This is a genomic window from Mucilaginibacter sp., assembly GCF_041088075.1.
In the GTDB taxonomy this organism is placed as follows: Bacteria; Bacteroidota; Bacteroidia; order Sphingobacteriales; family Sphingobacteriaceae; genus Mucilaginibacter_A.
This window is the reverse complement of the sequence record NZ_JBGCVY010000050.1, coordinates 1-55476: the sequence shown is the minus strand read 5'-3', so window position 1 is coordinate 55476 and position 55476 is coordinate 1. Positions and strand designations below refer to the sequence as shown.

49 protein-coding genes and 1 tRNA gene are annotated in these 55476 nt (G+C 41.2%); 15 read left to right on the top strand and 35 right to left on the bottom strand.

All coding sequences use genetic code 11. From position 1 onward, the window contains the following. Positions 1 to 339: 339 nt before the first annotated feature. The 5 genes from V5804_RS12695 to V5804_RS12675 form a co-directional block, all read right to left on the bottom strand. Positions 340 to 1842 carry a glycoside hydrolase family 76 protein gene (locus V5804_RS12695; RefSeq protein ID WP_369591765.1) on the bottom strand — a complete coding sequence of 501 codons (1503 nt, stop codon included), beginning with the start codon at positions 1840 to 1842 and terminating at the stop codon, positions 340 to 342. A 775-nt stretch (positions 1843 to 2617) separates the two neighbouring features. Continuing rightward, complete coding sequence (locus V5804_RS12690; protein WP_369591764.1) at positions 2618 to 4582, bottom strand: glycoside hydrolase family 97 protein; 1965 nt, start codon at positions 4580 to 4582, stop codon at positions 2618 to 2620. Between the two features lie 103 nt (positions 4583 to 4685). Beyond that, positions 4686 to 6146 carry a glycoside hydrolase family 28 protein gene (locus V5804_RS12685; RefSeq protein ID WP_369591763.1) on the bottom strand — a complete coding sequence of 487 codons (1461 nt, stop codon included), beginning with the start codon at positions 6144 to 6146 and terminating at the stop codon, positions 4686 to 4688. A gap of 424 nt (positions 6147 to 6570) precedes the next feature. Beyond that, on the bottom strand, positions 6571 to 7539 hold the full coding sequence (locus V5804_RS12680; RefSeq protein WP_369591762.1) for a DUF2341 domain-containing protein: 969 nt from the start codon (positions 7537 to 7539) through the stop codon (positions 6571 to 6573). 334 nt (positions 7540 to 7873) lie between these two features. Further along, entirely contained in the window at positions 7874 to 10627 is a 2754-nt protein-coding gene (locus tag V5804_RS12675; protein ID WP_369591761.1) for a glycoside hydrolase family 2 TIM barrel-domain containing protein, read from the bottom strand. Positions 10628 to 12045: 1418 nt separating this feature from the next. Here V5804_RS12675 and V5804_RS12670 point away from each other — a divergent pair. After that, complete coding sequence (locus V5804_RS12670; RefSeq protein WP_369591760.1) at positions 12046 to 15261, top strand: SusC/RagA family TonB-linked outer membrane protein; 3216 nt, start codon at positions 12046 to 12048, stop codon at positions 15259 to 15261. Positions 15262 to 15271: 10 nt separating this feature from the next. Next, positions 15272 to 16948 (top strand): RagB/SusD family nutrient uptake outer membrane protein, encoded by a 1677-nt coding sequence (locus V5804_RS12665; protein ID WP_369591759.1) that lies wholly within the window; start codon positions 15272 to 15274, stop codon positions 16946 to 16948. A gap of 246 nt (positions 16949 to 17194) precedes the next feature. Here the strand turns inward: V5804_RS12665 and V5804_RS12660 are convergent, their stop codons facing one another. After that, the gene (locus V5804_RS12660) at positions 17195 to 18223 is read right to left on the bottom strand and encodes a LacI family DNA-binding transcriptional regulator (protein WP_369591758.1); all 1029 of its coding nucleotides are present in this window, start codon (positions 18221 to 18223) and stop codon (positions 17195 to 17197) included. Between the two features lie 485 nt (positions 18224 to 18708). After that, positions 18709 to 18780, bottom strand: a tRNA-Glu gene (locus V5804_RS12655). Between the two features lie 188 nt (positions 18781 to 18968). On the opposite strand from V5804_RS12655, the gene V5804_RS12650 reads away from it, so the two are divergent. Beyond that, a complete protein-coding gene (locus tag V5804_RS12650; protein WP_369591757.1) occupies positions 18969 to 19496 on the top strand; it encodes a hypothetical protein in 528 nt (175 codons plus the stop codon). Positions 19497 to 19547: 51 nt separating this feature from the next. Beyond that, a complete protein-coding gene (locus V5804_RS12645) occupies positions 19548 to 20549 on the top strand; it encodes an acetyl-CoA carboxylase carboxyltransferase subunit alpha (RefSeq protein WP_369591756.1) in 1002 nt (333 codons plus the stop codon). A 115-nt stretch (positions 20550 to 20664) separates the two neighbouring features. Here V5804_RS12645 and V5804_RS12640 read toward each other — a convergent pair whose 3' ends face one another. The 4 genes from V5804_RS12640 to V5804_RS12625 form a co-directional block, all read right to left on the bottom strand. Continuing rightward, positions 20665 to 21243: a DUF4142 domain-containing protein gene (locus V5804_RS12640; protein ID WP_369591755.1), complete on the bottom strand. Its 579-nt coding sequence runs from the start codon at positions 21241 to 21243 to the stop codon at positions 20665 to 20667. 374 nt (positions 21244 to 21617) lie between these two features. Then, positions 21618 to 22538: a helix-turn-helix domain-containing protein gene (locus V5804_RS12635; protein WP_369591754.1), complete on the bottom strand. Its 921-nt coding sequence runs from the start codon at positions 22536 to 22538 to the stop codon at positions 21618 to 21620. A gap of 79 nt (positions 22539 to 22617) precedes the next feature. Further along, a complete protein-coding gene (locus V5804_RS12630; RefSeq protein WP_369591753.1) occupies positions 22618 to 23628 on the bottom strand; it encodes an aldo/keto reductase in 1011 nt (336 codons plus the stop codon). Positions 23629 to 23861: 233 nt separating this feature from the next. After that, positions 23862 to 24137, bottom strand: a complete 276-nt coding sequence (locus tag V5804_RS12625; RefSeq protein WP_369591752.1) for a hypothetical protein — start codon at positions 24135 to 24137, stop codon at positions 23862 to 23864. Positions 24138 to 24555: 418 nt separating this feature from the next. Here V5804_RS12625 and V5804_RS12620 point away from each other — a divergent pair, with 418 nt between their 5' ends. Both V5804_RS12620 and V5804_RS12615 read left to right on the top strand, forming a co-directional pair. Continuing rightward, entirely contained in the window at positions 24556 to 24873 is a 318-nt protein-coding gene (locus V5804_RS12620; RefSeq protein ID WP_369591751.1) for a hypothetical protein, read from the top strand. An 8-nt stretch (positions 24874 to 24881) separates the two neighbouring features. Continuing rightward, positions 24882 to 25463, top strand: coding sequence for a nucleotidyl transferase AbiEii/AbiGii toxin family protein (locus tag V5804_RS12615; RefSeq protein WP_369591750.1), 582 nt, complete (start codon positions 24882 to 24884; stop codon positions 25461 to 25463). A gap of 27 nt (positions 25464 to 25490) precedes the next feature. Here the strand turns inward: V5804_RS12615 and V5804_RS12610 are convergent, their stop codons facing one another. The 10 genes from V5804_RS12610 to V5804_RS12565 all read right to left on the bottom strand — a co-directional run bounded on the left by V5804_RS12610 (position 25491) and on the right by V5804_RS12565 (position 31803). Continuing rightward, a complete protein-coding gene (locus V5804_RS12610; RefSeq protein ID WP_369591749.1) occupies positions 25491 to 25601 on the bottom strand; it encodes a hypothetical protein in 111 nt (36 codons plus the stop codon). Positions 25602 to 25647: 46 nt separating this feature from the next. Next, entirely contained in the window at positions 25648 to 26484 is an 837-nt protein-coding gene (locus V5804_RS12605) for a HipA domain-containing protein (protein ID WP_369591748.1), read from the bottom strand. 82 nt (positions 26485 to 26566) lie between these two features. Further along, positions 26567 to 26902, bottom strand: a complete 336-nt coding sequence (locus V5804_RS12600; RefSeq protein WP_369591747.1) for a HipA N-terminal domain-containing protein — start codon at positions 26900 to 26902, stop codon at positions 26567 to 26569. A gap of 1 nt (position 26903) precedes the next feature. Then, entirely contained in the window at positions 26904 to 27107 is a 204-nt protein-coding gene (locus V5804_RS12595; RefSeq protein WP_369591746.1) for a type II toxin-antitoxin system Y4mF family antitoxin, read from the bottom strand. Between the two features lie 100 nt (positions 27108 to 27207). Next, entirely contained in the window at positions 27208 to 28602 is a 1395-nt protein-coding gene (gene mnmE / locus V5804_RS12590) for a tRNA uridine-5-carboxymethylaminomethyl(34) synthesis GTPase MnmE (RefSeq protein ID WP_369591745.1), read from the bottom strand. Positions 28603 to 28859: 257 nt separating this feature from the next. Then, positions 28860 to 29372, bottom strand: coding sequence for a YdeI/OmpD-associated family protein (locus V5804_RS12585; RefSeq protein ID WP_369591744.1), 513 nt, complete (start codon positions 29370 to 29372; stop codon positions 28860 to 28862). A gap of 48 nt (positions 29373 to 29420) precedes the next feature. Further along, positions 29421 to 29618 carry a hypothetical protein gene (locus tag V5804_RS12580; RefSeq protein ID WP_369591743.1) on the bottom strand — a complete coding sequence of 66 codons (198 nt, stop codon included), beginning with the start codon at positions 29616 to 29618 and terminating at the stop codon, positions 29421 to 29423. A 172-nt stretch (positions 29619 to 29790) separates the two neighbouring features. Then, a complete protein-coding gene (locus V5804_RS12575; RefSeq protein WP_369591742.1) occupies positions 29791 to 30252 on the bottom strand; it encodes a VOC family protein in 462 nt (153 codons plus the stop codon). Between the two features lie 410 nt (positions 30253 to 30662). After that, positions 30663 to 30911, bottom strand: coding sequence for a hypothetical protein (locus V5804_RS12570; protein ID WP_369591741.1), 249 nt, complete (start codon positions 30909 to 30911; stop codon positions 30663 to 30665). A 13-nt stretch (positions 30912 to 30924) separates the two neighbouring features. Further along, on the bottom strand, positions 30925 to 31803 hold the full coding sequence (locus V5804_RS12565) for a TIGR02757 family protein (protein ID WP_369591740.1): 879 nt from the start codon (positions 31801 to 31803) through the stop codon (positions 30925 to 30927). Positions 31804 to 31895: 92 nt separating this feature from the next. Here V5804_RS12565 and V5804_RS12560 point away from each other — a divergent pair, with 92 nt between their 5' ends. Then, positions 31896 to 32129 carry a hypothetical protein gene (locus V5804_RS12560; RefSeq protein WP_369591739.1) on the top strand — a complete coding sequence of 78 codons (234 nt, stop codon included), beginning with the start codon at positions 31896 to 31898 and terminating at the stop codon, positions 32127 to 32129. Between the two features lie 133 nt (positions 32130 to 32262). Continuing rightward, positions 32263 to 32442: a type II toxin-antitoxin system PemK/MazF family toxin gene (locus tag V5804_RS12555; RefSeq protein WP_369591766.1), complete on the top strand. Its 180-nt coding sequence runs from the start codon at positions 32263 to 32265 to the stop codon at positions 32440 to 32442. A gap of 111 nt (positions 32443 to 32553) precedes the next feature. Here V5804_RS12555 and V5804_RS12550 read toward each other — a convergent pair whose 3' ends face one another. Next, a complete protein-coding gene (locus tag V5804_RS12550) occupies positions 32554 to 33705 on the bottom strand; it encodes a PLP-dependent aspartate aminotransferase family protein (RefSeq protein WP_369591738.1) in 1152 nt (383 codons plus the stop codon). 380 nt (positions 33706 to 34085) lie between these two features. After that, the gene (proS, locus tag V5804_RS12545; RefSeq protein ID WP_369591737.1) at positions 34086 to 35558 is read right to left on the bottom strand and encodes a proline--tRNA ligase; all 1473 of its coding nucleotides are present in this window, start codon (positions 35556 to 35558) and stop codon (positions 34086 to 34088) included. Between the two features lie 101 nt (positions 35559 to 35659). Here proS and V5804_RS12540 point away from each other — a divergent pair, with 101 nt between their 5' ends. The 6 genes from V5804_RS12540 (at position 35660) to V5804_RS12515 (ending at position 42506) form a co-directional block, all read left to right on the top strand. After that, positions 35660 to 36418, top strand: coding sequence for a hypothetical protein (locus V5804_RS12540; protein WP_369591736.1), 759 nt, complete (start codon positions 35660 to 35662; stop codon positions 36416 to 36418). Positions 36419 to 36458: 40 nt separating this feature from the next. Further along, complete coding sequence (locus V5804_RS12535) at positions 36459 to 37988, top strand: OmpP1/FadL family transporter (protein ID WP_369591735.1); 1530 nt, start codon at positions 36459 to 36461, stop codon at positions 37986 to 37988. Positions 37989 to 38100: 112 nt separating this feature from the next. Then, positions 38101 to 40008 (top strand): menaquinone biosynthesis decarboxylase, encoded by a 1908-nt coding sequence (locus V5804_RS12530; protein ID WP_369591734.1) that lies wholly within the window; start codon positions 38101 to 38103, stop codon positions 40006 to 40008. Positions 40009 to 40113: 105 nt separating this feature from the next. Beyond that, the gene (locus V5804_RS12525; RefSeq protein ID WP_369591733.1) at positions 40114 to 40884 is read left to right on the top strand and encodes a DUF4905 domain-containing protein; all 771 of its coding nucleotides are present in this window, start codon (positions 40114 to 40116) and stop codon (positions 40882 to 40884) included. A 9-nt stretch (positions 40885 to 40893) separates the two neighbouring features. Next, positions 40894 to 41868, top strand: a complete 975-nt coding sequence (locus tag V5804_RS12520; RefSeq protein WP_369591732.1) for a LysM peptidoglycan-binding domain-containing protein — start codon at positions 40894 to 40896, stop codon at positions 41866 to 41868. Then, positions 41868 to 42506: a uridine kinase gene (locus V5804_RS12515; RefSeq protein WP_369591731.1), complete on the top strand. Its 639-nt coding sequence runs from the start codon at positions 41868 to 41870 to the stop codon at positions 42504 to 42506. Before V5804_RS12520 ends, V5804_RS12515 begins: the two co-directional genes overlap by 1 nt. A gap of 157 nt (positions 42507 to 42663) precedes the next feature. Here the strand turns inward: V5804_RS12515 and V5804_RS12510 are convergent, their stop codons facing one another. Together V5804_RS12510 and V5804_RS12505 are read right to left on the bottom strand one after the other, a co-directional pair. Next, the gene (locus tag V5804_RS12510; RefSeq protein WP_369591730.1) at positions 42664 to 44163 is read right to left on the bottom strand and encodes a TlpA family protein disulfide reductase; all 1500 of its coding nucleotides are present in this window, start codon (positions 44161 to 44163) and stop codon (positions 42664 to 42666) included. A gap of 142 nt (positions 44164 to 44305) precedes the next feature. Next, the gene (locus tag V5804_RS12505) at positions 44306 to 45370 is read right to left on the bottom strand and encodes a putative zinc-binding metallopeptidase (RefSeq protein ID WP_369591729.1); all 1065 of its coding nucleotides are present in this window, start codon (positions 45368 to 45370) and stop codon (positions 44306 to 44308) included. Positions 45371 to 45553: 183 nt separating this feature from the next. On the opposite strand from V5804_RS12505, the gene V5804_RS12500 reads away from it, so the two are divergent. Next, entirely contained in the window at positions 45554 to 47605 is a 2052-nt protein-coding gene (locus V5804_RS12500; RefSeq protein WP_369591728.1) for a TonB-dependent receptor, read from the top strand. A 103-nt stretch (positions 47606 to 47708) separates the two neighbouring features. On the opposite strand, the gene V5804_RS12495 is transcribed toward V5804_RS12500, so the two are convergent. The 10 genes from V5804_RS12495 to V5804_RS12450 all read right to left on the bottom strand — a co-directional run bounded on the left by V5804_RS12495 (position 47709) and on the right by V5804_RS12450 (position 55274). Further along, entirely contained in the window at positions 47709 to 47969 is a 261-nt protein-coding gene (locus V5804_RS12495; RefSeq protein ID WP_369591727.1) for a hypothetical protein, read from the bottom strand. Next, positions 47956 to 48474, bottom strand: coding sequence for a hypothetical protein (locus V5804_RS12490; protein ID WP_369591726.1), 519 nt, complete (start codon positions 48472 to 48474; stop codon positions 47956 to 47958). The genes V5804_RS12495 and V5804_RS12490 overlap by 14 nt, the downstream gene beginning before the upstream one ends. Positions 48475 to 48770: 296 nt before the next feature. Further along, positions 48771 to 49265 (bottom strand): hypothetical protein, encoded by a 495-nt coding sequence (locus V5804_RS12485; protein WP_369591725.1) that lies wholly within the window; start codon positions 49263 to 49265, stop codon positions 48771 to 48773. A gap of 61 nt (positions 49266 to 49326) precedes the next feature. After that, the gene (locus tag V5804_RS12480) at positions 49327 to 50388 is read right to left on the bottom strand and encodes an NAD-dependent epimerase/dehydratase family protein (protein WP_369591724.1); all 1062 of its coding nucleotides are present in this window, start codon (positions 50386 to 50388) and stop codon (positions 49327 to 49329) included. A 71-nt stretch (positions 50389 to 50459) separates the two neighbouring features. Further along, positions 50460 to 51785, bottom strand: a complete 1326-nt coding sequence (locus V5804_RS12475; protein ID WP_369591723.1) for a nucleotide sugar dehydrogenase — start codon at positions 51783 to 51785, stop codon at positions 50460 to 50462. Between the two features lie 67 nt (positions 51786 to 51852). After that, the gene (locus V5804_RS12470) at positions 51853 to 52800 is read right to left on the bottom strand and encodes an SIS domain-containing protein (RefSeq protein WP_369591722.1); all 948 of its coding nucleotides are present in this window, start codon (positions 52798 to 52800) and stop codon (positions 51853 to 51855) included. Then, positions 52790 to 53572 carry a 3-deoxy-8-phosphooctulonate synthase gene (kdsA, locus tag V5804_RS12465; protein WP_369591721.1) on the bottom strand — a complete coding sequence of 261 codons (783 nt, stop codon included), beginning with the start codon at positions 53570 to 53572 and terminating at the stop codon, positions 52790 to 52792. The genes V5804_RS12470 and kdsA overlap by 11 nt, the downstream gene beginning before the upstream one ends. 79 nt (positions 53573 to 53651) lie before the next feature. Next, a complete protein-coding gene (locus V5804_RS12460; RefSeq protein WP_369591720.1) occupies positions 53652 to 53909 on the bottom strand; it encodes a Txe/YoeB family addiction module toxin in 258 nt (85 codons plus the stop codon). Next, a complete protein-coding gene (locus tag V5804_RS12455) occupies positions 53900 to 54106 on the bottom strand; it encodes a DUF2683 family protein (protein WP_369591719.1) in 207 nt (68 codons plus the stop codon). Before V5804_RS12455 ends, V5804_RS12460 begins: the two co-directional genes overlap by 10 nt. Before the next feature lie 172 nt (positions 54107 to 54278). Continuing rightward, positions 54279 to 55274: an amidohydrolase family protein gene (locus tag V5804_RS12450; protein ID WP_369591718.1), complete on the bottom strand. Its 996-nt coding sequence runs from the start codon at positions 55272 to 55274 to the stop codon at positions 54279 to 54281. Between the last annotated feature and the right edge of the window lie 202 nt (positions 55275 to 55476).

The following is a 55476-nucleotide window of genomic DNA, read 5'->3' as shown; positions in this document are numbered from 1 at the left end:
GTTTGGTCGTGCCGCTGGCCCGCCTTCCGCCGGGCGTCCGGTAGCCCTTCTAAAAATTGTACAAGGTCGGTCTCCATACCTTTTTTATGCTAAATTACAACACCTAAACTTAGAATGCAACAGCCCTGCTCTCGAGAGGGGTTAGGGGTGTGTCCTTTAATAAGTATCTGTGAATCAATAGAAAAAGACTGATAACGTTGTTTGAAATTTTTTAAGCTGATGCTTCTTTTACCCTATAAAAATTGGTCTCGGCCCGAACAAACCAAAACCAGACAATGCCAATTTTTAGGTGGTAAAAGAAGCATGGTGTAAAGTACAAAAGGATCGGTTTAACCGCTTTTATTTCAATGAAAACGAATTCATTAAGAGCGATACCGCTGTCGAAGCCCCAAAACTTGATTTCGGGTTTGTCTCACTTGTTTTGGTCCCCCATTTTGTACCGGTGATGTTGTGCGAATTGCGGTTGTTGTAAGCTACTTTGGCATTTAATTGAAGCCATTTCACCAGATCTTTTCTATTGCCCTCTAAAGTATAGGTACGGGCATAACGTACAAAAATCCCTTTAAAACCCGGCAAATCATTGCCTCCGTCTTCATTGTTCATTACCCCAGATCTGTACATGGTGTCGCGGGTATATTGGGCGATTTTTTCCGCATCTGCCAAATAGCTGTCTTTTTTAGTATAATTGTAAAGCATCACCGCGGCACCCAAATAAGTCCCCTGGTTGTAGGTTGAACTCCACGTTCCGATTTTAAGTGCGCCTGTTTTTTTGTCAATATCAACGTTGTCGTTTACTTTGCCGGTAGCGGTATTTAACAAATAGGTTTTAGACCAGGTGTATAAGGCAATGGCTTTGTCGTAATAAGTATGGTCGCCGGTAGCCTGGGCCAAATAGCAGCACGCTACCATGGCAGGCCCGTTGATGCAGGCGTTTTTAGAGGTTTTTGTTTCGTACCAGTTCAGCCCGCCGCCATAAGCATCGGTAGCTGCGCGGGCATACATTTTATCAAACTGCTCTTTGCCTTTTTCCAGATAAGTTTTGTTGCCGGTAAGCCGATAGCCCCGCACGCAAAAAAGCACCGCCCAGGTAATGTCGTCGTTGTATTTGTTGTACATCCAATCGGCTTTGTTATCTGTAATAAAATTGTCGTACATGGTTTTAAACCGGTTGATGTATTTAACATCTTTGGTAACTTCATAAGCATCCAACAAGGTTTCCATCATCTCTGCCCGGTCCCAAAAGCCTTTGCTTGTTTCTATTTGATACTGCGTGTACCATGCCTCAAATACCTTGTCGGCCGTTGCGGCAGTAGGCGCGGCTTCCTGCGGTTCCTCTTTTTGCAACAGCCATTTTTCCAGGTCTTGGGCAGAAGAACGGCTTAAACCAACAGCAGTTCCATCGGCTATATCGCTGGCTGGTGATTGAACCGAAAAACCTGTGTTGGCCACCGGTTTTAAATAATAATACCCGTTCCCGGCTTTCTTGATATTCCATTTTACATCGTTGGTGTTGGTGTTGTCATATTGGTTTATCTTTACCGTATCCGTTGCTGCCCCTGCTATATGCAAAAGTTTTCCGCTTGACACATTGGTTAATGTATAAACGCCTTTGCCAACAGCAGCAACTTTCCATCTTTGGGCATCGGATTTGGTGTCTGTCCAGTAATCAACACCGGCACCATTGTCCATAGAAGAATTTTTTACCTCTAATAACTTGTTGCCTGTTTTTGATTGCAAAGTATAAATTGCCCCAGAGGTTATCCCGGCTTTTTGGGCAAAAGCATTAGACAGGATTGAAAAGGAAAACAGCAGCAGGATGGCACGCAAATAGAATCTGTTCATGTTCAGTTCGACAATTAAATTATTTAAGCCTTGTTTAGATTTTGTTGGGTTTATTTTCTATGCTTCTTTTATCACCTAAAATCTTGAAACTTCTAAGTCTTTTTCTACCTGCACCAATTACAAAAACATGTTTTACAGGGGTAAAAGAAGCATTATAATTTTTTGACAGATCGCATAGGATCAATTCTCGAAATTAGGTTATTTTGAATTATTTCAGACATAATATTGCATAAATGTACTTTAAGTCAAGAAATAGGTATGATTTGACAATGAGCAAGAGGATTAGTTAAGGTTCATTGCAAGGAATATATAAGGTGCCTGTAGCGAAAAAAATGATGGTTATTTTATATTTGACCAGGAGTTGAAAAAGGGCAAACAGTTAGTGATAAACAACAAATAGTAAATTCAAAAAAATATTTACAAGGGCTTATTTGTATTTACATAAGTACATCAATCGTGTTTTATGCAATACTTCTTCCGAAATGACGGTTTGTCTCCCCTGTCCTATTTATAAAAGCCTTAGCATTTAACATTTTTAGGGCGATAAAAGAAGCATAAAGAACAAATTTAAGAGCTTGTTTAAAAAATAACTTAACAAAACTTAATGCTTCTTTTATCACCTAAAAACCCGGTAAAACGGTTGGCTTTTGCCCTATAAAAATTGATTTAGTACCAATTTTTATAAGGTAAAAGAAGCATTAACTTTTTCTTATATAAATTTTAAAATAAGCCCTAAATCCTGTCTCGTTATTTTAGGAATAGGGCTAATTTAAGCTTATTTAAGAATTGCCGCCCATCCGCCATTGCGCGCCATCGTAACCGTCATTTTATCGCCGGATTTTACTTGCATGGTTTTTCGTCTGTAATCCATGGCCTGCCTGCCGGCGTTTATGCCATCCTCAAAGTAAGTCATGGTATAGGTTCTGCCTTTTGGTAAAAAATCAAAGTTTAGTTCTATCGCTCTTGTCTTTTCTTTGCCGTTTGTTATGCCGCCAATAAACCACCTTTCGCCTTTACGTTTGGCCACTACGGCAACCTCGCCTACGGTTGCCGCCAGTGGTTTGGTTTCGTCCCAGGTAGTTGGCACGCTGGTGATAAACTCCGTACAGTCCGGGTTGCGGTAATAAAGGGTTGGGTTGTCGCACAGCATTTGTATGCCGCTTTCAAAAACAACATACAAGGCAAGCTGGTTAACTCGGGTGCCTTTTGCCGCCGCGTTTGGCCGTTCCGCGCTGTAAACTTCAGGCTGCATGTTGATCATTGCGCCAGGTGTAAAATCCATTGGGCCAACGGCATTTCGCATAAACGGAAGATAGATACTGTTATCAGGATAACAGCCGCCCATTTGTTCCAGCCCGCGTACGCCTTCGTACGAAATCAGGTTTGGATATTTATACTCTAAACCTGCTGGTTTAAATGCACCATGAAAGTCAACAAATATTTGATATTTGGCGGCCTCTTTTACCACATCTTCATAGTAGTTGACCATCCATTGGTCAGACCGCTCCATAAAATCTATCTTAACGCCCTTTATGCCCCATTGATGAAAGGTTTTAAATACATCCATATTCTTGTGCACCGTTAGCCAGGTTAGCCAAAGGATAATATCCACGTTTTTGGTTTTACCATATCGGATCAATTCTTTTACGTCAACATTGGGGTTAGGTGTGTAAGGGTCGGTGGTGCTTTTGGCCCAGCCTTCATCCATCACAATATATTTAATACCAAATTTCGAAGCAAAGTCAATAAAGTATTTATAAGTATTCAGGTTAAATCCCGATACAAAATTTACATCAGGCCCGTAAGTGGTAGCACCGTTCCACCATTCCCAGCTTGCTTGTCCGGGTTTAATCCATGACGGGTCGGCAATCACGCTTTTGGCCGCCAGTTGTAAGGTCATGGTGTTTTCTAATATCTCTCTGTCATCATTAGTAATCACAAAATAGCGCCACGGAAAATTCCTCGTTCCGGTTGTTTTGGCAATGTAATCAGCAGATTTTAAGATTTTTTGGCTGCGGTCCCCATCTGGCCCAAACTCGAGCGGCGTTTTTGGGAAGGCACCTTCTACACCGTTGTTTCCGGTGCCTTTTAAGAAAATGCCAGGGTAATCCGAAAGGTCGGACTCACTGATTAGTATTTTATATTGTTTTTTGGTATCAATTAAAACCGGCAGGTTGGCCATTTTATCCGTTTGCTTCCAGTTGTTTGATTCGATATGCTGGTAAAGCTCTTCATAAGCGCTCTTAAAGCCGTTGTTCAACTGTAAATGCAATAAGTACTCGGATGGAAAATTTATAGCAAAATCTTCGTTCATTACCTCAACACTACCTTTTTTGCTGGTGATAAAACGATAGGCGATACCATTATCAAATGCGCGAAACTCTACTGCATAATTGCCTTTAAAGGTCATCAACAGGTCGTTGTAACTGCTTTTAACGGTCGAGAATTTTAAGGCGATGTAAGGTTTTATTATTTGTGCACCTTTGGTTTTCTTCGCCGATATCAATTTAGGGTTTTCGCCAAATGCCCCGTCTTTCAGGGTCATCGCTAAATGGTTTTTTGTCAACAGCTCCTGGCCGCCACCGGAAACTGAATAATAAATTTTGTCACTTAGATTGATTGATACTTTTATTCCACCGTTTGGAGACATCAAATCAATTGATTTGCCCTGCGCATGGAGCTGTGTTGCCAATGCCAAAAACAGGATGAAACATCTTGTAAATTTGTTGTTCAAATTCATGTTTTAATTTGGGTTTATAGTTGTAATATTCGCGCTAAAAGTAAATTCTGTTGTTACATTGATCTTTGATTTATATTAATCTAATATCGGTTTGTAGTTTTTTTTACCTGAAAATAATATCAGTAGAGTTATTGATGTAACTGGTCTTTTTGCTTTCGGGCTCTTTAACCGTTAGTTTTTTAAACGCTGAATGATGAACATCATCTAAAACAATAGCGGTCCTGAAATCGGCCTTGGCGGCAGTGATAAAAAGCCCCTCAATTTGTATATCACGTGCATGACGTATGAAAACGCCCCATGCAGGCAATTCGCCAAACATATTATATTCAGGATAGCTGTTCGGCTTTTCAGGGATATCCTTTATGTTATCAATAGATACTTTTGCTAACGCCTTATCTGCACCGCCCGGAGATTTGATGACGATATTTTTAAGCTTTACGTTAGTAATGATCTGATCGGGCATTCCGGCAATCACAACACCCGGCATATTTTTGAGAGGGTTTTTTTCGGCGCGCAGCTCGACGTTAACGTTCTGGATTGATACATTTTCCACCTTGCCTTTGCGGGTGCCTTTGCGCGCGCCGACACGTAAAAATATAGCATTACCAATATTAATCCCTTTTATGCCATCAACCTCAATATTTTCAATCACCGCGCCATCTACTGCCTCCAGCGCAATGGCCGAGCGGTTGGTATCAAATACCTTATTATTTAATATCCGGATGTTTTTAAACCCGCCCAGCGATGCCGTGCCAAATTTAATCCCACTGGCTTCGGTGGTCATACTGTTGTTCTGGATCAATATGTTTTGGTTTGCAACATCAGGCCCTAACGATTTTAGGCAGATGCCATCATCACTGGCGTTAAAATACGAATTGCTTACTTTAAAACCGTCGCAATCAACAATATCTATCCCGTCGTTGTTCCAAAATGCACGGCTGTCCACGCGTATGCTGTCAACAATTACGTTTTTACATTGGTTATAACACTCCACCCAGCAGGCAGAGTTTTTTAGGGTGATGTTTTTAACCACCACGTTTTCGCAGCCGAAAAGATTAATGATCATAGGCCGCCTGTCCTCGTCGGGCCGGCTTATGGAGCCACCTTTTTCTAAACCCGTTCTTATTAGTTCGCCTACGTTAGCAGCAAGCTCTTTTCCCTGACCATCAATAATGCCTTTTCCGGTTATGCCGATGTTATGCTGGTTAAGCCCTAATATAAGGGCAAGGGATGTATTATAGTTATGGTCAAAGGGTGTGTTTTGCCGGTCGTAATCAAACGGGTTTACAGAACCAAGCAATACTGCGCCTTCATTTAACTGGATAGTTACATCAGATTTTAAATGAACGCAACCAGTATGATATTTTCCCGCAGCAAAAACCAAGCTTCCGCCTCCGTTCTGGCTGATATAATCAATTCCGAATTGAATGGAACGGGTGTTAAGAAAAGTATCGCCAGGGCTGATGGCAAAAAACGATGCCGGGTAATCTTTAGCCGATACGGCAAAAACATTAACCATAAAGATTGCCAGGGTTATCCGTAAATAAAAAAAGTTGGTTTTCATAATGCTTAGTATTTAGGATAACCTAAAAATCTATCGGGCTTTCTTACTTTTCATATCTGTATAAAATATAAAAACAGAATTTATATGCATAAAAGAAGCTTGATTAGCTTTTTGATATAGAAGTTGTTTAAACTTTTTTTCTGTTCCTCTTTTTTTAGGATGATGCTTCTTTTATCACCTAAAAACCTTGGCCGTTTGGTTTTTTTGATTGATTAAATGCAGGCAGGCACTAATTTTTACCTGGTAAAAGAAGCATGTCGTTTTCTTTAATGTACAAATTTAAACAAGGCACTAAAAGTTTAAACAACTTTATAATTTAAACCGAATATGAACGATCAATAATAAAAAACTTGTACTGATATTTAGGTGATAAAAGAAGCATTGAAAAATAAATCCAACAAATTTTAAAACCTATATTATGGCCTTAAACCTTCTGTTCCTCCCCAATGGCAACTGTAGGTTCAACATTTACATACGGACTAACTGTTATGAAGGCAAAATTATCCCAGGCATCATTATCCAATGTCCTTAATGACAGTTTAGATGATAAATTGGATGCCGCCGGCCAGGATATAGTAACATCATCCTGCATTCCTTTTAAGTTGCTGCCATCATACCAAAACGCGGCCTTGCGCCATTTATCAGTAATAATTTTATTTGCCGCTTTAACCAGCGGTGCTGCTTTAAGGCTCAACAAGCTATTTTTATCATACAGCATTACGTAGTTTGTTCCGGTCCCGGCAACTTCGGTATGGTCTCCAAAGCAAAGAAAATAGTCCCAGCCGCCAATACCGGCACGGGTCCAATGCTCGTCTGCATTACCGCGCTGGTATTCTGTACGGATGATCATTTTACCGGTAACATTAAAATTAGCTGTAATAATGCCATCCTGCCCGTCTGTTTCTTTTAATTTTAAATTACCGCCCTGCTCAACAACATCTCCGATAGAAACGTTTGTCCATTTTTTAGTGAAATCACCACTTTCAAAATCATCAAAAAACAAAAAAGTAGCCTCACCGTTTGAAACCGGCTCAGCCGATGTATTGCCATAAAACATATTGATTGTTAATCGCTCTTTCGCTTTAAGTTCCGGTAATTTTACCCATATCCTGGTTAAACCTGATTTGTCCCATTGCTCTGTCCAATAGTTAAGGCCGTTGCCTTTAAGTGTTTTACTTACTGAAAAACGCACATCCGCACCATCGGCTTTAGCCTTTGTATAATCAAAGTCGCTATTGTTGATCTGGATTAAAACTACGGCGCCTTTTACCCTGTCGCCACTGTTGGTTACAGTGATTTCCCTTTTAAAATCCCATCTGGCTGCCCAGGTTTTGTTGAACAATAATAAAGTACTGCATAATGTAAATGCGATTGTTAAACACCAGTTTTTCATAAGTTTTGATTAAATTTTTAAGATAGCGCTGTAGTTATTGGTTACTCTTCGTCTTGTACAAAAACGAATAAATATTGCGGGTTTTGATCAGTTAATATCACTATAAACCAAACAATCTTTTGCCCGAAATTGATTAAATATTATCAAGGTTTGGATATTGGACTTGAATACATTTTATCGTTACTGATATATGACTTCTCATTTCTAAATTATTAAATTTAAACAATACATGCTTATCCATAATCCACATAATCAGATACTTCTTTTATCGGTACAAAATGCAAGAACAAATTTACAGGCATAAAAGAAGCATGGCATTAAATACTTAAACATATTAAAAAGCAAACCAAAGTGTTCCGCTGACCTGTTCGCCGTTGGCATGGTTTGTCTGGCTTTGAGGCCCCATCACTTTTGCTGCCTGAAACTTGGTGCCGATAGGGCTGATTGCATTTAAAAAACCAATGCTGCCTTCCGGAAATGGTGGCTCCACATTATTGTTTTTAAGTGCGTCCTTTTCCCTGCCAGGGTGCAGCATTTGAAAGTACATGTTTTTATCGGCAGTGTAAACGGTAAACGGCGATTCTTTATTCTCGACAACTACCCAATTAACGTTAGCATAATAGCCTTTAAATTCAGGGTATCCCCAGGTTTCGCCTGTAATTGTATTGTTATAAGCCTTGTGCCAAACACCAAACTGCTGCCCTTTCAACCTGTTTTTCCATACACGGTACGGGCCTTCGCCGAGCCATTTCATCCCGGTGACTTTTTCTTCTGGATAATTAAAGGTGATCCCGATAAAATCAGCATCTCCCTGCTGGGCGTGCTGGTATTCCAATTTAACAAGCTGCCCGGGCATGAAAGTCCATTTTACATGTAACGAGCCTGCTCCCTGGTAATCGGCTTCTACAATGTATTGGCCGCCAATAGCTTTATGGGTAAATTGTTTAAGCTCCGTATTTACCCCCGCTAAAACGGGGCCGCCAGATAAGGAAATGGTACCTTTAGGTTTAACCACTTTTTGGATATAGCCTGTGGTTTTATCAAACTCATAGTTGATGCCATCACATTTTACACGGAGCAACTTGTCGGTTTCTTCTGCTTTTACCCCTGATTTAGCTGAAGATGAAACCGTACTTTTTACAATTGCCGCCGGAGCAGTGATCGCCCAGCTCCAGGTAAATATTTCTTTTTTATCAGGGCCATACGCGGTAAGGTATAATGCGTCGTTTTTTGACCATGACATCGGTAAAGCTAAGTTTAACATACCTTTTTCACCAGGCTTTAAATCAAGCGCTTTTGGTGAACCGGTTGCTTTTACATTCGCTGCTGTGGTTTTTTCCTGTGCCGATGGAAATTTAACCAGCTTCCATTTAAATGTGCATTGGTTCAGGTTAGTAAAAGTGTACCGGTTTTCCACCGCTATTTTTCCGTTAAATGTTTTGTCAATGGGCTGCGGGTCTATATACACCGGCGACCAAATTTCTTTGATGGTATAAAAGCTGGCTTCTTTTTCGCGGTGCGGGCCTAAAATGCCATCAGGCGCATGGTTGCCATCACCATCATAAATGTTGCCTTTATCGGTACGGATAACCGATTCATCCAAAAACGCCCAGATAAAACCGCCTGCATTGTGCGGATATTTCATCATCTCGCTCCAGAAATCATCAAGCCCGGCACCTGCACCGCCATCATACAGGCCGTGCATAAACTCGGTAGGGAAAAAAACTTCTGTCCCCGTAGCTACTGTTTTCAGGATATAATTATAGTCGGGGTAATGCTTGTTATCGGCACCGTTAAACTTTTCCCAAGGGTGTAGTACAGTGCGTTTTTGCGGGTCGTATAGTGCATAATCGTTGTCCAAGCCCCTGTTCCAGCCGCCCTCGTTGCCATTGTCCCAAAATATAATGGATGGATGGTTTACATCACGAACCACCAGTTCTTTAACCAACTTACGGCCAACGATGGTATCGTATTTTGCCTGCCAGCCGGTCAGCTCGTCCAGCACGTATAAGCCTAATGAATCGCATACGTTTAAAAAATCCTGATCAGGAGGGTAATGAGACATGCGGACTGCGTTATTGTTCATTTCCTTCATCAGCTTTACGTCCATCAGTTGTATTGGATGGCTAAGTGTACGGCCGGTTTCGGGCCAGAAGCTGTGGCGGCAGGTTCCCTTCAGTATCGTTTTGGCACCATTTACATAAAACCCATCATTAATTCGTAATTCCACCGTACGGAAACCAAACTTTTGTTTAACCTGGTGGATAACTCCTTGTTTACCTTTTATAGCCACAACAACCTGATACAAATTAGGAAACTCGGAACTCCACAGCAAAGGCTTGTTAAAGTTGTTTTTTAGTTCCAAATGGTCTGCCGTGGTATTAGCGGCGACAGAAAATGGTTTGCCTACGTTTTCGCCGTTTAGTTTTTGTACCTGTGCTTCAACCGTTTCCCCGTTCTTTAAATTTTGCGGGTACACATCCAGTTGGAAAGAGCCATCGGCTTTTGCGTTTACGGCCATACGGTCAATAAAAGTTTCGGGAACAACTTCCAAATAAACAGGCCGAAAAATACCACCGAAAACCCAAAAATCGCTGTTCCTGCGTTCGGCATCGTTTACAGATGAATTTGCCGATGTTTTGTCCACCGTAACTTCCAGCAAATTTTGGGCATTTGGTTTAAGCAGATCTGTTATGTCGTATTTAAAGCGGTAAAAGCCGCCCTGGTGTACAGGGCCTGCCTGTTTGCCGTTGATCATGACTTTGGTATCTGTCATTGAACCTTCAAAAACGATAAAAACCCTTTTGCCTTTCCAGCTTTCGGCAAAAAACTCGTGCTTGTAAAGCCCCTGCTCATTGGCTTTCACTTTATCATGCCCGTAGTTGTAGGTGCCAAAACCTTGCAGTTCCCAGTTTGATGGCACTGCAATTTTAGTCCATTTGCCGCTTTGCCTGCCCCCGGTACAATAAAAATCCCATTGCACGGTGTGGTCTTTATCTGTACCAGATAAGTACTTTGTAATAGTTCCCTGGGAAAACGCGCTAAAGCAAAGCACCGTGAACAATAATTGCAGCAATATTTTTTTCATAATCAGTTGTTTATTAGGCTTGGTTGTTTATTAGGCTCATCAATAATAGCAGTTTTTTCATTGCCGGCACAATTACCGAAACCCGGCAATATTTGCACAATGACAACGCTTTATCATGCAGACAAGATTAATCACTACTTAGCAACAAAAGAAGAATATAGCCAACTAAAACTTTGCAATCGTTGCCGAAACCGATTTTTCATCTATTTATTGCTGCTTGTAACGGTGCTGACAGGACAAATAAATTTCGCCCTTATCGCCAATGCTTCTTTTATCGCCTAAAAATCAGTGTATAATTGTACTTCTTGTACCGTTGATTGTGCCTGCAAGATTTACCGGCATAAAAGAAGCATTGCAATTTTAACATCGGCCCTTTAACCAAACCCCACTTTTTGGATGCTTCCTTTATTGCACATGTTTGGCCACTTGGGTTAACCGTTTGTTTGAATATGCCTTCTTAATTTGGTTGCTGTTTTTGTGTTACAACATGCAATTATTTATGGTTTTAATGCAAGCCGAACATTTTGATTACCGATACTTTAAGGCCAAAACAACAATATCTTTCTAAGTAAAGCTGTTTATCTGTGTTGCCTTTCTATTATGTTTGGTATAATGGAACATCCAATTTAAGGAAGCCAATTTGATGTTCATTTCAAAAATTAAAACCCCTTCACGGTTATTAATTTGTGGGCAGCAAGAAGGGCACGGCGATACCAATTTAATGTAACTGAAAAGAATGGCCAAAGCAATTATCGGTAACGATTGCGCAAATTTTAATTGAAAAACACATTACTATACAATCATAAAATACTAATATCGCTGCCAATTACATAAACCAATTATAACTAAGCCTGATTTAAAATTATAGTAGTACAAAAGTTTGTGCAAAAAGCCAGAGTACTTCAGGTAAGCATCAGGTTATGGGTAATAGAAAGTTTGTCAGGCATTTTGGATATAGTTAAATATAGGCCAATGTTACAACCAATATAAAATTTGTACTTAAAGCTTTTTTTAAATTTGCTTAACAAGGTTTCTATGCTTCTTTTATCGCCTAAAAAATGGCAAGTGTTTGGTTTTTACCCTATAAAGATTGATGCACCTGCCAATTTTTATAGGGTAAAAGAAGCATGGGCATTTTTGCTTGTATTGATTTAAACCGGGCTTAAATTGTAAAACGTTTTTAGGAAGCCTAAACCATAATTTTTAGTGGTTTTGTTTTTGACAATGCTGAAAATTGCAACAACAATAAACTTTATTTTTAACAAGACAAATGATTTGTATCAACCAACCTGCTATTAAACAAGTAACAATTAAACAATTATATAATTCTAAAAAAAGCCAATGAAAGTAAAAAGGAACTACCATCGTTACTCAACATTCAAAATTATTCCCTTATCATGTTCAATTAAAATACAATTATGAAAAAGACTTTACTTAAGAAATTTCTTCCTGTCAAAAAGCCTCAGTTTTACCTGAGTGGTATTGTCCTTTTATGTATCTCCGGTTTAAGCTATGCCAAAAGCCCGGACGGCGTTTTGGCTAATGCAGTTTATGCCACTGCCCAAAGTGCCAGGCAAAATGCGGCAACTGTAAAAGGAAAAGTTACCGATAGTTCAACGGGCGAATCTTTGCCCGGGGTTTCTGTAAAGGTTAAAGGGTCAACCATCGGAACCGTTACCGACTTAAACGGAAATTTTACCCTGCAAGCACCGGACAATGCAACACTGGTTTTTTCTTACATCGGCTACAGCCCTTATGAAACGGCTGTAAGCGGAAGGGCAAATTTAAACATCAGGTTAAAGGCGGCTACCAACAACCTGAACGAAGTAGTTGTGGTTGGCTATGGCACGCAAAAAAAGACATCGGTAACGGCAGCGGTATCTACTTTAAAAACTGCCGACATTGCACAAAAACCAGTTGTAAATTTAACAAATTCTTTGGTTGGAAGGGTTTCCGGTTTGATCAGTACACAGGGAAGCGGGGAGCCTGGCTTTGATGGCTCGGGCATCCAAATCCGTGGCGTAGGTTCCATCGGCGGGTCTGCAGCTTTATTGATCGTTGATGGCGTGCCACGTGATTTTAGCCGTTTGGACCCCAACACCATTGCCACTTTAACCGTACTGAAAGATGCAGCGGCCGTGGCCCCATACGGTGTAGCAGGCGCCAATGGGGTAATTTTAGTTACCACCAAACAAGGCAACTCGGGCAAGCCGGTGTTGTCTTACAATGGTTATGTAGGTATTCAAAACCCTACCCGGGTGCCTACTTTTGTAACCGGGTACCAATACGCACTGATGAAGAATGAGGCAAACGTTAATGATTTTCAATCAGGTGTGCCTTATAGTGCGGACGACTTGCAAAAATTCCTGGATCACTCTGACCCTGACGTACATGGCGATGCACATCCGCTACAGGAAATAATTAAACCTAACCGGATACTGACCAATCATAACCTTTCGCTTTCAGGCGGTTCGGATAATTTTAAGTATTTTACCTCGTTGGGCTATACCCATCAAAATGGGATGTGGGACCCCACTTACTTAGATAAGTACAATGCTACATTAAACCTTACTTCAAACCCTACCAAAACTACAACGGTTAATTTCACAGTTAACAGTTGGGTAGAAGACCAGCATTTTCCATCTTTTGGCGCAGGTTCGATTATTAACCAGGCACAACGGGAAACCCCGGATTTCCCGGTTCGTTATAGCAATGGTTTAAATGCGGGCTATATCGCCCAATCCGTTTATGGAGAAATTTATAACAGCGGTTACGGGTTTAACGAAAATCCCGGAACACAGTCCCAATTTAGCATAACCCAGCAGTTGCCGCTAAAGGGGTTAAGTATAAAGGGCGTTGCAAGCTATGATGCGGCACCTGATGTATTGTTTGGCAGCCGAAACGGCACAACAAGGAACTATACCACGCCTATCCCTTTTTATACCGTTAATAAAAATACAACCCCTTATACTTATGTACTAGGTTTCCAGGGAAGCAGTAAACCAAGTTTTAGGGAAGAGTATTATCAAAACCATTCCTTCACCTACCAGGGGATTTTAAATTTTCAACGTTCCTTTGGCAATAGTGATATTGGCTTTACCGGTGTTGCAGAAGAACGAATAGTAAAATACCAACAATTTACCGCTTCAAGGATAAACTATAATTTAGGTATTGATGAATTGGACTATGGCGGCCCGGCCACTACTGATTTAACAAACGGTGGTTTTTCTACCGGCCAAAAGCAAATAGGCTACGTTTACCGTGTTGATTATGCTTATGCAAAAAAATACTTGTTCCAGGCATCCGGCCGGTATGATGGCAGTTATTTATTTGCACCTGGCAAACGTTATGGGTTTTTCCCTGCGTTCTCTGCCGGCTGGGTTATTTCCCAGGAAAATTTCATGAAAAACATTAAGTGGGTGGACAATTTAAAAATAAGGGGTTCGTTCGGACAGTCTGGGGCTTATCCAAGATCAGGCGGTAATATTTTGACCTATCAGTATTTGAGCCCGTATAATTTGAATACCAATTCAGCGGTTATCAACGGTACCGCTACTCAAGGTATTAGTGAGGGCCTTCAGGGAAATCCGAATATCACTTGGGAAAGGGCAAACAAATCAGATGTTGGGATCGAAACTACTTTATGGAAAGGCGCACTTAGCATAGAGGCTGATTATTTTTATGAAAAAAGGTCGGATATGCTGATAGGTAATTCTGCGGCATTACCTGGTGAATACGGAGTTGGCACAGGTTTGGTAAACGCCGGCGTAATGAGCAACCATGGTATTGACCTCACTGTGCGAAGCGGACATACCTTCTCCAATGATTTAAGGTTTGATATTACCGGAACATTTACTTATGCAAAAAACAAATTGTTGAATTTTATTGAAAACGCTTCTACCTATAACAACCCTAACCGGAGACAAACCGGGCGGCCATACGGAACCCAGTTTGGCTACCAGGCATTGGGGTATTTTACGCCTAATGATTTTGTTAACCCAAATATCGCGCAGCCGGTTCTTAAACCGGGAATTCCGGTGCCTTCTTTCGGTATTGTTCGTCCCGGCGATATTAAATATGCCGATCTGTCCGGCCCTAATGGTGTTCCTGACGGAAGGATTGATATTAATGACCAGACAGTTATCGGCAAGACACAAACCCCGGGCATTATTTACGGGCTGGAGCCGCGTGTAAGCTTTAAACACTTTGACCTGGACCTATTGTTTCAGGGCAGCGGAAATTCTACCATTCAATTAAATGATTTTATAGTTTGGCCTTTTAATTTCTCTGGTTCTGCATCAGAGTTGAGTTTCAGTGAACACTGGCAACCCAACCGAACGGATGCACTTTACCCACGCCTTTCAAATTCGCCAACTACAAACAATATACAAACATCTTCCTGGTTTAACAGAAATGATTCTTATATACGTTTAAAAAGCGCAGAACTGGGTTATACATTTTCTAATAAAATGCTCCGCAATACCATCAGTTCTTTAAGAATTTACGTTGCAGGCCAAAACATCTTTACCTGGACACCTCATATGAGGGAAATTGTAGACCCTGAAAATGGTGGTAATGATCAGAATTATTACCAGCAACGCGTATTGTCCGTAGGTATTAATGCTTCATTTTAATTATTAAAATATGAAATTGATAAAATTCATTCATGAATATAACAAGGTTATCCTCATGTTTGGCCTGGTTTTAATAACTGCCGGCTCTTGTAAAAATGATGATTCTTTAACAGTACCCCCAAAAGGTAAGTTAACCAATGAAATAACTTTTAGTACAGAAACCAATGCCGATTTGTTTGTAAATGATATTTATAATTCATTGACAGACGAAAAAAACGATTATAACCATACGGATTCGTATGCTGACAACAGTTGGACCAAACAAACCCATACCGGGGCAAATACCGTAAGAAACGGGTCTATTTCCCCGGCCAATGTTCCTAATGGGCCAAATGGCAACTTGTGGAACTGGGACAATACTTATAGCTATATCAGGAAGTGTAATGTGTTTTTTCAGCAAACAAATTTATACAAATCTAATTTTTCGGCCGCGTGGTTGAAACAGCGCACTGCCGAGGTTACTTTTTTTAGGGCATACTTTTACTCGCTGTTGTTTACCAATTTCGGGGGCGTTCCGATTATTACCACCCCTTTGAATAATGCCGACGGAACAGATATTTTTAATGCCCGCGCCACAATACCGCAAACCCTCGCTTTTATTGAAGCTGACTGTGATGCTGCGGCTGCCAATTTGCCTGCCACGATTGATAAAACCGGGCGTGCAACTAAAGGCGCAGCCCTAACGCTTAAAGGATGGGTAGAGCTTTTTGCAGCAAGCCCCTTGGCTAACACAACCAACGATGCAACCCTGTGGGCAAAGGCTGCCGCAACCAACAAACAAGTAATGGATTTGAAAGTTTATACCTTGTTTGGCGATTATGCCGCTCAATTCCTGGCCCCAAACAATTTTAACAGCGAAACTATTTTTGCCAAGCAGTATGCACCGCCTGCCAAAGGAAGCAAGGCCGAAGGCCAGGAAGGCCCTGTGGTGGTAAAAGGCACGGTACAATGCTGGGGAAATTATCAGCCTACACAAAGCCTGGTGGATGACTATGCAATGAAAAACGGTTTGCCTATTACCGACCCTGCTTCAGGGTACAACCCTCAAAACCCGTACGTAAACCGCGAACCGCGCTTTTACCAATCCATTATTTATGATGGCGCAGCATGGCAGGGAGACATTATTACCACCCGTGTTGGCGGCAATAACCAGCGGGCCGGTGGCGGTGATATTACCACCAGTGGCTATTATGGGCGCAAACTGCTGGACGAAAGCATACAAGGCCAAACCAGCTTGGCCACTTCACCAAGTTCGTCCAATTGGGTAATTTTCCGTTATGGGGAAGTATTGCTAAATTATGCAGAGGCACAAAATGAGGCTGTTGGCCCGGATGCATCTGTATATGCCGCTTTGGCATTTGTTAGACAAAGGGCCGGGTTACCAAATTTTCCGGCAGGCTTGTCGCAAAGTGATATGCGTGCCAATATCAGGAGGGAACGCAGGATCGAGCTGTCTTTTGAGGAAAAACGCTGGTATGATATTAGGCGCTGGCTGATTACAACAGGCCCTAAAGGTGTACTGACTAACCCGGAATATGGCATCAAAATAGTTTATACAGCAGGTGTCCCTACGTACACACCTGTCAACATCTACAATAATATATTCAAGGATTACCAGAACTGGATGCCGATCCCGCAATCAGACCTTGCCAAAAACCCCAAATTAGTCCAAAACCCGGGGTATTGACCTAACCTTTCTTTTAAAAAAAGGCCGCCTTCATCATAAAATGGGGCGGCTTTTTTTTATAGTTCAGCTTATTTGCAATGCTTCTTTTAGCACCTAAAATTCATTGGCCCATTGTATTTTCTGTACCGGAACAATGGCTTACAAAACAAAATTTATGGGCATAAAAGAAGCATTGTAAATTTTTATGACAGAAATTTAAACAGGCTTACAATTACCGATTTGGAATTTATAGGCATAAAAGAAGCATCATACATTTTTCAGGCCGTCACTTTTCCAGTGCAATTCTGTATCCAATATCTTTGTCTCAAATTCGGTGATCGGGTACTTGCTTTTAATCAGCTTTAACAGCATTTCAACCGCAGTACGGCCCATTTCAAAAGCTTTTTGCCTGACGTAAGAAATAGAAGGCTGTAGAAGGTCAACGATGTCGGAATTTGAAAAACCAACGACCCTAATTTTCTGGGGGTCGAATTTTAATTTTTTTAACGCCCTGATACACGAGATACTAATTCGGTCGCTGCTGATAAATATCGCATTTGGTTTGTCGGCCAGGGCCAGCAATTCTTTAACGGCATCTTCCACTTCCTGATAATCGCTTCCGCCTTTGTAGCAGTTTCTGACCAGCTCCGGCCTGAAAGGGATTTGATGGTCGGCCAAAGCCTTTTTATAGCCAGACAAGCGTTCGTTCGTAATAGACAATTGCGGCGCATTTGCCAAAAGTGCAATCTGCTTATGCCCCGAACGGATCAAAGATTCGGTTGCATTATAAGCACCGCTGAAATTGTCGGAAGTAACTTTAAAAGTTTCAATCTCGTTGATGATCCGATCAAAAAAAACGATAGGCAGCCCGTTGTCATGCAATTTTTTTAAAAAACTGTAATCGGAAGTGCCGGATGACATGGATATCAACAGGCCGTCAACCGACCGTTGCGCCAGGTGGTTTACATTGATCAATTCCCTTTCAGACGAATCATGTGTTTGGGTAATGATGATATGGTACCCGTTTTCGTAAGCAATTGATTCAACGCCCGCTATGGCCTGTGAAAAAAAACTGTTGGCCAATTCCGGGACTACGATGCCAATTGAATAGCTACGCCTGTTTTTAAGGCCTAATGCTATCGGGTTTGACTGGTAATTAACCTTTTTGGCATATTCTGCAATAATCTTTTTTGTTTTCTCGCTAATTCCATAACTATCGCTTAAAGCCCGTGATACTGTTGAAGATGACAGGTTTAAGGCAAGTGCAATATCTTTAATGGTAGTAGGTTTATACATTCTTAGCTTGATAATTAAGCTTTTATAGGCATTTAATCAATAAAAGTTTTCGGAACGTAATATAACTAAAAAAGAATGTAATGAATTAAGGGCTTGTTTAATTTATATCATAAAAATTTACGATGCTTCTTTTATGCCTATAAATTTGATATTCAGATATTCTATCGTTACACAAACCTCAAAACGGGCAATGATTTTTAGGTGGTAAAAGAAGCATGGGCAATATTTGAACAAAATTTAAACAGGCTTAATAATGCTTCTTTTACCGCATAAAAACCATTTTAAATTTTGCATGATAAAAGAAGCATTGCAAACCAACGGAACAGAAACTGGCCTGAATAAAAAACCTGTCTGGTTTGCGTCATTCTGTTTGCCTTGCGCCCGCGTTGGTTTCCGTGGTGGCCATTACCCAAAAATTAGCTGCAATAAAAAAGGCTGTTCTTTGCAGAACAACCCTTGGTGTTTTCCGGGCAAAATCCCTTTAGTAGCCCGTAGGGGAATCGAACCCCTGTTTCTAGAATGAAAATCTAACGTCCTAACCCCTAGACGAACGGGCCAATTACCTTTGATTTTGGGAAGGCGAAGATAGCAGTAAAATACAAAATCCGAAAAAATAAATAATATTTTTTTGCCCGGGTAAAATTGCTTTAAAACCCGGCCCGAATTGTTTTGTTTGTCTCATAACTATGGCAACAATCCGTTGTTCAATTAGCACAAACCCTGTTTTAACCCACATGCTTCTTTTATGCACTTAAAATTAAGATCCCGTTTTTTTATGCTTTTATGCCCGCTTTGCTTATCCTTTTTGCTGGCCCCACATAAGGTTAAGGCACAGGCTGACAGCAGCCGTTCAAAAATCAACGTTAATCAAGATTCGTTTTTAAACCAGTTTGAAGCTTTTAAAACCAACCGGAACATCAGCGGGTTGGCTGATGTGGCTGACCACCACCACTACCCTTTGCCCGAAAAAGTTTTAGGCTGGCAAAAACAGCTTCAGCTAAACGACCGGCAAAAAGCTGCTATCAACCAGATTAATACAGCTTTACAAAGAAAAGTGAAAGAGATGAACGGCTTTTTGATCACTAATGAAAAAATGCTGGACAGCCTTTTCAACTACAACAAAGTGAACAACGGCCTGTTGATCTATTACACCAACCGCTACGGTTTGTACCAGGGCGAACTCAGGAACGCCATACTGCAAGCTTGTTTAAAAACAGAAGCGCAACTTACGGCCACACAACTAAAAAAATATGGCTTGCTGTTGCAGGATTAGTGCCTGCAATTACAAATTTGATTCGATACCTTTGCAGCCCATTAATTACGTATGAAAATTACATTCGATTTTGAGAAGCCGATTGGAGAACTACAGCAGCAGATTGAAAAAGTGCAGCAGGTTGAGGAAAAAACAAAGGTGGACATGTTGCCTACGCTAACTGAACTGCGCGAAAACCTTCAGCAAAAAAAAGAAGAAATTTTTGGTAATTTAAACGGCTGGCAAAACGTACAGCTCTCGCGCCATCCCGAACGCCCTTATACTTTGCAATACATTGAATCTATGAGCACTGATTTTATTGAGTTGCATGGCGACCGGAACATGGGAGACGACAAAGCGATTGTGGGCGGTTTTGGTTCGCTGAACGGCCATACCGTGATGTTTATCGGCCACCAAAAAGGGGTAAATACCAAAATGCGCCAGTACCGCAACTTTGGCATGGCCAACCCGGAAGGTTACCGCAAAGCTTTAAGGCTGATGAAAATGGCCGAAAAATTTAACAAACCCATCATCACTTTTATTGATACGCCTGGCGCCTACCCTGGTTTGGAAGCCGAAGAACGCGGACAAGGTGAAGCAATTGCCCGTAATTTAATGGAAATGTCGGTTTTGAAAGTGCCTATTATTTGTGTCATCATTGGCGAAGGTGCTTCGGGCGGCGCTTTGGGCATTGGCATCGGCGACCGTGTTTATATGCTGGAACATACCTGGTATTCGGTTATTTCGCCGGAATCCTGTTCTTCTATTTTATGGCGGACTTGGGACAACAAGGAAAAAGCGGCCGAAGTACTGAAATTGACTTCAACAGAAATGTATAAAAATAAACTGATTGACGGCGTGATTAAAGAACCTCTTGGCGGTGCGCATCAGGATCCGGAAACCATGATCAACACTTTAAAACAAGTTTTGCTGAATGATTTGGACATATTAAAAGCAAAACCTGCAGACGAATTAGTGAACGAGCGTATAGCCAAATTTTGCGCGATGGGCGTTGTGGCATACGAAGACCTGCCAGAAAACATGGCCATTGTACCGGAAGAAACACAAGCCTGAAAAAACACCTGTAAAAACAGTATCCGCATAAAAAATATTTCAACAAAAAAACCACGGCAGCTAAGCAAAGCCGTGGTTTTTTTATGGTTTTAAAAGATGCTTTTTGCAGGCAAAATTATTTGCCCGTTGCGGTTGTTTTGATATTTAATTCGGAAGCTATTGATTTAGCCATGGTTAAATGTTGCTGCAAAATTGGCAACGTTTTTACTGCAAAAGCTTTTAAATCCGGATCCTGTACATTGGCTGCCGCATTTTGAAAAAGCTGAACGGCCTTAACATGGTCTTGCAGCATCATCGTCATGTAAGCGGTATCAAACTGTGCGCCTTTAACGCCGGTCAGCATGGCATCCGGTGCGGCATCCGCAGGTGAAGGCGTTGGCGGTGTAAATTGTTTTGTAGCCAATATTTTTTTCATCTCGGCCGAAGATTTTGTATGGTCCTTGATCATCTGGGCAGCATACGTTTTTACACTGGCTTTTTTAGCGCTTTTAAGGGCGAGTTTTCCTGCTGCAATTTCCTGCATATCACTTAAAGCAGCCTGGGTTGTAAAATTAACGGCGGCAGTATCATTGGCCACAGAACCTGTGCTTGAGCTTGATGAGGTAGAGCCTGAAGTACTGGTTGTTTGTGCCACCGAAATTTTTGCAGTAAATAATCCTGCCGATAAAAGCAGTATCGCAATTGATTTTTTCATAAATTTTTAATTTATACGTTAGTTTTTCTCTTTCTAACAAAAAAAATAATTTTTGGTTTCTTTGTTTTAGAGATTAATGCGTTAAAAAAAATACTATAGCAGGCCCGCACACTGATAACCGTTTTGCCGATGCTTCTTTTATCAGGCAAAAAACCGATAGCTTTTGTTGATCAACAAAAAATTATTGGGCACTAAAATTTATACAAAAAAATGTTGATGCTTCTTTTATGCCTGTAAATTTGGTGTGCCTGGATATTTTACAGGCACAAAACCACAAAAAGACAATGATTTTTAAGTGGTAAAAGAAGCATACAAAATAAGTTTAACAAAATTTAAACAGGCTGTAAATTATAAATTGCGGTTTAAATTGAACCTCAATTAAATGAATGCTTAAACTCCAAAGGCGAAATATTGACTTTGCTTTTGAACAATTTATTGAAAGATTGAGGCCGTTCAAACCCCAATTGATAAGCAATTTCACCAACAGACAAAGACGTGGTGGTCAAAATTTCTTTGGCTTTTTCGATCAGTTTGTTGTGGATGTGCTGCTGCGTACTTTGGCCGGTCAATGTACGCAACAAATCACTTAAATAATTGGGCGAAACGTTTAAACTATCGGAAACAAACTGCACGGTGGGCAAACCAAGCTCGCACACTTTTCCGTTGGCAAAATAATCCGACAGCAGGTTTTCCAATTTCGTCAGCAAATCATTACTTGCATTTTTGCGGGTGATAAACTGGCGGTTGTAAAACCGGTTGGCATAATTCAGCAATAATTCAATGTGTGAAACCATCACATCCTGGCTGTAATGATCAATGTTGGCATAATATTCCTGCTCGATATTTTTCATGATCGCAGCAATCATCGTTTCTTCTTTTTCTGAAAGGAACAATGCTTCGTTTACCGCATAAGAAAAGTAACCGTAATTTTTGATAGTTTTGGCCAGAGGATAACTTTGGATAAAATCGGGATGGATAATGAGCCAGTAGCCCGAAAGTTTTAAATCCTCCGAAAGTTCGGTAGAGATTACTTGCCCCGGCGAAAAAAAAGTCAGCACGCCTTCATCAAAATCGTAATAGTTTTGCCCGTATTTTACTTTGCCTTTAAAATCTTTTTTGATGCAGATGGAATAGAAATTATAAATTACGCTTTTCAAGCTTTCATCGGCAAAGCATTGGATTTCATCAAAGTTGATGACACTGATTAAAGGATGTTTTGGTTTGGGCAAAGCCAGGATCCGGTGCATTTCGGAAACGGAATTGATGGCGTAAGGCTGCGCGGCTGGTTTTTTCATCGGGCAAAAACAGTTGGATTAAGATTATTAAGATAAGGAAAACTTTCTGGCAAAAAAAGCCTTCCTTATCCCTTTTTATTTATTTGTCCAAAGTAGCCATGGTAGCTGCATCGTAACGGTCTCCGGTATCCAGACCCAACGGAACAATTGCTTCCAAACGGTTCAATTCTTCTTCGGTCAAGGTAATGCTGGCGGCCGCAATGTTTTGCTCTACATATTTTACGCGTTTGGTTCCTGGGATTGGGACAGCGCCTTTTGCAATCGTCCAGGCAATGGCCAGTTGCGATGCCGTGATGCTTTTTTTATCGGCTATTTTTTGGATTTCGTTTAGCAAGTCCAGGTTTTTATAAAACTGTTCGCCCTGAAAACGCGGGATCGAACGGCGGAAATCATTCTCCGGGAAATCGTCCGGGCTTTTAATCTCGCCCGAAATAAAACCCCTGCCCAAAGGCGAATAGGCAACAAAACCGATCCCAAGTTCTTGCAAGGTGGCCAAAATTCCGGTTTCTTCCACGCCGCGTTCAAACAACGAATATTCGGTTTGCACGGCCGTTAAAGGATGGATTTGATGCGCTTTTTTGATCGTTGCCGAAGACACTTCCGAAAGGCCGATGTAGCCCACTTTGCCTTCTTTTACCAGTTCGCCCATTGCTTCCACGGTTTCTTCAATCGGTGTGTTTGGGTCGAGGCGGTGCAGGTAATACAGATCAATATAATCCGTGCCCAGGTTTTTGAGCGAGCGTTCCAATGCTTTTTTTACATAGTCTTTTTTGCTGTTGATCTGCCAGGTCAAAGCTCCGCTATCGTCAATCTCGTAGCCAAATTTGGTGGCGATGATATATTTATCGCGGTTGCCTTGGATGGCTTTGGCCACCAGCCTTTCGTTAAACAGCGGACCGTACAAATCTGCCGTGTCTAAAAAATTGCCGCCCAACTCCAACGAGCGGTGGATGGTGGCGATGCTTTCTGCTTCATCGGCCTCGCCATAAATATCCATGTGGGCAATTTTCGTCATGCCCATACAACCCAAGCCAATTAAGGGGACTTCCAATCCCTGGCTGCCTAATTTTGTTTTTTCGATACTGCTCATCACGTAAAATTTAAGTTTGTGAAAATTTAACAACACAAAGATGGGCGTTAACAGACGCAATAAAGTTTCCTAATCTCGGGTTGTTGTATCCAAAATGAGGGCTGAGATAAAAGCCTGGCGAATTGCATTTTCAACCGTACGGTTTTTTCGTACAGTAAACAGGTTGATAAACGTATTTTTACAATTTGAGTTTAGATTTTCAAAACGTTACAAATTGTAACTTTTTCATTTCTTTAAAATGCGATGCTTCTTTTACCGCCTAAAAATTGGTGTGTTTTTGTCATCCCGAAATCTTTTCGGCATCCCATTAGAAAGGCCGTTATTTTGGAAGAGGATCCTGAAAAAATTTCAGGATGATTAACGCCAATGCTTCTTTTACCAAGTAAAATTTGGTGCATTTTTGTCATACCGAAATCTTTTCGGCATCCCATCAGAAAGGTTACGACTTTGCAAGAGGGATCCTGAAACAAGTCCAGGATGACTAACGCCAATGCTTCTTTTACCGGCATAAAATTGGTGCGTTTTTGTCATGCCGAAATCTTTTCGGCATCCCATCAGAAAGGTTAAAACCTTGGAAGAGGAATCCTGAAAAAATTTCAGGATGACTAAAGCCAATGCTTCTTTTACAGGCATAAAATTGGTCTGCCTTTGTCATGCCGAAATCTTTTCGGCATCCAATCAGAAAGGTTACAACCATGGAAAAGGGATCCTGAAAAAATTTCAGGATGACGATTTCTTTTTCTCCAATTTTGTTTTGGTGACATAAATTTGGTGGATTAATAGTAGCATAAAATCAATTTTATGCCGGTAAAAGAAGCATCGAAAGTAATTGAATAAATTTTAAATCAGCCCAAATTACCAATCATTTCACAAGTTATGCTTTACGTGTTTTTTGGTGTATTTTCGTAAATCAAGAATTTATCATTTATGTATTTTGATGATTATAAAGATTTCCCGGATGCTGCTTTAAACCCAAAATTGCTTTGGGAATACCGGCTTTCAGAATTTAATTTTCAGGAAATGCGCGACGTGGTGGTACAAAGGGTAATTGAGCGCGGCTGGCCCAGCGACTGGTATTTTATATTGAACCGTTATGGAATTGACGGTGTAAAAGAAGCCATTAAAAACATTGCTTATTTGAACGATAAAGACCTGAACTTTGTGAGCCAACAGTTTGATATCCCATTAGCTTCCATGAAATGCTACGAAAAGAAACAGTTGGCGGACCAACACTGGAACTCTTAAAAACCTTAATGAAAGACAGCCTCCTAAAAGATTTTTTTTTGGTAGGAGGAACTGCACTTGCTTTACAAATTGGCCACCGGATTAGTATTGATCTGGATTTTTTCAACCAATCAGCTTTTGACGAAAATTTCCTGATCGCTGAACTGGAAAGCAAATACAATTTCCAATTGGATTATCAATCAAAAAATACGCTTAAAGGCGAAATGCAAGGCATTAAAGTTGATTTCATCACGCACAACTATCCTTTGGTAAAACCCTTGATTGAGGAAGAAGAGCTGCGTATGTCCTCGCCTGAAGATATTGCAGCAATGAAATTGAACGTCATAGCCGGCAATGGCACCCGGCTTAAAGATTTTATTGATATAGCTTATCTTTCTTCTACAATTACCCTTTCTCAAATGGTAAATGCTTATGAATTTAAATATACTTCCAGGAACCCATCCATAGTACTCAAGGCCCTTACCTATCATCAAGACATTAACTTTAAAGAAGTTATTGAAATGATTAATAACAGATACAAATGGAAAAACGTTGAAAAGCGGCTATTTGAAATGATGAAGTTTCCTAAAAAGCTATTTCCCGAAATTTAGAAATAGTTGACAATAACTAATAGAACCTTACTTCCCGATACAAAACCTACTGAAAATATTCTCCAGCAAATCATCCGTAGTAACGGCACCGGTAATTTCGCCCAAATAATACAAAGCCTGTTTGATATCCATGGCCAAAAAATCAGAAGTAACCGGTTTTCCATGCCATCAAGAATGTATACAACTAAGCTAATTTACCTGCCTTTTCATCCCATATTTCTATATAACGGTCTTTAGCTTCTTCCGGCAAAAAAGAAGCTTGGATGAGGTTTAATACCTGCCCTCGTTGGCTGGTAAACTTTTTATAAATATTAGCTACGGCTTTTGCCGGTAAATTTAATTTCTCTGCCAAACTATCAAAATCCCTTTTGGCAATCTTTTTCTTTTTGCCATTTAAGGTTAAAGCCATTTCTTCATCATCTTCCGGAAAGATCAGGTTTACATTTAACAAATCATAAGCTGGTGCCAATGCAATTTCCTGATTGGCATGAACAACAGAAAAGTTTTTAAGGTGCATATCATTGTTGCCACTTAAAAAAGAGAACAATACCAGTTCAAAATAATTTAAAGCGTCAAAGCCTTTATTGGTACAATATTGCTGTATTAATTTCCCAACCTTTTCGTATGACCCTTTGTATTTTTGCTCGGTTAAAAATCCCGAAAGCTGGCAAAAATCTTCTGTATGGATTTTCAACCCGTTTTCGCGGTCAAATCGTTTTGCCAGGTAAGCCAAATCTCCTTCGCTTGTACGTATCAAAGTATGGGCACAAGTTTTGATTTTGAAGAGGTTGGCCAGGTGCATGGTTAAATCTTCTGTTTCGGGCATGTAAAGAAACTCTTCGTGCTGGGGTTTTAAAATATAATTGCCCCACAAACCAACGATGGTTAAACGCGCTGCCCCTTTATCCTGTTCAAGCGATACAGAAAGTTTGGGCTGTACACCGGTAACTGCAATCCGTTGGTTAACTGTTTTTGCTGCCAAATCATCCAAAAGCTTTTTGTTTAGTTGCAATACCGGCATGGTACTGGTCCCAAAAAAACGTTTACAGCATTTTTGATGGTATTCCTGTTCCTTTAACAAAGGCTGGTAGCAAAACAAACAATTAGGCATCCATCACCTCCTCTTGCGGCACAACAGCTACCGCACCAATGGTGTCCCTGCATAAGGTAAGCAACAGTTCAAAACGGTCATTCCCCTTTAATTTCCAGTATTTTTGGGCTACGTTCAGCAGCCACCCTTCCGGTATCAAACCATCAAAAAAAGAAAATAAAACTTTGCTTTGGTAAGGCGCAGCGGTGATGGGCAAAGTTAAACTGACAGGTTTTGCATTTGGGGTATTTAAATAATCCGTATCATAATTAAACGCATAACCTTCGTCGTTTTCCGACAAATAGCCTGCCAATTGTGCTTGATAATATACAAATGCCCGCCTTGCCATTTCATGATGTTGTTAAATCAGCCACGCCAGCCGTTTTTCCAAACAAAACCAAAACCTGGTTTATTTTATCCAAACGTAATGTTTGTTTCCCTTGTTCTAAATCACGCACAAAACGTAGCCCTACACCTGCTTTCAAAGCTAATTCTTCCTGCGTTAAATTAAATTCTTTACGCTTGGTTTTAACAAATTTAGAAAAATCAGACATATTATACCTTAATGGGTATAAAGATAATTAAAGTGGTTGTATTATAACCTATCGGGTATAAAAAAATTTATATTGAAAAAGTTATACCTCAAAAAGTATATTACTTCCCAATACAAAACCTACTAAAAATATTCTCCAGCAAATCATCCGTTGTAACCGCACCGGTAATCTCGCCCAAATAATACAACGCCTGTTTGATGTCCATTGCCAAAAAATCAGAAGTAACCGGGTTTTCCATGCCATCCAACACGCGTGCTAAAGATTCCTGCGTTTTTTGCAAAGCTTGCAAATGGCGGATGTTGGTGATGACGGTTTCTTCGCCGGTCAGCCTTTTTTGGATGGCCGTTTCGTAAACCAGTTGCTTCAGTTCCTCAATATGTTGTTTTTCTTTGGCCGAAATTTGCAGGTATTTTACAGTTTGAGTTGAAACAAAACTGATGCTTCTTTTAGCAGGCAAATCTATTTTATTGGCGATGGCGAGGGTTGGGATTCCGGGCCGTTGCAGACTTTCGATATCGCTTTTAATTTCTGCTGCGGATAGTTCATTTACATCAAAAACATAAACCAGCAAAGCCGAAGTACTGATCTTGTCCATCGTTTTTTGTACGCCAATGGCTTCAATAGCATCGGTTGCTTCGCGGATGCCGGCCGTATCAATCAACCTGAAATTAACGCCATTGATGTTTAAGATTTCTTCAATCGTGTCGCGCGTTGTGCCGGGGATTGGGCTGATGATCGCGCGGTCTTCGTTCAGCAAAGCATTCAGCAACGTTGATTTCCCGGCGTTTGGCCTTCCGGCAATCACGGTGTTTACGCCTTGCTTGATCACGTTTCCCAACTCAAAAGAACGAATCAGGTCAAAAATAACTTTATTGATTTTCAAGATCAAAGTTTTCAATTGGTCGCGGTTGGCAAACTCCACATCTTCTTCCCCAAAATCCAGTTCCAGTTCAATCAGCGAAGCAAAATGAATCAATTGATCGCGCAAAACCTGCAACTGGTTGCTGAAACCGCCACGCAACTGCTGCATCGCAATTTGGTGCGAAGCTTTAGAATCCGAAGCAATCAAATCCGCAACTGCTTCAGCCTGAGAAAGATCCAATTGTCCGTTTAAAAAAGCGCGCAAGGTAAACTCGCCTGGTTTGGCGGCGCGTGCTCCTTTTGCCATCAATAATTTGATGATGGATTGGATGATGTACGGCGAACCATGACAGGAAATTTCCACCACGTTTTCTTTGGTGTACGATTTGGGCGCGATAAAAAGCGAAACCACTACTTCATCCAAAACAATTTCGCCATCCACAATTGAACCGAAATGAAGCGTATGCGAGGCTTGCTTCAACAAATTTTTACCCCTAAAAACAGCATTGGCAATTTGGATAGCTTGCGGACCGGAAAGCCGGATGACGGCAATGGCGCCCACGCCGTTTGCGGTAGCCAAAGCCACAATGGTATCTTCTGTTTGGGTTTGTGTTGAAATTTGATCGTTTATCATTGCCGCAAATTTCGCGAATTGATTTGGTTTGCTGGTTTTAGGATCAGCGAAGATTACAAAACGAGGGCAAATGAAGCTGTGGACACCAATTTTATACTGGTAAAAACAGTATGTGCAATTTGGTTTGCGAGATGAGATTTGTGAGAAAACTTTGATGAAGAAATTTAGATTTCGGCTAAAGCCAATGTCCGAACATTACAAAACCACACGCATTTAAAGGCTTTAGCCAAAAAAATCAACTAAATTTTTTGCAAATTTCACCACCAAGCCTTCATCTCCCGCATCATTTCCCCGTAACCCAAACCTTTGCTGCTGGCATTTAAAGTTGCCGCAATCCGTTTAACGCGTGTGGCTTCTGTTTTGGCTCCGTTTATCCACTTGAAATAATAATGCTGGTGCGATTTGGGCAGTTGGTTAAAGTTGTGCAAAGCTTCCGGTTCGTCGGTAAAACAGGCGGCCAAATCATCGGGCATGGTAATTTTAAAATCTTTGTCTTCTTCCAATTGCATCTTCACCATGGCGCCTTTTTGTTTGCCCAATGCCTTGCGCAATACTGCTTTTACCGGCAAAATAAATTCGCCTTCGCCCATCGGCAGCAATGCTAAACCGCTGATAGGCACGCCGTCTAAAAACCCTTTTACCCGGAAACTCAATTTGTTGTCCGGTTTGATTTCCTGGGCAACATCGGCGGGAATGGAAAGGTAGGTCCAGCCGGTTTTTTCGCCTTTTTCTGCAAATTGTAATAAAATTGCGGTTAGCTCGACCATCATTTCAAATCTAACTGGTTTTTGCGTGAATGCTTCTTTTATCACCCTAAATTATGGATGCCAAATTTTTAAAATTTCCAGTCTTTCCAACTTCCGGACTTTCGGTCTCCCCAACTTCCGGACTTTCTTCATTTGGGCGTGCCCCTGCGGGTCGGGCTTTCCGTTCCAAGTCCTCGCTCGTGCCTCGCTGTGGGCTTTCCACTGCAATCCCTCACGCGGCAAAGCGCCTACCTGGCAAGCGTTCACCAAAAAACAACCGGTAAAAGAAGCATCAAAATTACCAATGCTTCTTTTACCAACTGTTTTTCATCTTCCGGTCTTTCGGACTTCCGGTCTTTCGGACTTCCGGTCTTCCCAACTTCCAGTCTTCCCGGACTTCCCGTCTTCCCAACTCCCGGTCTTTCTGACTTCCCGACTCCCTCTAAAACTTATCGTCGTTCACCTCAATCCAGTTGTTGTCCGGGTCTTGAAAGTAAATTTGTTTAACACCGTCGGGCCGAAGTTGCGGCTCTTTGCTGTCGCCTTTCCAGTTGCCGTATTTCACGTGCATTTGGTCTAAATGCGCCGTAAACTTTTTCAAATCAGGAACGGTGAAAGCCATGTGGACATTGATATCATGCTGGGTAATCACTTTTGCACCTTGCACCACATGCAGTTGCGCGTGCGGGCCCATGCGCAGCCAAACGTGCCGTCCATCATGAAAAGGTTCTGGGATTTCTTTAAACAGCATCGCGTTTTTATAAAAATCGCTGCTCTTTTTCAAATCCACCACGTAAACCGTAATGTGGTTGATAACCGGAATTTCCTGCGCAGCAGCGTTAAATTTAAAGGCAGCAACCGCAGCAAAGGCCAGGAACGCCGAAACAAAAAAAGTTTTTTTCATGGGTTAAAAATTGGTTGGCTAAAGATAGGATTAGAAACAACTATTCAAAAAAACCAAAATGTTAGGCTAAAAGCTTTATGGATGAGGTTAAGAGCCGGTCTAAATTTTATCCGGTCTGTCTTCATGCTTCTTTTATGCCATAAAAATCCGCATCTTGTATTTTTGGCTGAAGCCATCTTTTTCTCGTCCATCCACGGCCTAAAGGCCGTGGCAATGAATAAACGATATATGCAATTATCAATCAGCATACACAAAAATCTGTAAAACAAGGCGGCTGAATTGCCACGGTCTTTAGGCCGTGGGAGATATAAACCGTAGGTTGGCTTTAGCCAAAACATCAATAACGGAATTTAAACAGGCTCTAAGCCAAACTCAATTTATAGTGGTAAAAGAAGTATCGTTTACCTTTTTTACTTTAAAATCCCCGGTTGCGTTTGGTATGCAGTATTGATGTCCAGGTCTTGCTCAATTTCGCTCCAATCGCGGGCACTGCTTTTGCCATCCAAAAATTCCTGCTTGGTTTTTAGTAAACCTTTAATGTCCTGCTCTGTAAAATTATAATCCGTATTGATCTGATAACTCAATCCAAAACGGGTGAGGATTTCTTCCATGATCGGCAAATCTTTATCGTTGGTGATATTTACTGTCAGCGTTTTCATATCCACAAACTTATCAAAACTTCTCTTCAATCCCTAAACCAAACAAAGCGAAATCATACTTTACGGGGTCTTGCGGGTCAAATTCCCGCAGCCGTTCGGTCAGTTCTACGGCCGTTTGCCAGTCGTTTTGTTTTCGGGTGATGAGTTTAAGTTTTCGGGCAACACGGTCCACATGCAAATCGCAGGGGCAAACCAGATCGGCAGGTTTTATTTTCGTCCAAATCCCAAAATCAACGCCGCAATTGTCTTTCCGAACCATCCAGCGCAAAAACATGTTTAAGCGTTTGCAGGTGGATTTTTGCCGCGGGGAAGAAACATGCTTTTTGCTGCGGTGCGGAAAATCGGGCAACGAAAAAAAGTAGCTGCGGAAATGGTTCAGCAACGTTTCAATATTGCTTTCAGGCCGTACCAGGTGATGTGCATAACAAACGGAGGATGAATTTTGCAGGGTAAAAGAAGCATTTGCGTTTTCGTCCATAAAATCTTCCCTGAAAACAGGTTGTTCTCCGGTTCCGGTAACGGAAGGAAGGAAAGCATCTTCCAACGAGCCGTACTGCTGATAATGCTGCCGGAAAAAAGACACAAAATATAACAGGTCGGTATCGTTAAAAGTGCGGTGCTTAAAACCCAGCAAGGCTTTTAAATCGGTTTCCTGATGGTTTTGGAGAAAATCAAAAGGCGCGTTGTCCATCCGCACAATCAGTCCCCGGCATTTGTTGATGATCGTTTTGCGTTGCCCCCAGGCTAAAATGGCGGCAAAAAAACCCATGACCTCGATGTCCTGCTTTTTGCTGAACTGATGCGGAATAACGATGGGATCGTTTTCGATAAACTCCGGGCGGTTGTATTGGTTTACTTTAGCATCGAGAAATTGTTGAAGGCTATTGAGCATTGCGCAAAAGTAGGGTTTGGATAACGAAAGAAATACAACGCAAATCTCTGGTTATCGAAATTGCTTATATTTGTATTTATAAATTTTGTAACATGAACAAGCAGGCTATTATCGAACAAACTGTAAAAGCAATCAATCAGCTCCCGCAAGACAAGGCCGAAGAAATTTCTGAGTTTACAAATTTGATTATAAAACGGTATGAAGAACAAAAGTTGACTGAAGGTATCCAACAGATTATAACAAACAGCCAGACTTTTGACTTTTTGAACGAAGAGGAAGACCTTTATTCAGAGTCAGATCTAAAAGAAATTTATAGTAATGACTAAAGGTGATATTATACTCATTACATTTCCATTTACAGATTTAAGCGGTAGCAAATTACGGTCGGCAGTTGTGTTGGCAAGCACTAATTTTGACTTTACTGTATGTTTTATTACAACACAAATTTAATGGCAGGAAATAACAGATGTTTTACTTTTACCAAACCTGATAAACGGGCTTAAAAAACAATCGCTTATCCGGACAAGTAAAATTGCAACCCTGGACAAAGCATTGGCAAAAGGGCTTTTAGGAAGGCTAAGCCAACATGAACTTTTTGATTTAAACAATAAACTAAAAACATTATTTAAATTGGTTTAAAACAAGTATCAAGAGCAAGAGCCAGGCTAAAACAGAAGCACGCTATTTCAGCATCGTATGCCGCATGCTCTGTTCCTCAAACCTCTTACCTCAAACCTGATACCCCTTGCCTCACATCTTATAAACACCCAACGCCTGTTTTAAATCTTCCAGCAAATCTTCTATGTCTTCAATCCCAACGCTTAAACGCAGTAGGTTATCGGTTACGCCGGCTTTGTCGCGTTCGGCTTTTGGGATGGAGGCATGCGTCATCGTTACCGGATGGTTGACCAGCGATTCTACGCCGCCCAGGGATTCGGCCAAAGTAAAAAGTTTGAAAGCGGAAGCCACGCGCATCGTTTCTTCCAGCGATGCCCCTTTTATGGTAAAAGAAATCATGCCGCCAAAATCGCGCATTTGTTTCTTGGCAACCTGGTAATTTGCGTTTTCATATAAACCGGGCCAGTAAAGTTTTTCGATTTTGGGATGGTACATCAGAGATGCTGCAACGGTGCGTGTGTTGTCGCAATGTGCGCGCATGCGCAACTGCAGGGTTTTGATTCCGCGAAGCACCAAAAAGCAATCTTGGGGGCCAGGTGTTGCGCCGGTTGCATTGTAGATAAAAAACAAGTCTTTATACAGTTTTTCGTCGTTCATGATCAAGGCACCCATTATCACATCCGAGTGGCCGCCCAGGTATTTGGTAGCCGAGTGCATCACGATATCGGCGCCCAGGTTCAGCGGGTTTTGCAAATAGGGCGAAGCAAAGGTGCTATCTACCGTAAAAAGCAGTTGGTGCGCTTTGGCTATTTTTGCCACAGCTTCAATGTCAAAAACCTGCAAAGTCGGGTTGCTCGGCGTTTCCAACCAAATTTGCTTTGTGTTTTCGTTGATAAAAGGGACGATGTTTTCAGGATCGGTAAAATCCACAAAATGAAACTTAATACCGTAATGTGCATACAGTTGGGTAAACATACGATAAGAACCGCCGTACAAATCATTTCCGGTAATCACCTCATCACCGGGGCGAAGCAGTTTCATCACGGCATCCGTAGCGCCCATGCCGCTTGAAAAAGCCAAACCATATTTACCGTTTTCGAGTGCGGCCAAACAATTTTCTAAAGCTGTACGGGTTGGGTTTGTGCCGCGCGAATACTCGTAGCCTTGGTTTTCGCCGGGAGATTTTTGCCAGTAAGTGGAAGTTTGATAAATAGGCGTCATAACGGCGCCGGTTGTTGGGTCAGGTTTCTGGCCTGCGTGTATGGCTTTTGTAGCGAATCTCATTAGTTCCTTCGTGTGTTTTTGGATGTGGGCTGTAAATTGCTTTGCTGGTTCAACAACCTTTTTGATTATGCCAACATTAACTTTTGCCTTATAAAAGAAGTATTGCTGTTTATTGTGGTTGTAAACGGTTTATTTTAAACTGATAAAATTAAAAAATAATTTAAAGCTTGTCTAAATTTTGTTCAATTATTTTCAATGCTTCTTTTACCACCTAAAAATCGTTGGCCTATCGTGCTTTTTGTACAAATAAAAACATCCGAACCAAAATTTACAGGCATAAAAGAAGCATTGTAAACCTTTACGCTATAATTTAAAACAGGTTCTCCAAATTTATAGTGGTAAAAGAAGCATTAAAGCACAATTTGCAACCCGTAACCGGTTTAATATGCCCTGGCAAACAAAACACGTTGGGTAGAAGGTTTTCCGGTGAGGATACATTGGCCTTCTTCCTGCGGGTTGTTTAGGGGGATGCAACGGATGGTGGCTTTGGTTTCTTCTTTGATGCGTTGCTCGGTCTCACTGGTGCCATCCCAATGGGCCGATAAGAAGCCGGGTTTGTCATCGAGCAAACGTTTAAACTCTTCGTAAGTATCTACCAAAGTGATGTTTTCATCGCGGAATTTTAAAGCTTTCTGGTAAATGTTCTGTTGGATTTCTTCCAGCAAAGCTTCAATCCTTTCGGCCAAGCCTTGCTGCGGAACAGTTTCTTTGGTTTTGGTATCACGACGGGCAAGCTCTACGGTTCCGTTCTGCATATCCCGGCTGCCAATGGCCACGCGCAAAGGCACGCCTTTCAGTTCATATTCGGCAAATTTAAAGCCCGGCCGTTGCGTGTCGCGGTTATCAAATTTGATGCTGATGCTTCTTTTACGCAGATCTTTTGTAAGTTCTTTTACAAAGGCCGAAATGTTGTCCAGTTCTTCCTGGTGCTTGTAAATTGGCACCACTACAACTTGTATGGGTGCAAGTTTTGGCGGCAAAACCAAACCGGCATCGTCCGAATGTGCCATCACCAAAGCGCCCATCAAACGGGTAGAAACGCCCCAGGAAGTTGCCCAAACGTAATCCAGCTTATTCTCTTTATCAGAAAACTTTACGTCAAAAGCTTTGGCAAAATTCTGTCCGAGGAAGTGCGAAGTCCCGGCTTGCAACGCTTTTCCGTCCTGCATCAAGGCTTCAATACTGTAAGTATCTATGGCGCCTGCAAAACGTTCGTTGGCTGTTTTTTTACCTTTTATAACCGGCAAAGCCATCCAGTTTTCGGCAAAATCAGCATAAACGTTTAGCATTTGTTCGGTTTCTGCAATGGCTTCTTCGGCCGTTGCGTGTGCGGTGTGGCCTTCCTGCCATAAAAATTCGGTAGTGCGCAAAAATAAACGGGTGCGCATTTCCCAGCGCACTACATTTGCCCATTGGTTAATCAGCAAAGGCAAATCGCGGTACGATTGTATCCAGCCGCGGTAAGTATTCCAGATGATCGTTTCTGAGGTTGGGCGTACAATTAGCTCTTCTTCCAGTTTTGCGTCTTCGTCCACAACAATATTTCCATCTGCATCGTTTTTAAGACGGTAATGTGTTACAACCGCACATTCTTTGGCAAAACCTTCTACGTGGCTGGCTTCTTTGGAAAAAAAAGATTTCGGGATAAACAAAGGGAAATAAGCATTGCTATGGCCGGTATCTTTAAACATCTGGTCTAAAGCTGCCTGCATCTTTTCCCAGATAGAATAACCGTAAGGTTTGATCACCATGCAGCCCCGCACGGCAGAATGTTCGGCCAAATCAGATTTTATTACTAATTCATTAAACCATTGCGAATAATCTTCGTCTCTACTAATAATACTTTTACTCATAAAATGGAATGAATTTTGACACAAAAAAAATTATATAAATCGAATCCAAATTTATAAATTTATAGGGACTATAAACTTTTACACTTAAAAATGCTAACACAATGAAAACGAGAATCTTAAAAGGTATTGTAATGATGAGTGCAGTTGTATTGGGGGCTTGTACAACTACCAAATATGCTGCTCAGCAAAAAGATTACAACGATGATGTGTATTTTTCTAAAGCAAAAGCCGGCGACCAGGTAGAATATGCCAGCAATGACCGCTCTTACCGCAACGATGGCTATTACGACAATTATGCATCGCGTATCAACCGTTTCGGCAGTTATTCGCCATTTGCTTATGATGGCTTTTATAACTCTTACTACGGTGCAGGTTTGGGATTAGGCTTAGGCTACGGGTTAGGCTCTTTGTATTCGCCGTTCTATTCCCCATACTCTTTTTACTCACCATATTCTATTTATTCACCATACTCTTTTTATGGCGGCGGTTATGGTTATGGTCTTGGCGGTTATGGTTACGGAGGTTTGTATTCTGCTTACGGCGTTGGTTCCGGCACAGGAAGGCCAAACAGGGGCAATGGCAACCCAAATGCCGGTTATAACGGTGTTTATAATGGTATGAACCGTGGCTCTTCTGTGATCAACGGAAGAAGCAGCTACAATCCCGGAAGGAACACGGTAGGCGGAAACACTTATAACAACAATGGCGGTTATAGCCAAAGGCCAGCCAGACAAGACATTCCTCAACGTTCTGCCCCTACTTACAATACTCCAGCCCCTTCTTCTTTTGGTGGCGGTGGTGGTTTTGGCGGCGGTGGCCGTTCTGGCGGTGGTGGCGGTGGCCGTCCAGGCAGAGGATAAAAAACACGCAAGCTTTCTTCTTTCTCTCTTATAAAATAATATGAATTTAAAATATGCCTTAACAGGGGTCGCTATAGTAGCGGCCTCTCAGGTTTCCTATGCCCAATACAGCGGCGATGCTTTTCGCTTTTCGCAAACACAAACTGGTGCCACGGCACGTATCAAAGCTATCGGCGGCGCTTCTACCGCAGTTGGCGGAGATTTGAGTTCGGTAAGCGGAAACCCGGCCGGTCTTGGTTTTTTTACTAAATCAGAGCTGAGTGTTACACCAGAATTTAACGGTTCTAAAGTAGAATCAAATTATTTTGGCCAAAACAATAACAGCAATAAAAATCAGGTTAACTTAAACAATGCATCTGTTGTATTTTATAACCGTTTAAGCACGCCCCGCGGCCGAGACAAAACCAAAGGCTGGTTAAGTTTTAACCTGGGCGCTTCTTATAACCGCACCAATAATTTTTATCAAAATACTTATTATGCTGGTAGAAACCCAAATGGCTCTATCTCTGATTATTATGCACAGTTAGCAAACAAAGAAGTTGCACAATATGGCAACTTTGCTTCTAATGATAATACTTTGCAGGCTTGGGCTGTAAACCAGCAATTGAGTGCTCTTTATGACGCCAGTCCTACCAGCCCAAAGGGTTACTATTCTAATGTAACCTCTTTAAATAATAGTCAAAACAATTCGGTTGTTACCAGCGGTGGCCAGTCCGAAATTAGTTTATCAGGTGGTGCCAATTACAGTAATAAATTGTATTTAGGTTTTGGCATTGGTATAACAGATTTGAGGTTTAACAGAACAAGCGTATTCAATGAAACTGGAACATCTTCGATTTACCCAAATAACAACTTTAATACTGCACCGGTTCCTGCTGCATATAGTTCCCAGTATTTTCAAAATCAGATAACTACTGGTACCGGTTTTAATGCCAGAGTTGGTTTTATTTATAAACCGGTTGAAGCAGTTCGGATTGGTGTTACTTATACTTCGCCAACCTGGATGACAATTGCAGATAGCTACTTAGAAGGCTTGCAAACTCAATATGCGCAAAGTGGGGTAATATCTAACAGTAGCAACCCTGGTGATTATGATGTTACTTATAACTTGCGCACACCTATGAAAGTTAGCGGTGGTGTGGCGGTGTTTGTTGGAAAATATGGTTTTATTTCCGGCGATGTGGAATACGTAGATTATAAAGGAATGCATTTAAGCAGCGGCGATTATGACAACAGTCAGGACAATACCGATCTTTCTACCCTTTATAAATCAACTGTAAATGCACGTGTAGGTGCCGAGGCAAAACTGGAAGATTTCTTTATCAGGGGCGGTTTTAATTATCAGGGAAACCCGCAAGTTGGTATCGGCAGCCCGATAAAAACAACCAGTGCAGGTTTAGGTTATCGTTTCGGCAAATATTATGTTGATGCTACCTATCAGTATATTACACGAAGCACAACGATTTATCCTTATCAGTTTGATCCGATATATTCTACAGATGCTAGCCCGGCCGCAAACTTAAAAAACACTTACAACAATGCTTTCCTGACTTTAGGAATGCGTTTTTAAGAACAAAACCTCAAAACATAAATGTAAGGCCGCTGTAAAAAACAGCGGCCTTTTTTTATGCCATAAAAGAAGTATCAGCAATTAACAAGACCTTAGCAGAACGAAAATTATTATGGCTTACAAAAACCTGCAACACTTTATAGAAACGCTTGAAAAAGCCGGAGAACTGGTGCGCATCAAAGAAAAAGTTGATCCTAAATTAGAGATCACAGAAATTACCGACCGGGTTTCCAAGCAGTATGGCCCGGCTTTATTATTTGAAAATACCGGTTATGATTTCCCGGTTTTAATCAATTCCATGGGCAATTACAAACGGATGTGCATGGCTTTGGGCGTTGATTCGATGGATGATATTTCAAAAGAAATTGAAGGCTTGTTTAAAACATTGACCGGCCCGAAAGACAGTATTTTAGATAAGCTAAAAATGCTGCCGAAGTTGGGCCAGATTTCTTCCTGGATGCCAAAAACCGTTTCCGGGAAAGGTGCTTGCCAGGAAGTGGTGATGCAAAACCCGGACATTACCAGACTGCCGGTTTTAACCTGTTGGCCAGAAGATGGCGGCCCGTTTGTTACGCTTCCCGTGATCCACACCAAAGACCCTTTAACCGGCATCCGCAATGTGGGCATGTACAGGATGCAGGTTTTCGAACCAAAACTAACTGGAATGCATTGGCACAAGCACAAAGTTTCTGCACGGCATTTTCAGGAATATAAAAAGTTAGGTCAAAAAATGCCGGTTGCCGTAGCGTTGGGAGGCGATCCGGTTTATACGTATGCTGCAACTGCCCCGCTTCCTGATGGTATTGACGAATATATGCTGGCCGGTTTTCTTCGGAAGAAAAAAGTAGAACTGGTGCAGTGTTTAACCCAAGACGTACAAGTTCCTGCTGATGCTGATTTTATCATTGAAGGTTATGTTAACCCCGAAGAAGATTACATTTGGGAAGGCCCGTTTGGCGACCATACCGGTTATTATTCGCTGGCTGATTGGTATCCGCGTTTCCATATCACAGCTATTACGCATCGAAAAAATGCGGTTTATCCGGCAACTATTGTCGGTATTCCGCCGCAGGAAGATGCCTGGATTGGCAAAGCAACCGAACGTATTTTCCTTGCGCCAATCAAAATGACGATGGTTCCCGAAATTGTAGATATGGTTTTGCCGATGGAAGGCGTTTTCCATAACCTGGCTATCGTCAAAATCAAAAAAGACTATCCGGGACAAGCCATGAAAGTGATGAACTCACTTTGGGGCGCCGGGCAAATGATGTTTACCAAAATGATTGTGGTGGTTGATGGAGACGTGGATATTCAAAACAATGAAGAAGTTGCCCGCTACATTTCTACCAATGTTGACCCGCAGCAAGATTTTGTTTTTACTTCCGGGCCGATGGACGTGCTGGACCATTCCTGCTCCAAAGCTTCTTTTGGCGGAAAAATGGGTATTGATGCCACGCAAAAACTTCCGGAAGAATTAAGGACTGATGAAAAAGTACCGATAAAAGAAGCATCAACCTTAAACAAAGAAGCGGTTAAAATTCAAAATCCTGCAATCACTGCCATCAATGATTCTTTGCTTGCAATGGGCATTTCTTTGGTTTTTATCGCTGTTGAGAAAACAGAGCCAAACCAGATCGAAGACCTCAACCAAAACCTGTTCAGGCAAGGTTTACTGGATGAAGTAAAAGTTGTCATCTACCTTGACCATACCATTGATATTTCCGACACGGCCGATGCGGTTTGGCGTTTTGCAAACAACATTGACCCGAAACGTGATGCTTTTGTGGTGAAATCGAAGAATAACCAAAGCTTTTCGCACATTGGTTTTGATGGCACACGCAAGACGAAAGAACTGGACGGTTTTGAGCGCGACTGGCCAAACATCCTGGCCAATACCACCGAAGTCATCGAAAAAGTTGATGAAATGTGGCCGCGTTTAGGTTTAGGCGAATTTATCAAATCGCCATCTTTAAAATACCAGAAACAATTGTACAAAGGCGGGGCGGTGGTTTTGGAGTAATGCTTCTTTTATCGGCATAAAATTGGTGTGGTTTTAGGTTTGGGTTATCAGCCTAAAACCCACAACCGGTAACCCAAAACCAACAACTGATCTTTTGTAAAATGTATGGCAAATCAATTAAAAGTAATTATTGATCAACCTTTTTCCGGGCTGATTTGGAAACTGGAAACTGATACTGAAAACGACCTGATCTACATCGAAACCCGGAACGAAAAAGAACATTCGGCCGGTTTTTCTTCCCTCAACTTAAAAACCGGTAAACTGAATTTTTCGGAACTGGTTTCCGAAGAAAAATGGCTGGTGGGTTTGAGCGGCGGCCGCAAAGGCATACTGTTTTTACATGGCTATTTATCGGATCAAACGCCGGAGCACAAAGCCATTATTGCTTTGAATGGCGAAACCGGAAAACAGCTTTGGACAAACTACAATTTATCGCTCGAAACTTTTACACAACAAGGTTTGCTGGCCGCCGATCAGCGTTTTCAATCCAAACGTTTGGTTTTGCTGGATGAGAAAACCGGAAACGTAAAAACTGGAATTGATTTGAATGATTTGGCGGACGATGTTCAGCCGATCCAAATCCCGCAGATGCTTCTTTTACCGCCCCAAAATCTGGCTGCCCTGATTGCCGGAACAATAACCGGCGGGATTAGCTGTTTTAATTACAATCCGTACTTAATTATATCTTTGCACACGCAAAAAAACGAAGGGTATTTGCAGCAGCTTTTTGTGGTTGAAAACGAAGCAATTATCTACCAGGATTTATTGAACGAACAGATACAAAAACTGCAGCCCGAAGCGTTTGTAGTGATTAAAAATTATTTGGTTTACATCAAAAATAAATCAACCCTGAAAGTATTAAACCTTGAACAATAGGAACTTAAAATGATAAAGATTAAAAATTTAGCCGTTGTACTTCTTTTATCCAGCCTTTCCAGTCCGATTTTTGCCCGCACTTTAACTGATTCTGTTGGCGTAGAAAACCAGAACGGCAAGATGGTTATTTTGCATAAATTAGACCCGAAAGACAATTACTATTCCATCGCCCGCCGCTACAATGTTCGGCCAAAAGAAGTGATGGACTACAACAACAACGCCAAAATGCAAATCGGCGCGATTATCAAAGTGCCGACCGACCGCCCTTTCGCCGCCAATAATACACCGGTAAAAACAGCATCGCCGGCAAATCAACCGAATAACAAACCGGCACAAAACGCAGTAACTAATACAAATACGGGCAACACACCAGCTTCAACAAACCCGGAATATACGCAATACAAGGTTTCGGCAGGAGAAACGTTGTATGCCATTTCCAAACGTTTCCAGGTTAAGGTTGATGATATTATCGCCTGGAACAACTTGAAAAGCAACAGTTTGAATGCTGGCCAGATGCTGCAGATTAAACGGCAAGCCGAACCACAAGTTACAGCAACAGTTCCGCCAGTGATCACAACGCCGCCCGCACAAACGCCAACAACGGTAGTAAAAGACAACACGATGAAAAGGGACTCGACGCGTGTTATCGGTTCGGATAGCTCCGGCAGCAACCGCCGTTTGCCCAACAACCGTTACGGCTTGACCGAGAAAAACGAAAAAGGTACGGCCGTTTGGATCAGCGACCCGAATTTAGACCCGAAAAAGAAGTATGTGCTGCACCGCACGGCCCCTGTTGGCACGATCATCAAAATCACCAACCCCAATACCAACCGCACTACTTTTGCCAAAGTGGTAGGCAGTTTCACCGAAAACGAAACCAATAAAGATGCCATTGTGGTGATGACGAAAGACGTGGCCGAATCGTTAGGCGCAATTGATAAACGCTTTTACGTCAATTTAAGCTACGGCAGTCCGAACCCGTAATGAAGAACAAACCTTATGTAATTGGTATTGCAGGCGGAAGCGGATCGGGGAAAACGTTTTTTTTGAACTGCTTTTTAGCGCATTTTTCGAGGGAAGAAGTGTGTTTGATTTCGCAGGACGATTACTACATCCCGGTTGCCGAAGGGATGACGGCCGAGGAAAACAAACTGTACAACTTTGATTTGCCTGCAACTATTGATGAAGCTGCTTTTATTGCCGATGCCCAAAAGCTGCTGAATTACGAAACGGTTTACAAAAAGGAATACACGTTTAACAATCCAACGGCTGTGCCAAAAATGCTGGAAATTAAACCGGCACCGGTGGTGATTATTGAAGGTTTGTTTATCCTGCATTTTGAAGCAATGGCAAAAATGCTGGACTTAAAAATCTTTATTGATACCGAAGAAGAAGTGGCCTTGCACCGCCGCTTGAAACGCGATTTGCTGGAACGCGGCTACTCGGAAGAGGACGTGCGCTATAAATGGGTTAACCATGTACTGCCGTCGTACAAAGAATTTCTGCTTCCATACAAACCTGTTTGCCATAAAATTGTGCTGAACAATACGCAAATTGCAGAAGATATTATCCGGGTAACAAAGGAGATTTCGGAAGAGGTTCGGGAAAAGGTTTTGGGGTAGAATTATCCTATTTATTCGTGATGCTTCTTTTATCACCTTAAAAATGGCAAGTGTTTTGTTTATTTAAATTGTGAGGCAAATACCAATTTTTATAGGGTAAAAGAAGCATCAACTTAAAAAAGCGGGCAAAAGTTTCTCTCAAAACACTTCTAAATAATTACAAGTTTGCAGCTTCAATTTCTTTTGTGAGTGCCTGAACATTTACAGGAAGTTGTGTTGCTGTTTTGCTATAACTTCCATCTTTTTTTATGATAATGTAGGTAGGATAACCCGTTGATTTAACTTTTCCCATAATATCGTTGGTTAAGGCAGGATTAGCTAAAATCTGCATCCCTTCGATCTGGAAATAGGCAATAGCTTTTTTCCACTCTTGCTCTCGTTTTATATCCATATTTGCGACATAAATGAAGTTGACGTTTTTACCTTTAAAGTGCTCTTCTAACTTTTTAGCATTTTTTTCTATTTCCTTTCTGCATGGAGAACACCAAGTACCCCACATATCCACCAGCGCAACTTTACCTTTTGTTATTGCCAGTACATCTTTAAATGTGTTAAGCTGTGTGCCATTGTTCTTAACAAAAATTGTTTTACTGCTGAAGCCTTTCTGCTGCTTGCTAATTATTGCGGCAATCGGGGCATTAAATTCCTTTAAATAGGCACTATGCGGATATTCCTTTTTAAAGTAATTAAATATCGAAACAACGGCCGGATAATCAGCGCGAGCAGAGAATCTATATTTTATTGCTTGAGCGTATGCATACTCGGAAGCTTTACCTGTAAAGTATTTGTCAACAATTTTTTTAGTAATAATACCTAAATACCAACTCTTATAAGCGCTATCTCCTTTTACGGGATCGGTATGAAACCACTGCTTATAATTATAATATAATGCAGGGTGATTCTGATATTCCATCTGGTAAGCTTCCGTTTCACGTAACATAAAATCATCAACCAATTGGTCATAATTGCAAATGTTTAATGCCTCATCATTGCTTAATTTTACTGTTGCAAACAGGCTGTCTTGAATCCTCAGCCAAGGTTTTAATTCTTCTTTTGGCTTGAAAAAGTTATTATTATGACTAAACGCATAATAGTTAGAAGGAACAAAATATTTTAAATTATCAGTAGCATTTTTGATGAAAGCATCAGAAGGTTTGTTTGCTTTGATATAATTGGCCAATATGCTTTTATTGAGCAAATATTGTTTGTTAAGTGCAGCAATTACCCGATCAGGATTTTTGTCGCCATGAAATGGTTGGGTAACTCCGTTAGTCAAGGCAAAAATTTCAGGCTGATTATTGTTGCTGCCCTTGCCGGTTACTGTTACCGCATTATTTTTTTTAGCAAAATCGGCCGATAAAAAAAGCTCGTCTCCCGGCGATAAAAAAAGACACCACTTAATCAAACTATTGGTTAAAGGATATAAAACAAGATAAGTTGGCTTATTGGTAACTACGGTATACGATGCTGACCCATGCGTATCTAAATTAAGTGTGGTAAATTTATTTTTCGTCAGATCATATCGCAATTCCGGGTCAATTACACTAATTGACCCTTTAAAGTTCTTAACCATAATATGCACTGTTGCGCTTTTGGGAGGAGTACATGCTGACAGCAATAAACCCATCAAGATACTGGTGATAAAAGTCTTCATCATAAGTTGTAATTAATTAAACTATTTTCAAACTAGCCTTAAAAAATATAGGTTTGTAATTCAGGTTGAATCTAAAACTAAATTTTTAAGAATAAAAGGATTTGGAAAAATTTAATTAATCAATGCTTCTTTTACCCCTATAAATTCATCCAACCTTGCCCGCATAACAAACTTGGTGGATAAAGCCCAACTTTTCCATTACTGCAGGTGTAATTACAAAAGGATAAAGATCAATATGCCCCATGCTGCGGTTGATGCTGTTCATGGCGAAACTCATGGGCAGCCAGGTGGCGATGATTTCGTCGAAATCGGCAATTGTATAAGGTTCCTGCTTTACGTCCACATCCAAATGGTCTTCCGGTTTTGCGATCTTTGGATGAACACTCAAACCAAAAGCATAACCGGTTTGAAGCGTGTCCATGATGTGCAGGTAATGCGCCCAGGTTTCGGCCCAGTCTTCCCAAGCATGGCTACTGGCGTACGAACTGATGAAACGGTTGTTCCAATCAGCAGGGGCGCCGTTCTCGTAGTGTTTTTGCAAAGCCTGGCCGTAATCTTCGCGGTCATCGCCAAAAAGCTTTCTAAACTCTTCTAAATAGACGGAATCGGCAATCAGCCTGTCCCAATAATAATGGCCAACCTCGTGCCGGAAATGGCCGATCAAAGTGCGGTAAGGCTCTTTCATCGCTTTGCGCGATTTCTCGCGTTCCACATCATCGGCTTCTACAATATTCAACGTGATTAAACCATTATCATGCCCGGTCAAAACGCGTGGCTTTCCTTTTAAATCGGCCAAAAAATCAAAGGTTAAACCTTTTTCAGCATCCTCATTTTTGCTGAGTAAAGGTAGTTTCATCTTTAATAAACTATAAACCAGTCGGTGCTTGGCATTTTCTATAAGCAGCCATTGGCGGGCAGTTTCGGGCTTGCTCAAGTTTGGAATGGTGCTGTTTAAATCGCAGGCATCACAATACGGATTTGGACTGTCATTTTTAACCAGCCAATTGCAAACGCCAAACTGGTGGTTTAAACAGTAACGGTAAGTTTGGCCAGGTTTATCATAGATGCTGTAAATGCCCGTGCTTTGGATAACTAAAGGGTACAATTTTAAATCCTGCGCATCAAAGCCCAGCGGGTAATTGCATTGCACACAACTCACATTTTCAAAATATAAGATTTGCCTGCAGTGTGTGCACTTAAAAATTTCCATGAAACTGAATTGATCATTTTGCTTCTACAAACCCCTTTTGCCGGTTTTTGATTTTTATAAAATAATTTTTAACCATTTGCTTAAAATTAGGTTGTAAAAGAAGTATGGCCTGCATTTGCCCACAACCCCAGCCGCATCCTTTCAACAGCAAAACCAGCCCGGCAATTTCCTTTTGATAATTCTATGTATAAAAATTTTATCTTTTTTATCTTCACTTTGCTGTGTGCCGGTTCGGCTTCGGCACAAACCGATACTTCCAAAAATTTGCACGAAGTAACAATCAAAGCTTATCTTTCACAGCAACCGCTTTTAACCGTTCCGGCCGCGGTTGGTAGTTTGGATACGAGGGAACTACAAATCCAGTCCAGCTTTTCTTTGGTTCCGGCGATGAATACGATTTCCGGCGTTAGGATGGAAGAACGTTCGCCGGGAAGTTACCGCTTGTCTATCCGCGGCAGTTTGCTTCGTTCGCCTTTTGGCATCCGCAATGTTAAAATTTATATGGATGAGTTTTCTTTGACCGATGCCGGCGGAAATACTTACCTCAACCTGCTCGACCTCAATGCCATTCAAAACATTACGGTTTTGCGCGGACCAGACGGAAGTTTGTATGGCGCAAATTCCGGCGGTGTAGTTTTGATTGACCCTTTTGGCGCGCACCAGCATCAAAGTACGGCTTCGGTTGGTTTTGATGCCGGTTCTTACAACAGCTATCGCGAAAATATAGTGCTAAAAGAAGCATCAAAAAACAACCAGCTAAACCTCAGCCAAAGCTGGCAGCATTCGGATGGTTACCGGCAAAACAGTGCTTTGACCCGGAAGTTTATCCAGGCTGCCGATAACTTCATTTATTCGGCAAAAGGGCAACTGAAAGCGCTTTTTTTGTATTCTGATTTGGATTATCAAACGCCCGGCGGCTTAACGCTTGCCCAATTTCTGCAAAAACCGGAAGCGGCAAGGCCGGCAACGGCAACCTTGCCAGGCGTGATCGAACAACACGCAGCCGTTTACAATAAAACTGTTTTTGGCGGAGTTTCTAACGAAGCTTTTTATCTGCCAAATTTAAAACATGTGGTTTCGGTTTATGGGATGCACACCAATTTTGATAATCCATACATTACCAATGAAGAAGTCCGGTTGGAAAACACGGTTGGTTTGCGCACTTATTTTGAACTGAGCGGCAATCCAAAAGAAAACTTGGATTGGAAGTTTAACCTCGGCACAGAACTGCAGCAAACCCGATCCAACATCAACAATTACGATAACAACAAAGGCACGCGCGGCAATTTGCAGGCGGCCAGTAATATTTTGACTAAACAATCTTTTTATTTTTCGCGATTTGCGGCAACCATCCTCAAAAAAATACATGCAGAAGCAGCATTGAGTTTGAACAATTACCAGTATGATTTTACGGATGTTGGTTCTGCCGCTGGCAACAACCGTTTTAAACCGGTGCTGATGCCGCGTTTGGCTTTGTCTTATCAGGTAACCCAAAGTTTTGCCTGGCGCGCAACGGTCAGCCGCGGTTATTCTACGCCTTCTACTGCCGAAGTAAGGCCAAGCAGCAACATCATCAACAATAGTTTGCAGGCCGAAAAAGGCTGGAATTACGAGCTTGGTTTCCGCAGGCAAAGCCAAAACACACGTTTTAACATGGATGCTTCCGTTTTTTATTACCGTTTGAACAATGCGATTGTTCGCCGTTTAAATGATGACGGAACAGAATTTTATTTAAACGCTGGCGGAACCAACCAATTGGGTTTGGAAGCAAGAACGAGCTACCAATTTATCAAACCAAACGAAACTGATTTTTTAAGAAGTTTGAAACTGAGCAATAGTTTGGCCTTGAGCAAATTCCGCTTTCGAGATTATTTTAATGCAACCAATAATTATTCGGGAAATAAGCTGACTGGCGTGCCAAATGTAGTTTCGGTAAGTCAATTAGACATTGCATTTCCTGCTGGAACCTATTTTTTCGCGCAGCATAATTATACTTCTAAAATCCCGCTGAATGATGAAAATTTGGCTTTTGCAAAAGCTTATCATCTTGTTCGGTTAAAAGCCGGTTGGAACAAAAGCCTCAGCCAAAAAACAAGCTTGAATATTTATGCGGGAATTGATAACTTGTTGAATCAGCATTACAGTTTAGGCAACGATTTGAATGCTGTTGGAAATAGGTTTTACAATGCTGCGCCGCTAAGAAATTGGTTTGCGGGGGTTAATGTGCAGTTTTAAAAAACGCAATGCTGTTTTTATGGGCATAAAAACAGTATCGCTTGCAGAAGGGAACTATAATCTTTGGTTCAATCTAAGTAACTACCAATAGCAATTGTTTTAACTACTTCAACCCCATTTTATCAAGTTCTACAGAAGAGCAATTATCTAAAACATTAACTTCATCTGATGCAATCTTGCTTTGTTGTATTGTAGCCTTGCGCAACATCACTTGCCTTCTCGTTTCTTTATTCTTGATACGGTTTAAAGCCCAGTTATTCCAATCTTTATCAGAAAAATTGTTTAACACTTCATCAAACTGCTTGTTTAATAAACCCCAATCAGCCATAATTTTTACTTTCTTTATAATATTACTTACAGACAATATTTTTTATAAACTCGAAATTAGAAATAACATCAGGATCATTAACCCGTATTTGTATCCTCTTTTTGTAGAAAAACCCTTTTACTTCTAAAGTACTTCCGCTCCCAGCTATATCCTGAAATCGAATTACTTTAATATTTTCCCAGGGATTAGTATCTGCAATAAAATCATTAAATTCCTCAAGTGTTGGTTTTTTCCCAAATTTTCCCTGAAATATTTTTGCAAACTTTTCAATATTGTTTACATAATTATAATAATCGTACTCGTTAAAAACAGTGTCTATAAACTCTTCTTGCTTAAAAGTCAATTTAGATTTAAATATACAAAATTGGCTTGATTCATTTTTTTTAAAATATTTTTGCTGAAATCCCCAAACCTCTGAAAATTCAAAATCCTGCCAAAAATAAAAGCCATCTCCCAACCAATGATCACTACCTTCTGCTAAACAAGGAAATTTTAATATAACATCTCTTACCTCTTGGGTGTGGTAAACTTCCAATTCCATTTTAATTACGCTACTTTATACTTTTGTAATGACAACGCTTCCAGTAAAAACTAGTAGATCCAACAGAGCTTACTTTTTAAACCGGCACTTTCGTTTATAATTAATTTGTATATAAAGTTTTTTAACCTTTTTTTTCTGGCCGTATTTCTTGGGTTGATGCTTCTTTTATCGCATAAAAATTGGTGCCTTTACCGGTCTTAAATAAATCAAAAATCAGGCAATATAAATTTTATGCGGTAAAAGAAGCATGGCGTAAAGCACAAAAGAATAAGTTTAAACAAGTTTTATAATTAATCTTACTGCTTCACAAAATTATAAACCACGTAACCCGTTTTTCCACCATACTGAACAGGCGATTTTAATGTCATGGTGTTGGCCGTCATAGAAGTAATCAGCAAACGGTAACCATCTTCCACATTCTTAGGTTTGTCTTTATCAAACAACATTTTGAAATTGAATTCCGGCCCGCTTGTGCCATTGGCAAAAGACCAGTAAATGTTTTGTGTGAAGCCAACCTGGCAGCCGCTTTGCGTATTGTTGATCATGAAAGAACCGCTGCCGCTGTTGGTGAGTTTCCAGTTGCTGTTTTCAAAGCATTTATAAGGTGCGGTGTTGAAAACGGATTGAACGGCTTGTGGCAGCAAACCATCTAAAGTAACCGCACTTACGCCCCAATTGCCCGAAATATTGCCACGGGAAATGGAATTTGGGTTCTTTTTTAAAGTGGAACAGGCGGAGAAAATCAAGGCAACCAACATTACAGTTGCTGTTTTTAATAAGGTCTTTTTCATATTGATTTTGGTTTAGTAAACTGTTAACACATAACCACTTTTTTTGTTGATAAAAGAAGCATCAGCAATTAATTTCGTTGCGCTCGATCCAGGATTGATAGATTTCCTCAAAAACCGTTTGCAAAGATTTGGTGATCTGCCAATTTGGATAATGCGCCTGCATCTTCCGCAAATCGCTGTAATAACAAACATGGTCGCCAATGCGGTTCATGTCGCTGTACGTGTATTGCATTTCCTTTCCGCTGATGTTGGAAATCAGATCAAAAGCTTCGAGAATAGAACAGGTATTGTCTTTTCCGCCGCCCAAATTATAAACTTCGGCAATGCGCGGCGCTTTGATAAATTCTTCGATAAAACGCGCCACATCAAACGAATGAATGTTATCGCGGACCTGTTTTCCTTTATAACCAAAAACGGTATAAGGCTTTTCTTCGAGATTACATTTGATGAGGTAACTTAAAAAACCATGTAATTCTACGCCCGTATGATTGGGTCCGGTCAGGCAGCCGCCGCGCAAACAAGCAGTTGGCATGTTAAAATAACGGCCGTACTCCTGCACCGATATATCTGCCGAAACCTTGGAAGCCCCAAAAAGCGAATGTTTGGTTTGATCAATGCGGAAATTCTCGGCAATGCCATGTTCAAAGTTTGGATCAGCATAATCCCAACGTTTTTCCAGTTCCACCATTTCAATTTCGTTTGGCGCATCGCCATAAACTTTATTGGTGGACATGTGGACAAACGGAACTTCGGTATTGTACCTCCTGGTAGCTTCTAAAAGGTTAAAAGTACCAACGGCATTGGTATCAAAATCATCAAAAGGAATGGCCGCGGCACGGTCATGGCTCGGTTGCGCGGCCGTATGCACAATGGCGTCCGGTTTAATGGTTTTGATGAGACTGATCACTCCGTTACGATCCCGAATATCCAGTTCATGGTGATGAAAATTGGTGATCTTACTTTTCAACCGGCTTTCGTTCCAGCGCGTATCGCCATTGGCACCAAAAAAAACGGCTCGTTGGTTGTTGTCAATACCGTGGATTTCCCAGCCTAAATCAGCAAAATGAATACAAACTTCTGAACCTATTAATCCGGAAGAGCCGGTTACCAATAATTTTTTCATATCTAAATATCAACTGTTTGTATGAGTTTTAATTTAAAAGGTTTCAGAAAAGTATTTTATGTGAGAAATAATTACAGCCTTCCGTCCGCTTCACCAGCTTTCAATGCTCCTTTTACATCATAAATTATGGCGCGCTGCTGGTTTTTAAGCTGATGCAAATCTAATTCCTGAAATTCCTGATGCGCAACGGCCAGAACAATCGCATCGTAATTATTTTTCAATTGTTCGGGATGATTTAGCGTTGCAAAACCGTATTCCTGCTTCACTTCCTCCGGATCTGCCCAGGGATCATAAACGGTTAAATCAGTTTCAAACTCCTCAAAAACACGGATAATATCTATGACACGCGTGTTGCGCACATCGGGGCAATTTTCCTTAAAAGTAAAACCCAAAATCAAAACTTTGGCATTTTTAACCGGAATATCTTTTTTCACCATCAGCTTAATCACTTCCAAAGCAATGTAAGCGCCCATGCCGTCGTTCAACCTTCTTCCAGCCAAAATAATTTCAGGGTGATAACCAACTTCCTGCGCTTTTTGTGCCAAATAATACGGGTCAATTCCGGTACAATGTCCGCCAACCAAGCCCGGTTTAAATTTCAAAAAGTTCCATTTGGTGCTCGCGGCTTCCAAAACTTCGCCGGTATCAATGCCCATCAAATTAAAAATCTTGGCCAGTTCGTTTACAAAAGCAATGTTGATGTCGCGTTGCGAATTTTCGATCACTTTTGCGGCTTCGGCAACACGGATGCTGGGCGCGAGATGCGTTCCGGCAATTACAATCGTTTGGTACAATTCGTTAACAAAAACAGCAGCTTCGGGCGTAGAACCTGAAGTTATTTTTTTAATGTTGACCAGCGTATGTTCTTTATCACCGGGATTGATTCGCTCGGGCGAATATCCTGCAAAAAAATCCCGGTTAAATTTAAGCCCGGAAGTTGCTTCCAAAACCGGCACACATTCATCTTCGGTAACGCCGGGATAAACGGTGGATTCGTAAATCACCAAACCGCCTTTTTTCAACGCTTTTCCAACCAAAACCGATGCTTCTTTTATCAGCCTTAAATCGGGGCGGTTGTGCTTGTCGGTTGGCGTTGGCACGGCCACAATGAAAACGTTGCAGTCCGTTAAACTTTCAGGATCATCCGTACAAAAAAGTTTTCCCGTTGGCGATAAAACCGCTTGTAAACGTTCGGCTTCCACTTCGCGTGTGCGGTCGAAACCGGTCAGCAAACCTTGTATCCGTTTCGCGTTTACATCAAAACCAACCACTTCCTGTTTCGCTGCAAATTCTACCGCCAAAGGCAAACCCACGTAGCCCAAACCAATAACCGCAATTTTAACCTGGGCCGGTTTTTGGTAAACAGAATTTAGTTTTGGAGAAACGGTTTGAGGCATTGATGAATAAAGATTGGCAAATATATAATTTAGGGACGCAAAAAATTGCCTGCTAAAAGAAGCATCATCAGGAATTGTAGATTTGGTATACTCCTTTTACCGTGCATTTTTCGGCATCGCCAACCAAAATCGTGGCGATCTTTTTTTCGATCATCACGCTTTCTGCTTCGCTGATAAATTCATCTTCGGCAATAATAATGGGGTTTGGGTTGAAAATAGCACGGATTTTTAAGGTTGAAGTATCCGGGAAACGCAGCAGGCCACGGCGCAAATCGCCGTCGGTTAAAATGCCTTCTGCTTTTTCTTCGCTGCCAATAATCACCAAACCTAAACGCCCGGCCGACATCAACAAAATTAGGTCGGTAAAAGAAGCATTGGCTTCGATGAACGGCAAATTGTCCGTCCGCATCAAATCTTTCACGCGCGTTACCAGTTTGCGGCCCAAACTTCCGCCGGGATGAAAACGGGCAAAATCTTCCTGCAAAAAATTCCGTGCTTCCATTAAAGCGATGGCCAAGGCATCGCCCAAAACCAGCATTGCTGTGGTAGATGAAGTTGGCGCCAGCAACAGCGGACAAGCTTCCTGCGTAATCATCACTTTCAAACAGCAATCTGTATTTTTAGCTAAAGTAGAATCCGGGTTGCCGGTGATGGCAATAATCTTATTTTGATGCCATTTTAAAAAAGGAATAATTTTGAGCACTTCATCCGTTTCCCCCGAAAAAGAAATCAAAACCAAGATATCGTGTTGGCTGATGATGCCCAGATCGCCATGAAAAGCCTCACTTGGATGCAAAAAATAAGCTGGCGTACCGGTGCTGGAAAGCGTGGCAACGATCTTTTTTCCGATCAAACCAGATTTACCGATTCCTGATACAATTATTTTCCCCTGCGTTTGCAAGATCAACTCGACCGCCTCGTCAAAAGCTTCATCTAACTGATTGATAACTTGTTGCAGCGATTCTATTTCGGTTTGAAACACGCGCCGGGCAACTGCTAATCGGCTATTCTGCATCGGCCAATTCCCTGATTAAGCTTTCCACATCGTTTAAATAAAGCATGTTTGGCCCGTCGCTCAAAGCATGGTCAGGGTCAGGATGTGCCTCCATGAAATAACCATTGGCACCAAACGCTTTTGCCGCCCGTGCCATGGAAGGGACGAATTTACGGTCGCCACCGGTTTTCCCTCCTGCCCCGCCCGGGCGTTGTACCGAATGCGTGCAATCCATGCAAACCGGATGGCCGAAAGCTTTCATATCATCCAAATTCCTGAAATCAACCACCAAATTATTATAGCCAAAGGAGTTACCGCGTTCTGTCAAAATGATTTGGTTATTGCCTGCTTCGGCTACTTTTTGTGCGGGATAAAACATATCCTGACCGGACAAAAACTGCGCTTTTTTGATGTTTACGATTTTACCAGTTTCGGCAGCAGCAACCAACAAATCCGTTTGCCGGCATAAAAAAGCAGGGATTTGCAACACATCCACTACTTCGGCTGCAATTTTAGCTTGAAAAGGTTCGTGGATATCGGTGGTAACCGGCAAACCAAATTCCGCTTTTACAGCCTGCAACATTTCCATGCCTTTTTCTATCCCCGGCCCGCGGTAAGATTTAATGGACGTGCGGTTGGCCTTATCAAAAGAAGATTTAAAAATGATGTTCACCTTTAACTTTTCGCGGATGGTAACCAGTTTTTCGGCCACTAAAAACAGCAGTTCGCGGTTTTCCATGACGCAGGGGCCAACTATAAAAAAGGGTTTGGTTTGGAAAAGGCTGTAATCCATTGGAGGTTTTATTTGAATCAGAAGCCAAAGATAGGAGTTGAAGCAGAAAAATGGGCAGCTTGTTTAGAATTACGGCTGATTAGTAATGACCTTTTAAAGAGTGGATCATTATTTTTTCATCTTGCAACTCATAAACTAGCCGATGCTCCAGGTTTATCCTTCTTGACCATAATCCACTTAAATCATGTTTAAGCATTTCAGGTTTCCCAATCCCTTCAAATGGTTTTTCGGAAATAGCTTCAATTAATTGAGTTATCTTTTTTAAAACTGCTTTGTTTCCGCTTTTAACCCAAAAATCTAAATCTGCTTTGGCCTGAGGTTGAAAGACTATTTGCACAGTTCTTTCAATTCATCAATTGTTATCACCGTGCCTTTTCCATCTTTCATATCCTGTTGAGATTGTTTGATCTTTGCCACAAACTTTGGGTCATAAGGACTTTTTTCTGTTTCAAAATCAACTTTCAAAGCTTTGGCCAAAGCTTTAAAAACAGATAACTGCTCTTTATTTTTAGGATGTAGGATTAAGGTTTCCATATTTCAAATTTATGACTTTTATCCTTGATGATTGTGAGATTAAAAGAAATGGAATTTGTTTGGTTAAAATCAGAAGCCAAAGATAGGAGTTGAATTAGGAAAAGTAATGGACTGAAGTTGAATTAAACTCTGGTGTTAATCCTTCTTTTATCACATCAGGTACATCTTCAGCTTACAGAAATTCTTCTTGTAACCTCAAAAGTTTATCCGCATTACCATGAGCCAGCTTCTCAATTTGTTGATTGGGCAAATCAAGGCTGTTCAAAAACTCAACACCCATTTCATTGGTACTAAAAGGATAATCTACTGAAAACATAATATTATCTATCCCGAATGTATCAATAGCTATTCTTAACGGCGGTTCTGTAAAAAAGCCGCTGGTAGTAATGTACAATTGCTCGTGAAAAGTCTCTATGAGGCCACGTTGGTTCGCCCCACCGTTACCAGGCTTAAATGCACGGTCTGATCGTACCATCATCATTGGCAGCATTTCTCCCATGTGTCCAATAATGATTTTTAACTTTGGATAAGTATCAAAAATACCTGCTGCAAGCAAGCGTAATACATGCAATGCTGTTTCTGAATGCCAACCCCAACCATAACAGGCAAGCGCTTCTACCAACCCCGGCTTATTTGATAGGTTACTATAATAAGTATCTGCCACACTTTTTGGCGGTAAACCCGGATGCAAATAAATAGGTACTTCGAGCTTTTCCGCCCGTTCTAATACAGGTGCAAATTTTGGATGGTCTAAAAACAAATCCTCGGTTAACCCTCTAATCATCGTCCCTCGAAATCCAAATTCTTTAACGGTTCGTTCAAGCTCTTCGGCTGCTGCAAAAGGAGCCGTCATAGGAAGATTTGCAAAGGCCGTAAAACGATCTGTATAACCAGCAATTTTTTCGGCAATGAGGTTATTGTATTGAAAAGCAAATGCAGGGCCATCTTCAGGACTTAACAGGTTAGCGCCAAAACTGTCAACAGAAAGAACTTGCATGGCTATTCCGTTTTCATTCATTGATGTTAATCGTTCATTGGTTATATCCGCCAGTTTAGGCGCAATTTTTTGCATTGCAGGAGACTGCCCAAAACTTCCTAAAACCTCTTCTGAGATCAGCTTTGTCATTTCAGGAAAAGAAACATGCTCTTCAAGTGTTACAATTCTCATAGTCTTTTTTATAGATAGAAATATATGTTGTTTAACTAATTGGCTGGTAATTTATTTTTAACGAAGTTGTTTAAACTTTTTTTCTTGACCCCCTCTTTTTTTGGCTGATGCTTCTTTTACCCCATAAAAATTGGTGTCTGCATCAGCCTAAACAAATCAAAACAAATGCCCACCAATTTTTAGGCGATAAAAGAAGCATCGT

Bases quoted from the DNA above. Each gene is read 5' to 3' on its own strand.
- V5804_RS12695 (WP_369591765.1), bottom strand. From the start codon at position 1,842: ATGAACAGATTCTATTTGCGTGCCATCCTGCTGCTGTTTTCCTTTTCA.
- V5804_RS12690 (WP_369591764.1), bottom strand. From the start codon at position 4,582: ATGAATTTGAACAACAAATTTACAAGATGTTTCATCCTGTTTTTGGCA.
- V5804_RS12685 (WP_369591763.1), bottom strand. From the start codon at position 6,146: ATGAAAACCAACTTTTTTTATTTACGGATAACCCTGGCAATCTTTATG.
- V5804_RS12680 (WP_369591762.1), bottom strand. From the start codon at position 7,539: ATGAAAAACTGGTGTTTAACAATCGCATTTACATTATGCAGTACTTTA.
- V5804_RS12675 (WP_369591761.1), bottom strand. From the start codon at position 10,627: ATGAAAAAAATATTGCTGCAATTATTGTTCACGGTGCTTTGCTTTAGC.
- V5804_RS12670 (WP_369591760.1), top strand. From the start codon at position 12,046: ATGAAAAAGACTTTACTTAAGAAATTTCTTCCTGTCAAAAAGCCTCAG.
- V5804_RS12665 (WP_369591759.1), top strand. From the start codon at position 15,272: ATGAAATTGATAAAATTCATTCATGAATATAACAAGGTTATCCTCATG.
- V5804_RS12660 (WP_369591758.1), bottom strand. From the start codon at position 18,223: ATGTATAAACCTACTACCATTAAAGATATTGCACTTGCCTTAAACCTG.
- V5804_RS12650 (WP_369591757.1), top strand. From the start codon at position 18,969: ATGCACTTAAAATTAAGATCCCGTTTTTTTATGCTTTTATGCCCGCTT.
- V5804_RS12645 (WP_369591756.1), top strand. From the start codon at position 19,548: ATGAAAATTACATTCGATTTTGAGAAGCCGATTGGAGAACTACAGCAG.
- V5804_RS12640 (WP_369591755.1), bottom strand. From the start codon at position 21,243: ATGAAAAAATCAATTGCGATACTGCTTTTATCGGCAGGATTATTTACT.
- V5804_RS12635 (WP_369591754.1), bottom strand. From the start codon at position 22,538: ATGAAAAAACCAGCCGCGCAGCCTTACGCCATCAATTCCGTTTCCGAA.
- V5804_RS12630 (WP_369591753.1), bottom strand. From the start codon at position 23,628: ATGAGCAGTATCGAAAAAACAAAATTAGGCAGCCAGGGATTGGAAGTC.
- V5804_RS12625 (WP_369591752.1), bottom strand. From the start codon at position 24,137: ATGCCGGTAAAAGAAGCATTGGCGTTAGTCATCCTGGACTTGTTTCAG.
- V5804_RS12620 (WP_369591751.1), top strand. From the start codon at position 24,556: ATGTATTTTGATGATTATAAAGATTTCCCGGATGCTGCTTTAAACCCA.
- V5804_RS12615 (WP_369591750.1), top strand. From the start codon at position 24,882: ATGAAAGACAGCCTCCTAAAAGATTTTTTTTTGGTAGGAGGAACTGCA.
- V5804_RS12605 (WP_369591748.1), bottom strand. From the start codon at position 26,484: ATGCCGGTATTGCAACTAAACAAAAAGCTTTTGGATGATTTGGCAGCA.
- V5804_RS12600 (WP_369591747.1), bottom strand. From the start codon at position 26,902: ATGGCAAGGCGGGCATTTGTATATTATCAAGCACAATTGGCAGGCTAT.
- V5804_RS12595 (WP_369591746.1), bottom strand. From the start codon at position 27,107: ATGTCTGATTTTTCTAAATTTGTTAAAACCAAGCGTAAAGAATTTAAT.
- mnmE (WP_369591745.1), bottom strand. From the start codon at position 28,602: ATGATAAACGATCAAATTTCAACACAAACCCAAACAGAAGATACCATT.
- V5804_RS12585 (WP_369591744.1), bottom strand. From the start codon at position 29,372: ATGATGGTCGAGCTAACCGCAATTTTATTACAATTTGCAGAAAAAGGC.
- V5804_RS12575 (WP_369591742.1), bottom strand. From the start codon at position 30,252: ATGAAAAAAACTTTTTTTGTTTCGGCGTTCCTGGCCTTTGCTGCGGTT.
- V5804_RS12570 (WP_369591741.1), bottom strand. From the start codon at position 30,911: ATGAAAACGCTGACAGTAAATATCACCAACGATAAAGATTTGCCGATC.
- V5804_RS12565 (WP_369591740.1), bottom strand. From the start codon at position 31,803: ATGCTCAATAGCCTTCAACAATTTCTCGATGCTAAAGTAAACCAATAC.
- V5804_RS12560 (WP_369591739.1), top strand. From the start codon at position 31,896: ATGAACAAGCAGGCTATTATCGAACAAACTGTAAAAGCAATCAATCAG.
- V5804_RS12550 (WP_369591738.1), bottom strand. From the start codon at position 33,705: ATGAGATTCGCTACAAAAGCCATACACGCAGGCCAGAAACCTGACCCA.
- proS (WP_369591737.1), bottom strand. From the start codon at position 35,558: ATGAGTAAAAGTATTATTAGTAGAGACGAAGATTATTCGCAATGGTTT.
- V5804_RS12540 (WP_369591736.1), top strand. From the start codon at position 35,660: ATGAAAACGAGAATCTTAAAAGGTATTGTAATGATGAGTGCAGTTGTA.
- V5804_RS12535 (WP_369591735.1), top strand. From the start codon at position 36,459: ATGAATTTAAAATATGCCTTAACAGGGGTCGCTATAGTAGCGGCCTCT.
- V5804_RS12530 (WP_369591734.1), top strand. From the start codon at position 38,101: ATGGCTTACAAAAACCTGCAACACTTTATAGAAACGCTTGAAAAAGCC.
- V5804_RS12525 (WP_369591733.1), top strand. From the start codon at position 40,114: ATGGCAAATCAATTAAAAGTAATTATTGATCAACCTTTTTCCGGGCTG.
- V5804_RS12520 (WP_369591732.1), top strand. From the start codon at position 40,894: ATGATAAAGATTAAAAATTTAGCCGTTGTACTTCTTTTATCCAGCCTT.
- V5804_RS12515 (WP_369591731.1), top strand. From the start codon at position 41,868: ATGAAGAACAAACCTTATGTAATTGGTATTGCAGGCGGAAGCGGATCG.
- V5804_RS12510 (WP_369591730.1), bottom strand. From the start codon at position 44,163: ATGATGAAGACTTTTATCACCAGTATCTTGATGGGTTTATTGCTGTCA.
- V5804_RS12505 (WP_369591729.1), bottom strand. From the start codon at position 45,370: ATGGAAATTTTTAAGTGCACACACTGCAGGCAAATCTTATATTTTGAA.
- V5804_RS12500 (WP_369591728.1), top strand. From the start codon at position 45,554: ATGTATAAAAATTTTATCTTTTTTATCTTCACTTTGCTGTGTGCCGGT.
- V5804_RS12490 (WP_369591726.1), bottom strand. From the start codon at position 48,474: ATGGAATTGGAAGTTTACCACACCCAAGAGGTAAGAGATGTTATATTA.
- V5804_RS12485 (WP_369591725.1), bottom strand. From the start codon at position 49,265: ATGAAAAAGACCTTATTAAAAACAGCAACTGTAATGTTGGTTGCCTTG.
- V5804_RS12480 (WP_369591724.1), bottom strand. From the start codon at position 50,388: ATGAAAAAATTATTGGTAACCGGCTCTTCCGGATTAATAGGTTCAGAA.
- V5804_RS12475 (WP_369591723.1), bottom strand. From the start codon at position 51,785: ATGCCTCAAACCGTTTCTCCAAAACTAAATTCTGTTTACCAAAAACCG.
- V5804_RS12470 (WP_369591722.1), bottom strand. From the start codon at position 52,800: ATGCAGAATAGCCGATTAGCAGTTGCCCGGCGCGTGTTTCAAACCGAA.
- kdsA (WP_369591721.1), bottom strand. From the start codon at position 53,572: ATGGATTACAGCCTTTTCCAAACCAAACCCTTTTTTATAGTTGGCCCC.
- V5804_RS12455 (WP_369591719.1), bottom strand. From the start codon at position 54,106: ATGGAAACCTTAATCCTACATCCTAAAAATAAAGAGCAGTTATCTGTT.
- V5804_RS12450 (WP_369591718.1), bottom strand. From the start codon at position 55,274: ATGAGAATTGTAACACTTGAAGAGCATGTTTCTTTTCCTGAAATGACA.